The organism is Streptomyces sp. NPDC037271, from assembly GCF_055603605.1.
In genome coordinates this window covers 1-56473 of the sequence record NZ_JBVJVN010000009.1, presented here as the reverse complement: position 1 = coordinate 56473, position 56473 = coordinate 1, and the positions used below count along the sequence as shown (strand labels likewise).

The 56473-nt window shown below is 72.7% G+C and carries 51 protein-coding genes (1 of these 51 cut by a window edge); 25 read left to right on the top strand and 26 right to left on the bottom strand.

All coding sequences use genetic code 11. The features are described 5' to 3' along the window. The 10 genes from sirA to ACZ7G3_RS17640 all read left to right on the top strand — a co-directional run. Nucleotides 1-1568, top strand: partial view of a sulfite reductase SirA gene (gene sirA / locus ACZ7G3_RS17685; protein ID WP_470926532.1) — the 3' portion only. 130 nt of this gene lie to the left of the window's left edge; 1568 of the gene's 1698 nt are visible here — the last part of the coding sequence; its start codon lies beyond the left edge, outside the window; it ends in the stop codon at nucleotides 1566-1568. After that, nucleotides 1565-1744 carry a hypothetical protein gene (locus ACZ7G3_RS17680; protein WP_003972819.1) on the top strand — a complete coding sequence of 60 codons (180 nt, stop codon included), beginning with the start codon at nucleotides 1565-1567 and terminating at the stop codon, nucleotides 1742-1744. Before sirA ends, ACZ7G3_RS17680 begins: the two co-directional genes overlap by 4 nt. Next, the gene (locus ACZ7G3_RS17675; protein ID WP_470926531.1) at nucleotides 1741-2451 is read left to right on the top strand and encodes a phosphoadenylyl-sulfate reductase; all 711 of its coding nucleotides are present in this window, start codon (nucleotides 1741-1743) and stop codon (nucleotides 2449-2451) included. The genes ACZ7G3_RS17680 and ACZ7G3_RS17675 overlap by 4 nt, the downstream gene beginning before the upstream one ends. A gap of 1 nt (nucleotide 2452) precedes the next feature. Next, nucleotides 2453-3031 carry an adenylyl-sulfate kinase gene (gene cysC, locus ACZ7G3_RS17670; RefSeq protein ID WP_426599409.1) on the top strand — a complete coding sequence of 193 codons (579 nt, stop codon included), beginning with the start codon at nucleotides 2453-2455 and terminating at the stop codon, nucleotides 3029-3031. Further along, nucleotides 3028-3966, top strand: a complete 939-nt coding sequence (gene cysD, locus ACZ7G3_RS17665; RefSeq protein WP_426599410.1) for a sulfate adenylyltransferase subunit CysD — start codon at nucleotides 3028-3030, stop codon at nucleotides 3964-3966. The genes cysC and cysD overlap by 4 nt, the downstream gene beginning before the upstream one ends. Nucleotides 3967-3968: 2 nt before the next feature. Continuing rightward, nucleotides 3969-5324: a sulfate adenylyltransferase subunit 1 gene (locus ACZ7G3_RS17660; protein WP_470926528.1), complete on the top strand. Its 1356-nt coding sequence runs from the start codon at nucleotides 3969-3971 to the stop codon at nucleotides 5322-5324. Between the two features lie 266 nt (nucleotides 5325-5590). Then, on the top strand, nucleotides 5591-6694 hold the full coding sequence (locus ACZ7G3_RS17655; protein WP_470926526.1) for an aliphatic sulfonate ABC transporter substrate-binding protein: 1104 nt from the start codon (nucleotides 5591-5593) through the stop codon (nucleotides 6692-6694). Nucleotides 6695-6730: 36 nt separating this feature from the next. Next, on the top strand, nucleotides 6731-7525 hold the full coding sequence (locus ACZ7G3_RS17650; protein WP_470926525.1) for an ABC transporter ATP-binding protein: 795 nt from the start codon (nucleotides 6731-6733) through the stop codon (nucleotides 7523-7525). After that, nucleotides 7512-8408: an ABC transporter permease gene (locus ACZ7G3_RS17645; protein ID WP_426599414.1), complete on the top strand. Its 897-nt coding sequence runs from the start codon at nucleotides 7512-7514 to the stop codon at nucleotides 8406-8408. The genes ACZ7G3_RS17650 and ACZ7G3_RS17645 overlap by 14 nt, the downstream gene beginning before the upstream one ends. A gap of 8 nt (nucleotides 8409-8416) precedes the next feature. Further along, a complete protein-coding gene (locus tag ACZ7G3_RS17640) occupies nucleotides 8417-9190 on the top strand; it encodes a sirohydrochlorin chelatase (RefSeq protein ID WP_426599415.1) in 774 nt (257 codons plus the stop codon). 169 nt (nucleotides 9191-9359) lie between these two features. Here ACZ7G3_RS17640 and ACZ7G3_RS17635 read toward each other — a convergent pair whose 3' ends face one another. The 5 genes from ACZ7G3_RS17635 to ACZ7G3_RS17615 all read right to left on the bottom strand — a co-directional run bounded on the left by ACZ7G3_RS17635 (nucleotide 9360) and on the right by ACZ7G3_RS17615 (nucleotide 14600). After that, nucleotides 9360-9908, bottom strand: a complete 549-nt coding sequence (locus tag ACZ7G3_RS17635) for a DUF1697 domain-containing protein (protein WP_470926523.1) — start codon at nucleotides 9906-9908, stop codon at nucleotides 9360-9362. A 348-nt stretch (nucleotides 9909-10256) separates the two neighbouring features. Continuing rightward, nucleotides 10257-11459: a glycosyltransferase gene (locus ACZ7G3_RS17630; RefSeq protein ID WP_470926521.1), complete on the bottom strand. Its 1203-nt coding sequence runs from the start codon at nucleotides 11457-11459 to the stop codon at nucleotides 10257-10259. A gap of 83 nt (nucleotides 11460-11542) precedes the next feature. Then, nucleotides 11543-12823: an ABC transporter substrate-binding protein gene (locus ACZ7G3_RS17625; RefSeq protein WP_470926519.1), complete on the bottom strand. Its 1281-nt coding sequence runs from the start codon at nucleotides 12821-12823 to the stop codon at nucleotides 11543-11545. Beyond that, on the bottom strand, nucleotides 12823-13656 hold the full coding sequence (locus ACZ7G3_RS17620) for a carbohydrate ABC transporter permease (protein WP_426599419.1): 834 nt from the start codon (nucleotides 13654-13656) through the stop codon (nucleotides 12823-12825). The genes ACZ7G3_RS17625 and ACZ7G3_RS17620 overlap by 1 nt, the downstream gene beginning before the upstream one ends. Beyond that, on the bottom strand, nucleotides 13653-14600 hold the full coding sequence (locus tag ACZ7G3_RS17615) for a carbohydrate ABC transporter permease (protein ID WP_470926517.1): 948 nt from the start codon (nucleotides 14598-14600) through the stop codon (nucleotides 13653-13655). Before ACZ7G3_RS17615 ends, ACZ7G3_RS17620 begins: the two co-directional genes overlap by 4 nt. A gap of 197 nt (nucleotides 14601-14797) precedes the next feature. On the opposite strand from ACZ7G3_RS17615, the gene ACZ7G3_RS17610 reads away from it, so the two are divergent. Beyond that, the gene (locus ACZ7G3_RS17610) at nucleotides 14798-15661 is read left to right on the top strand and encodes a phosphotransferase enzyme family protein (RefSeq protein WP_470926515.1); all 864 of its coding nucleotides are present in this window, start codon (nucleotides 14798-14800) and stop codon (nucleotides 15659-15661) included. A 24-nt stretch (nucleotides 15662-15685) separates the two neighbouring features. On the opposite strand, the gene ACZ7G3_RS17605 is transcribed toward ACZ7G3_RS17610, so the two are convergent. Together ACZ7G3_RS17605 and ACZ7G3_RS17600 are read right to left on the bottom strand one after the other, a co-directional pair. Continuing rightward, entirely contained in the window at nucleotides 15686-16408 is a 723-nt protein-coding gene (locus ACZ7G3_RS17605) for a 3'-5' exonuclease (RefSeq protein WP_426599422.1), read from the bottom strand. Between the two features lie 125 nt (nucleotides 16409-16533). After that, nucleotides 16534-17781, bottom strand: coding sequence for an SAV2148 family HEPN domain-containing protein (locus ACZ7G3_RS17600; protein ID WP_470926513.1), 1248 nt, complete (start codon nucleotides 17779-17781; stop codon nucleotides 16534-16536). 366 nt (nucleotides 17782-18147) lie between these two features. On the opposite strand from ACZ7G3_RS17600, the gene glgX reads away from it, so the two are divergent. Together glgX and treY are read left to right on the top strand one after the other, a co-directional pair. Beyond that, nucleotides 18148-20277 (top strand): glycogen debranching protein GlgX, encoded by a 2130-nt coding sequence (gene glgX / locus ACZ7G3_RS17595; protein ID WP_470926511.1) that lies wholly within the window; start codon nucleotides 18148-18150, stop codon nucleotides 20275-20277. Nucleotides 20278-20370: 93 nt separating this feature from the next. Then, nucleotides 20371-22758, top strand: coding sequence for a malto-oligosyltrehalose synthase (gene treY / locus ACZ7G3_RS17590; RefSeq protein ID WP_470926509.1), 2388 nt, complete (start codon nucleotides 20371-20373; stop codon nucleotides 22756-22758). A 126-nt stretch (nucleotides 22759-22884) separates the two neighbouring features. Here the strand turns inward: treY and ACZ7G3_RS17585 are convergent, their stop codons facing one another. Beyond that, complete coding sequence (locus ACZ7G3_RS17585) at nucleotides 22885-24210, bottom strand: M14 family zinc carboxypeptidase (RefSeq protein ID WP_470926507.1); 1326 nt, start codon at nucleotides 24208-24210, stop codon at nucleotides 22885-22887. Nucleotides 24211-24446: 236 nt separating this feature from the next. Then, nucleotides 24447-24998, bottom strand: a complete 552-nt coding sequence (locus ACZ7G3_RS17580; protein ID WP_426599427.1) for an FHA domain-containing protein — start codon at nucleotides 24996-24998, stop codon at nucleotides 24447-24449. 195 nt (nucleotides 24999-25193) lie between these two features. On the opposite strand from ACZ7G3_RS17580, the gene treZ reads away from it, so the two are divergent. Further along, the gene (gene treZ, locus ACZ7G3_RS17575; protein WP_470926505.1) at nucleotides 25194-26939 is read left to right on the top strand and encodes a malto-oligosyltrehalose trehalohydrolase; all 1746 of its coding nucleotides are present in this window, start codon (nucleotides 25194-25196) and stop codon (nucleotides 26937-26939) included. Nucleotides 26940-27085: 146 nt separating this feature from the next. Here treZ and ACZ7G3_RS17570 read toward each other — a convergent pair whose 3' ends face one another. From ACZ7G3_RS17570 to ACZ7G3_RS17545, 6 genes are all read right to left on the bottom strand, one after another. Then, complete coding sequence (locus ACZ7G3_RS17570) at nucleotides 27086-28051, bottom strand: aminoglycoside phosphotransferase family protein (RefSeq protein ID WP_470926504.1); 966 nt, start codon at nucleotides 28049-28051, stop codon at nucleotides 27086-27088. Nucleotides 28052-28178: 127 nt separating this feature from the next. Further along, nucleotides 28179-29309, bottom strand: coding sequence for an aminopeptidase P family protein (locus ACZ7G3_RS17565; RefSeq protein ID WP_470926502.1), 1131 nt, complete (start codon nucleotides 29307-29309; stop codon nucleotides 28179-28181). Nucleotides 29310-29706: 397 nt separating this feature from the next. Beyond that, nucleotides 29707-30315, bottom strand: coding sequence for a PDZ domain-containing protein (locus ACZ7G3_RS17560; RefSeq protein WP_470926500.1), 609 nt, complete (start codon nucleotides 30313-30315; stop codon nucleotides 29707-29709). 75 nt (nucleotides 30316-30390) lie between these two features. Continuing rightward, the gene (cyc2, locus tag ACZ7G3_RS17555) at nucleotides 30391-32574 is read right to left on the bottom strand and encodes a germacradienol/geosmin synthase Cyc2 (RefSeq protein ID WP_470926498.1); all 2184 of its coding nucleotides are present in this window, start codon (nucleotides 32572-32574) and stop codon (nucleotides 30391-30393) included. Nucleotides 32575-32748: 174 nt separating this feature from the next. Further along, nucleotides 32749-34020, bottom strand: a complete 1272-nt coding sequence (locus ACZ7G3_RS17550) for a damage-control phosphatase ARMT1 family protein (RefSeq protein ID WP_470926496.1) — start codon at nucleotides 34018-34020, stop codon at nucleotides 32749-32751. A gap of 151 nt (nucleotides 34021-34171) precedes the next feature. Continuing rightward, entirely contained in the window at nucleotides 34172-34819 is a 648-nt protein-coding gene (locus ACZ7G3_RS17545) for a ScbR family autoregulator-binding transcription factor (protein WP_426523332.1), read from the bottom strand. Between the two features lie 564 nt (nucleotides 34820-35383). Here ACZ7G3_RS17545 and ACZ7G3_RS17540 point away from each other — a divergent pair. From ACZ7G3_RS17540 to ACZ7G3_RS17520, 5 genes are all read left to right on the top strand, one after another. Continuing rightward, nucleotides 35384-36397 carry a substrate-binding domain-containing protein gene (locus ACZ7G3_RS17540; RefSeq protein ID WP_470926494.1) on the top strand — a complete coding sequence of 338 codons (1014 nt, stop codon included), beginning with the start codon at nucleotides 35384-35386 and terminating at the stop codon, nucleotides 36395-36397. A 68-nt stretch (nucleotides 36398-36465) separates the two neighbouring features. Beyond that, the gene (locus ACZ7G3_RS17535) at nucleotides 36466-39051 is read left to right on the top strand and encodes a sensor histidine kinase (protein ID WP_470926492.1); all 2586 of its coding nucleotides are present in this window, start codon (nucleotides 36466-36468) and stop codon (nucleotides 39049-39051) included. Next, nucleotides 39048-39467: a roadblock/LC7 domain-containing protein gene (locus ACZ7G3_RS17530; RefSeq protein ID WP_426525081.1), complete on the top strand. Its 420-nt coding sequence runs from the start codon at nucleotides 39048-39050 to the stop codon at nucleotides 39465-39467. Before ACZ7G3_RS17535 ends, ACZ7G3_RS17530 begins: the two co-directional genes overlap by 4 nt. A gap of 1 nt (nucleotide 39468) precedes the next feature. Further along, nucleotides 39469-39828, top strand: a complete 360-nt coding sequence (locus tag ACZ7G3_RS17525; RefSeq protein WP_426599437.1) for a DUF742 domain-containing protein — start codon at nucleotides 39469-39471, stop codon at nucleotides 39826-39828. Further along, nucleotides 39815-40414 (top strand): GTP-binding protein, encoded by a 600-nt coding sequence (locus tag ACZ7G3_RS17520; RefSeq protein ID WP_426599438.1) that lies wholly within the window; start codon nucleotides 39815-39817, stop codon nucleotides 40412-40414. The genes ACZ7G3_RS17525 and ACZ7G3_RS17520 overlap by 14 nt, the downstream gene beginning before the upstream one ends. 16 nt (nucleotides 40415-40430) lie before the next feature. Here ACZ7G3_RS17520 and ACZ7G3_RS17515 read toward each other — a convergent pair whose 3' ends face one another. The 7 genes from ACZ7G3_RS17515 to ACZ7G3_RS17485 all read right to left on the bottom strand — a co-directional run bounded on the left by ACZ7G3_RS17515 (nucleotide 40431) and on the right by ACZ7G3_RS17485 (nucleotide 46623). Beyond that, nucleotides 40431-41390: an ABC transporter substrate-binding protein gene (locus ACZ7G3_RS17515; protein WP_470926489.1), complete on the bottom strand. Its 960-nt coding sequence runs from the start codon at nucleotides 41388-41390 to the stop codon at nucleotides 40431-40433. 77 nt (nucleotides 41391-41467) lie between these two features. Further along, nucleotides 41468-42133 (bottom strand): ABC transporter permease, encoded by a 666-nt coding sequence (locus tag ACZ7G3_RS17510; RefSeq protein WP_426599440.1) that lies wholly within the window; start codon nucleotides 42131-42133, stop codon nucleotides 41468-41470. Beyond that, a complete protein-coding gene (locus ACZ7G3_RS17505) occupies nucleotides 42130-42834 on the bottom strand; it encodes an ABC transporter permease (protein ID WP_470926487.1) in 705 nt (234 codons plus the stop codon). Before ACZ7G3_RS17505 ends, ACZ7G3_RS17510 begins: the two co-directional genes overlap by 4 nt. Next, on the bottom strand, nucleotides 42831-43982 hold the full coding sequence (locus ACZ7G3_RS17500) for an ABC transporter ATP-binding protein (RefSeq protein ID WP_470926485.1): 1152 nt from the start codon (nucleotides 43980-43982) through the stop codon (nucleotides 42831-42833). The genes ACZ7G3_RS17505 and ACZ7G3_RS17500 overlap by 4 nt, the downstream gene beginning before the upstream one ends. Before the next feature lie 68 nt (nucleotides 43983-44050). Continuing rightward, entirely contained in the window at nucleotides 44051-44812 is a 762-nt protein-coding gene (locus ACZ7G3_RS17495) for an FAD:protein FMN transferase (protein WP_470926483.1), read from the bottom strand. A gap of 1 nt (nucleotide 44813) precedes the next feature. Continuing rightward, nucleotides 44814-45215 carry an FMN-binding protein gene (locus tag ACZ7G3_RS17490; RefSeq protein WP_470926482.1) on the bottom strand — a complete coding sequence of 134 codons (402 nt, stop codon included), beginning with the start codon at nucleotides 45213-45215 and terminating at the stop codon, nucleotides 44814-44816. Between the two features lie 58 nt (nucleotides 45216-45273). Then, nucleotides 45274-46623, bottom strand: a complete 1350-nt coding sequence (locus ACZ7G3_RS17485) for a ferredoxin reductase family protein (RefSeq protein WP_470926480.1) — start codon at nucleotides 46621-46623, stop codon at nucleotides 45274-45276. A gap of 88 nt (nucleotides 46624-46711) precedes the next feature. Here ACZ7G3_RS17485 and ACZ7G3_RS17480 point away from each other — a divergent pair, with 88 nt between their 5' ends. After that, complete coding sequence (locus ACZ7G3_RS17480) at nucleotides 46712-47446, top strand: response regulator transcription factor (protein WP_426599446.1); 735 nt, start codon at nucleotides 46712-46714, stop codon at nucleotides 47444-47446. Further along, the gene (locus ACZ7G3_RS17475; RefSeq protein WP_470926478.1) at nucleotides 47443-48876 is read left to right on the top strand and encodes a sensor histidine kinase; all 1434 of its coding nucleotides are present in this window, start codon (nucleotides 47443-47445) and stop codon (nucleotides 48874-48876) included. Before ACZ7G3_RS17480 ends, ACZ7G3_RS17475 begins: the two co-directional genes overlap by 4 nt. A 1-nt stretch (nucleotide 48877) precedes the next feature. Here the strand turns inward: ACZ7G3_RS17475 and msrB are convergent, their stop codons facing one another. From msrB to ACZ7G3_RS17455, 4 genes are all read right to left on the bottom strand, one after another. Then, a complete protein-coding gene (msrB, locus tag ACZ7G3_RS17470) occupies nucleotides 48878-49285 on the bottom strand; it encodes a peptide-methionine (R)-S-oxide reductase MsrB (RefSeq protein ID WP_426525105.1) in 408 nt (135 codons plus the stop codon). Between the two features lie 14 nt (nucleotides 49286-49299). Continuing rightward, complete coding sequence (gene murC, locus ACZ7G3_RS17465) at nucleotides 49300-50697, bottom strand: UDP-N-acetylmuramate--L-alanine ligase (protein ID WP_470926476.1); 1398 nt, start codon at nucleotides 50695-50697, stop codon at nucleotides 49300-49302. A gap of 85 nt (nucleotides 50698-50782) precedes the next feature. Beyond that, entirely contained in the window at nucleotides 50783-51256 is a 474-nt protein-coding gene (locus tag ACZ7G3_RS17460) for an indole-3-glycerol phosphate synthase (RefSeq protein WP_426525109.1), read from the bottom strand. Nucleotides 51257-51476: 220 nt separating this feature from the next. Then, entirely contained in the window at nucleotides 51477-52271 is a 795-nt protein-coding gene (locus ACZ7G3_RS17455) for a pyrimidine reductase family protein (protein WP_470926474.1), read from the bottom strand. A gap of 264 nt (nucleotides 52272-52535) precedes the next feature. Here ACZ7G3_RS17455 and zapE point away from each other — a divergent pair, with 264 nt between their 5' ends. The 4 genes from zapE to ACZ7G3_RS17435 all read left to right on the top strand — a co-directional run bounded on the left by zapE (nucleotide 52536) and on the right by ACZ7G3_RS17435 (nucleotide 56388). Beyond that, nucleotides 52536-53639, top strand: a complete 1104-nt coding sequence (gene zapE, locus ACZ7G3_RS17450) for a cell division protein ZapE (protein WP_470926472.1) — start codon at nucleotides 52536-52538, stop codon at nucleotides 53637-53639. A 185-nt stretch (nucleotides 53640-53824) separates the two neighbouring features. Continuing rightward, nucleotides 53825-54226: a hypothetical protein gene (locus ACZ7G3_RS17445; protein ID WP_426599451.1), complete on the top strand. Its 402-nt coding sequence runs from the start codon at nucleotides 53825-53827 to the stop codon at nucleotides 54224-54226. Between the two features lie 78 nt (nucleotides 54227-54304). Then, nucleotides 54305-54886 (top strand): carbonic anhydrase, encoded by a 582-nt coding sequence (locus tag ACZ7G3_RS17440; RefSeq protein ID WP_426525117.1) that lies wholly within the window; start codon nucleotides 54305-54307, stop codon nucleotides 54884-54886. An 8-nt stretch (nucleotides 54887-54894) separates the two neighbouring features. Continuing rightward, nucleotides 54895-56388, top strand: a complete 1494-nt coding sequence (locus ACZ7G3_RS17435) for a SulP family inorganic anion transporter (protein ID WP_426599452.1) — start codon at nucleotides 54895-54897, stop codon at nucleotides 56386-56388. Nucleotides 56389-56473 lie beyond the last annotated feature (85 nt).

Here is a 56473-nt window from a genome sequence, read left to right as displayed (position 1 = left end):
ACGACGGTCTCAACGTACGGACACGTATTGAGACGATCTACTCCAAGCGGGGTTTCGACTCGATCGACCCGAGCGACCTGCGCGGACGGATGCGCTGGTGGGGGTTGTACACCCAGCGCAAGCAGGGCATCGACGGCGGAAAGACGGCCGTCCTGGAGCCGGAGGAGCTCGACGACAGCTACTTCATGCTGCGCGTCCGCGTCGACGGCGGTGCGCTGACCACCGCGCAGCTGCGGGTGATCGGCGAGATCTCGCAGGAGTTCGCGCGCGGCACGGCCGACATCACCGACCGGCAGAACGTCCAGTACCACTGGATCCGGATCGAGGACGTGCCCGAGATCTGGAACCGCCTGGAGGCCGTCGGCCTGTCCACGGTCACCGCCTGCGGCGACACGCCCCGCGTCATGATCGGCTCCCCGGTGGCGGGCATCGCCGAGGACGAGATCATCGACGGCACGCCGGCCCTGGAGGAGATGAAACGCCGGGTCCTGAACAACCCCGCGTACTCGAACCTGCCGCGGAAGTTCAAGACCGCGATCTCCGGGTCGCCGGTGCTGGACGTGGTGCACGAGATCAACGACGTCGCCTTCGTCGGCGTCGAGCACCCCGAGCACGGGCCGGGCTTCGACCTGTGGGTCGGCGGCGGCCTGTCCACCAACCCCAAGCTGGGCGTCCGCCTCGGCGCCTGGGTGCCGATCGAGGACGTCCCGGACGTCTACGAGGGCGTCATCTCCATCTTCCGCGACTACGGCTACCGGCGGCTGCGCAACCGCGCCCGCCTGAAGTTCCTCGTCGCCGACTGGGGCCCGGAGAAGTTCCGCCAGGTACTGGAGGACGAGTACCTGCAGCGGAAGCTGACCGACGGCCCGGCGCCCGCGGACCCGACCAGCCGCTGGCGCGACCACATCGGCGTGCACCGGCAGAAGGACGGCCGCTACTACGTCGGCTTCGCCCCGCGCGTCGGCCGCGTCGACGGCACCACCCTGACGAAGGTCGCCGACCTGGCGGAGGCGCACGGCTCGGGCCGCGTGCGCACCACGGTCGAGCAGAAGATGATCATCCTCGACGTCGAGCAGGGGCAGGTCGACTCCCTGGTCGAGTCCCTGGAGGCGCTGGACCTCACCGCCCGGCCCTCCACCTTCCGGCGCGGCACCATGGCCTGCACCGGCATCGAGTTCTGCAAGCTCGCGATCGTCGAGACGAAGGCGCGCGGCGCCTCGCTGATCGACGAGCTGGAGCGCCGGCTCCCCGAGTTCGACGAGCCCCTCACCATCAACCTCAACGGCTGCCCGAACGCCTGCGCCCGCATCCAGACCGCGGACATCGGTCTCAAGGGCCAGCTGGTCCTCGACGACCGGGGCGAGCAGGTCGAGGGCTACCAGGTGCACCTGGGCGGCGCGCTCGGCCTGGAGCCCGGCTTCGGCCGCAAGGTGCGCGGCCTGAAGGTGACGGCGGAGGAGCTGCCGGACTACGTGGAGCGCGTACTCAAGCGCTATCAGGCCGAGCGCGAGGACGGCGAGCGGTTCGCCACCTGGGCGGCCCGCGCCTCCGAGGAGGCCCTGTCGTGAGCGAGCGCGCCGCGCCCTTCTACTGCCCCTACTGCGGCGACGAGGACCTGCGTCCCGGCGAGCAGGGACACGGGGCCTGGGAATGCGGGGCGTGCAACCGCGCATTCCAGTTGAAGTTCCTCGGGCTGCTCGCCCGGGGTCTTCAGCCCAACTCCACGGGAGGGGAACCGATATGACGGCGGTTCAGGAAGAGCGTACGACCGAGGAACTCAAGGCACTCGCCGAGCGTGCGGGCCGCGACCTGGAGGACGCGTCCGCGCTGGAGATCCTCCAGTGGGCCGCCGACACCTTCGGCAGCCGCTTCTGCGTGACCTCCTCCATGGAGGACGCGGTCGTCGCCCACCTCGCCTCCCGCGCCCTGCCCGGCGTGGACGTGGTGTTCCTCGACACCGGCTACCACTTCCCGGAGACCATCGGCACCCGGGACGCGGTGGAGGCCGTGATGGACGTGAACGTCATCACGCTCACCCCGCGGCAGTCCGTCGCCGAGCAGGACGCCGAGTACGGCCCGAAGCTGCACGACCGCGACCCCGACCTGTGCTGCGCGCTGCGCAAGGTGCGACCGCTGGAGGAGGGCCTGAAGGGCTACCAGGCCTGGGCGACCGGCCTGCGCCGCGACGAGTCCGAGACCCGGGCGAACACGCCGGTCGTCGGCTGGGACGAGAAGCGGGGCAAGGTGAAGGTCTCGCCCATCGCGACATGGTCACAGGAAGATGTGCAAACGTACGTCGCCGAGCACGGTGTCCTCACCAACCCGCTGCTGATGGACGGCTATGCCTCCGTGGGCTGCGCGCCCTGCACCCGCCGTGTGCTGGAGGGCGAGGACGCCCGCGCCGGCCGCTGGGCGGGCCGCTCCAAGACCGAGTGCGGACTGCACGGCTGACATGACGACGATCACCGGACCATCGAGAAACAGGGAGAACCACGTGACGACCGGAGCCACCGTCTGGCTCACGGGTCTGCCCAGTGCCGGCAAGACCACCATCGCCCACGAACTGGCCGGCCGGCTCCGCGAGGAGGGCAACCGCGTCGAGGTCCTGGACGGCGACGAGATCCGCGAGTTCCTCTCGGCGGGCCTCGGTTTCAGCCGCGCGGACCGGCACACCAACGTGCAGCGCATCGGCTTCGTCGCCGAACTGCTCGCCCGCAACGGCGTCACGGCGCTGGTCCCGGTGATCGCCCCGTACGCGGACAGCCGGGACGCGGTCCGGGAACGCCACGAGGCGAACGGCACGGCGTACGTGGAGGTGCACGTGGCCACCCCGGTCGAGGTGTGCTCGGTGCGCGACGTGAAGGGCCTGTACGCCAAGCAGGCCGCGGGTGAGCTGACGGGGCTCACCGGGGTCGACGACCCGTACGAGGAGCCCGTCAAGCCCGACCTGCGCATCGAGTCGCAGGACCAGACCGTCCAGGAGTCCGCCGCGGCGGTCCACGCCCTGCTCACCGAAAGGGGACTGGCATGACGACGTCCGTGGCCACAGTGGAGGAGGGTACGGCCGGTCCGTACGCCCTCTCCCACCTCGACGCCCTCGAGTCCGAGGCGGTGCACATCTTCCGCGAGGTGGCGGGCGAGTTCGAGCGGCCGGTGATCCTCTTCTCCGGTGGCAAGGACTCCATCCTCATGCTGCACCTGGCGCTGAAGGCGTTCGCCCCCGCGGCGGTGCCGTTCTCCCTGCTGCACGTCGACACCGGGCACAACTTCCCCGAGGTCCTCGACTACCGCGACCGCACGGTCGAGAAGCACGGGCTGCGCCTGCACGTGGCCTCCGTGCAGGACTACATCGACCGGGGAGTGCTCAAGGAGCGCCCGGACGGCACCCGCAACCCGCTGCAGACGCTGCCGCTGACCGAGAAGATCCAGGCGGAGAAGTTCGACGCCGTCTTCGGCGGCGGGCGCCGCGACGAGGAGAAGGCCCGCGCCAAGGAGCGGGTGTTCTCGCTGCGCGACGAGTTCTCCCAGTGGGACCCGCGCCGCCAGCGCCCCGAGCTGTGGAACCTGTACAACGGCCGGCACGCCCCCGGCGAGCACGTCCGGGTCTTCCCGCTCTCCAACTGGACCGAGCTGGACGTGTGGCAGTACATCGCGCGTGAGGGCATCGAACTGCCGGCGATCTACTACGCCCACGAGCGCGAGGTCTTCGGACGCAGCGGCATGTGGCTGACCGCCGGCGAGTGGGGCGGCCCGAAGGACGGCGAGACGGTGGTCAAGCGGCGGGTCCGCTACCGCACCGTCGGCGACATGTCCTGCACCGGCGCCGTCGACTCCGACGCCGACAGCATCGAGAAGGTGATCGCCGAGATCGCCGTCTCCCGGCTCACCGAGCGCGGTGCGACCCGCGCCGACGACAAGATGTCCGAGGCCGCGATGGAAGACCGCAAGCGCGAGGGGTACTTCTAGCCATGACCAGCACCACCGAACCCACCGAGCCGCCGGCGGCCTGGCAGCTGTCGGAGACCACCCTGCTGCGGTTCGCCACCGCCGGGTCCGTCGACGACGGCAAGTCCACCCTGGTCGGCCGTCTGCTGCACGACTCCAAGTCGGTCCTCGTCGACCAGTTGGAGGCCGTGGAGCGCGCCTCCGCGAGCCGCGGCCAGGAGGCCCCGGACCTCGCGCTGCTCACCGACGGCCTGCGGGCCGAGCGCGAGCAGGGCATCACCATCGACGTGGCCTACCGCTACTTCGCCACCCCGCGCCGCCGGTTCATCCTGGCCGACACCCCCGGGCACGTGCAGTACACCCGGAACATGGTCACCGGCGCCTCCACGGCCGAGCTGACGGTGATCCTGGTCGACGCCCGCAACGGCGTCGTCGAGCAGACCCGCCGGCACGCCGCGATCGCCGCCCTGCTGCGGGTCCCGCACGTCGTCCTCGCCGTCAACAAGATGGACCTGGTCGACTACGCGGAGCCCGTGTTCGCCGCCATCGCCGAGGAGTTCACGGCGTACGCCACCGAGCTGGGCGTCCCGGAGGTCACCGCGATCCCGATCTCGGCGCTCGCCGGTGACAACGTGGTGGAGCCGTCCGCGGTCATGGACTGGTACGGCGGCCCCACCGTGCTGGAGCACCTGGAGACCGTCCCGGTCAGCCACGACCTGGCGCACTGCCACGCCCGGCTGCCCGTGCAGTACGTGATCCGCCCGCAGTCCGCCGAGCACCCCGACTACCGCGGCTACGCGGGCCAGATCGCCGCCGGCACCTTCCGGGTCGGAGACGAGGTGAAGGTCCTGCCGTCCGGTCGCACGTCGCGGGTGGCCGGCATCGACCTGCTGGGCGAGCCGGTCGACGTCGCCTGGACGCCGCAGTCGGTGACGCTGCTGCTGGACGACGACATCGACGTCTCGCGCGGCGACCTGATCGTGCCCGCCAAGGACGCGCCGGCCACCACCCAGGACGTGGAGGCCACGGTCTGCCACGTCGCGGACGCCCCGCTCACCGTCGGCCACCGGGTCCTGCTCAAGCACGGCACCCGCACGGTCAAGGCGGTCGTCAAGGACATCCCGGCCCGGCTCACCCTGGACGACCTGTCCCTGCACCCGCACCCCGGGCAGCTCGTCGCCAACGACATCGGCCGGGTGAAGATCCGTACGGCGGAGCCGCTGCCCGCCGACTCCTACGCCGACTCGCGCCGCACCGGTTCGTTCATCCTGATCGACCCGAACGACGGCACCACGCTCACCGCGGGCATGGCCGGCGAGTCCTTCGCCACGCCCGAGCCGGTCAAGGACGAGGCGGACGACGACGGGTGGGACTTCTGAGCATGGGCTCCCCCGACTTCTACTCCACGTTCGCGAAGGAGGGCGGCCGCGTCGGCAGCGGCGCCCTCGGCTGGGGGTGCCCCCGAACGGAGTTTGGGGGAGGGCAGGGCGGAGTGGCGCGATGTGGGCGGTGACCTACGCGCACCGCTCGCGCGCCCACACCCCCCACCCGCACAGCCGAAGACCTGCCGACCCCCCGGCCACGACCTGACGCATCGGACGAACCGACAGGCGTGCGAGCCGGACCAACGAGAGGAACACCTCCCGTGCCTGCCACCACCGCCCTGCGCCGCACCCTCGCGGCCCTCGCCGCCCTCCCGCTGCTGGCCCTCGCCGGCTGCGGGTACGGCTCGCAGGCCAAGGACGACGACACCGCGAAGGTCGCGGCGGGCGCCGAGAAGATCGACGGTCTCGACTCCGTCCGGATCGGCTACTTCGGCAACGTCACCCACGCCACTCCCCTGGTCGGCAACCAGAAGGGCTTCTTCCAGAAGGAGCTGGGCGCCACCGAGGCGAAGTACGCGGTCTTCAACGCGGGCCCGTCCGAGATCGAGGCGCTGAACTCCGGCTCCATCGACATCGGCTGGATCGGCCCGTCGCCGGCGATCAACGGCTACGCCAAGTCGGACGGCAAGAACCTGCGGATCATCGGCGGTTCGGCCTCCGGCGGGGTGAGGCTGGTGGTGAACCCGGACAAGATCAAGTCGCTGAAGGACGTCAAGGGCAAGCGCATCGCCACCCCGCAGCTGGGCAACACGCAGGACGTGGCGTTCCTCAACTGGATCGCCGAGCAGGGCTGGAAAGTCGACGCGCAGAGCGGAAAGGGCGACGTGACGGTCGTCCGCAGCGACAACAAGGTGACGCCGAACGCCTTCGCGTCCGGGTCCGTCGACGGCGCCTGGGTGCCGGAGCCCACCGCGTCCCGGCTGGTCGCCCAGGGCGGCAAGGTACTGCTGGACGAGTCGACGCTGTGGCCGGACGAGGAGTTCGTGATCACGAACATCATCGTGCGCCAGGAGTTCCTCGAGGAGCACCCCGACGTCGTCGAGGCGGTGCTGAAGGCCTCGGTCGACACCAACGAGTGGATCGGGGCCCACCCCGACGAGGCCAAGGCCGCGGCGAACAAGCAGCTGGAGAAGGACACCGGCAAGGCACTGCCGGCCGACGTCCTGGACCCGGCGTGGAAGTCGATCCGGCTCACCGACGACCCGCTGGCCGCCACCCTCGACGCCCAGGCGGACCACGCCGTCCAGGCGGGCCTGCTGCAGCAGGCCGACCTCGAGGGCATCTACGACCTCACGCTGCTCAACAAGGTCCTCAAGGCCAAGGGTGAACCCGCGGTCGACGACGCCGGTCTCGGCGTCCAGTAGGCGCGGACCCCGACCATTCCTCAGGAGGTGACGACCATGGCCACGACCACGACCCTCGCCAAGGCCGACGAGGGCACCGAGGCGGCCACGCACGCCGCCCGGATCGAGCACGTCTCGAAGTCGTTCACAGGCCCCGCCGGGCGGCAACTCGTACTGGACGACATCACCCTAGATGTGGCGCCCGGCGAGTTCGTCACCCTCCTGGGGGCTTCCGGCTGCGGCAAGTCCACGCTGCTGAACCTGGTGGCGGGCCTGGACAAGCCGAGCGCCGGCGCGATCACCACGGACGGGCGGCCGGCCCTGATGTTCCAGGAGCACGCCCTGTTCCCGTGGCTGACCGCGGGCAAGAACATCGAACTCGCCCTGAAACTCCGCGGCGTGCCCAAGTCCGAGCGTCGCGACAAGGCGGAGGAACTGCTCGAGCTCGTCCGGCTGAAGGGCGCGTACGGCAAGCGGGTGCACGAGCTGTCCGGCGGTATGCGCCAGCGGGTCGCGATGGCCCGGGCGCTCGCCCAGGAGAGCAAGCTGCTGCTGATGGACGAGCCGTTCGCGGCGCTGGACGCCATCACGCGGGACGTGCTGCACGACGAGCTGACACGGATCTGGCGCGAGACGAACCTGTCCGTCCTGTTCGTCACGCACAACGTGCGCGAGGCCGTCCGGCTCGCCGAGCGCGTGGTGCTGCTGTCCTCCCGTCCGGGGCGCGTGGCGCGGGAGTGGACGGTCGGCATCCCGCAGCCACGCCGCATCGAGGACACCGCCGTGGCGGAGCTGTCCGTCGAGATCACCGAAGAACTGCGTGGGGAGATCCGCCGCCATGGCCAGCACTGACACGACGCGCCCCGCGAAGGACGGCGGCGATCTCGCCGGTCTGGAGGCGGGCCTGGACGCACTGGAGACGGTGCAGCAGGGCCGCAAGCCCTTCCGGCAGACCTTCGTGGAGAAGATCCTGCCGCCCACCGTCGCCGTCCTCCTGGTGCTCGCGGTGTGGCAGGGACTCGTCTCCTTCCGGATAGTCGACGACCCGACCAAGCTGCCCGCCCCGTCCGACGTGTGGGACGTGGTCCGCCAGGCCTGGCTCCAGGGCGAGCTGCTCGGCTACATCTGGACCAGCGTCTCGCGCGGCCTGCTCGGCTTCTGCCTCGCCCTGCTGATCGGCACCCCGCTGGGGCTGCTGGTGGCGCGGGTGAAGTTCGTGCGCGCGGCGATCGGCCCGATCCTGTCCGGCCTCCAGTCGCTGCCGTCGGTGGCCTGGGTGCCGCCGGCCGTGATCTGGCTCGGCCTGAACAACTCGATGATGTACGCCGTCATCCTGCTCGGCGCGGTGCCGTCCATCGCCAACGGCCTGGTGTCGGGCGTCGACCAGGTGTCCCCGATCTTCCTGCGCGCCGGCCGCACCCTGGGCGCGACAGGGCTGAAGGGCACCTGGCACATCGTGCTGCCGGCCGCGCTGCCCGGCTATGTGGCGGGTCTGAAGCAGGGCTGGGCGTTCTCCTGGCGGTCGCTGATGGCCGCCGAGATCATCGCCTCCTTCCCCGACCTCGGGGTGGGCCTCGGCCAGCTGCTGGAGAACGGCCGCAACGCCAGCGACATGGCCATGGTGTTCGAGGCGATCCTGCTGATCCTGTTCGTCGGCATCGCCATCGACCTGCTGATCTTCAGCCCGCTGGAGCGGTGGGTGCTGCGCAGCCGCGGCCTGCTGGTGAGGAGCTGAGGCACACCATGCACCGACCGGCCCGCTCCTCCCGTCCCGTCCGTTCCGCCCGCCCCGTCCTGCTGGTCATCGCCCACGGCAGCCGCGACCCGCGGCACGCCGCCACCGTGCACGCCCTGGTGCGCCGGGTCAGGTCGCTGCGCCCTGACGTACGGGTGGAGACCGGCTTCCTGGACTTCAACGTCCCCTCCGTGCAGGGGGTACTGGAATCCCTGGAGACGGAGGGGGTGCGGGACGTCGTGGCGCTGCCGCTGCTGCTGACCCGCGCCTTCCACGCCAAGGCGGACATCCCGGCGGTCCTCGCGGACGCGCCCCCGCGGCTGCGGATCCGGCAGGCGGAGGTGCTCGGCCCCTCCCCGCTGCTGCTGTCGGCGCTGGAGCGGCGCCTGTACGAGGCGGGTCTGACGCCCGCCGACAAGTCCTCGACCGGGGTCGTGCTGGCCTCGGCGGGGTCCACCGACCCGGAGGCGATCGCGGTGATCGCAGAAATCGCGCGGGAGTGGCGGCACACCGGTTGGTGCGCCGTGCGGCCCGCGTTCGCCTCCGCATCCCTTCCGCGCACCGAGGACGCGGTGCGCGAGCTGCGGGAGCTGGGCTGCGCCCGCGTCGCCGTGGCGCCGTACGTCCTGGCCCCGGGCTTCCTGCCGGACCGTATCGCGCGGGGCGCGGCCGAGGCGGACGTACTGGCGGACGTCCTCGGTCCCTCGCCGGAGGTGGCGCGGGTGCTGCTGGAGCGGTACGACGGGGCGCGGCTGCCGGTGCTGGCGGCGGTCGGGGCCTGACCGCGGCATCGTCCTCGGTCGAAGGACAGCCCGCCGGTGCGGGTGTGATTGAGGTCGCAGACGTCGGGATCGGTGGCCAGGACGCGGAAGCTGTCGAAGAGCCCGGCCGCCCGGGCGCCGCGCGGGACGGCCCGCGCTCTGTCGCTGCTCCAATCCTTGGCGTGCGCGGTCAGGGGGCGGTCAGTTCCACGAGCTTGGTGACGGTGTTCCAGTTGCGGCTGGTGGCGATCAGGCCCTTGTTCACACGGGGTCTGGCGAGGGCCTCGGCGAGCTTGGAGCGGCCCAGACCGTCCGGCGCGTACAGGTAGAGGGCACGGTCGCCGAGGCGGAACTCCTCCGGGAGGAAGGCCGGCTGGTCGATCGCCGCGAAGCGCTCCGCGTCGACCGGCGCGGAGAAGTAGGTGACGTGCAACTGCTTGGCCTCCAGGTCGGCGGCCGGGAACGGGCACGCCTCGGCGACCGCCCGCAGATAAGCGTGGTCGCGCACGATCACGTCCACCGCGAAGCCGAAGCGTTTCTCGACCGCCCGCGTCAACTCGGCCGCGAGGGCCTCCTCGTCCCCGTGGCCCGACGCGAACACGGCCTGCCCGCTCTGCAGATGGGTGCGTACGGCGTCGTGGCCGAGGCCCTCCAGGAGTGACCGCAGTTCGGCCATCGGGACCTTCTTCGCGCCGCCCACGTTGATCCCGCGCAGCAGCGCCGCGTACATCGTCGTCATGCCCACACCATAGGACGGCCGTCGTGCCCCGTGGGGGTGGGCACGACGGCCGCGTCCGCGCACCGGGCGGACGTGCGCGCCACTCTCGCCGATGCGGTGCGCGCGGTTCAACCACTACGCACTCCTGTGACTTATTCAACAACTCTGTGGAAGGGCACCGTACGGCTTCGCCCCCTGACCAAGACCCGCGAGTAGCAACAGCAGAGCTCTCGGCGGAGGCGGACACCGCGGGCGACGGGTCGGGGTGTGAGCGGGAGCCTGCACGGGTGAGAGCCGAAAGGACCCGTCGGTCTCCGGGAAGCCCTCCGGAAACCGACGGGCCTCTCGGCCTCTTCCGCGGCGGCGCGGTCAGGCCCTCGCCGCCCGCAGCTCCGCCTCGATCAGGTCGGCGGCCCGCGGAGTGCCGCCCTCCTCGGCCATCTGGGCCTGGAGCTCCTTCAGGCGCCCTGCCACCTCCGGGTCGTCGACCAGGGCCAGGGCGGCGGTGCGCAGCGCCTCGGCGGTGGCCTCCTCGGTGGGGAGGTGGCGTGCGACGCCGAGCCCCTGGAGCATGTCCGCGTTGCCGAACTGGTCCACGGCCTGCGGCACGGCGATCATCGGCGTGGCGGTCGCCAGGCCCTCCTGACTGCCGCCCGCGCCCGCGTGGGTGACGAACAGGTCGGCCTGCTTGAGGATCGCCAGCTGCGGCACCCACGAGCGCACTTCCACGTTGTCCGGCACGTCACCCAGCTCGGCGGCGTCGACGTGCTTGCCGACCTGCAGCACCACGTGCCAGCCGGGCAGCTCGCCGAAGGCCTTGACGCACTCCCGGTAGAAGGCCGGCTGCTTGGTGAAGGACGAGCCGAGGGAGACGAGGACGACCTTGTCGGCGCCGTCGGGCCGCTGCCACTCCCCCTCGGCGGAGCGGTCGCCCTGGCAGGCGCCGACGAAGGTGTACGTCTTCTCGTCGACCCGGTCGGCGCCTGGCTGGAGCGCCTTGGGGATCAGCACCAGGGAGCGGTCGGGGCGGCCGGCGAACGGGTCGGGGTGCTGGGTGATCCCGTTCTCCTCGAGCCAGGCGTGGAAACGGGCGTAGTACGCCTGGCCGCGCTCGGTCTTCAGCGGCTCCTCCCACATCGGCTCGCCGACCTCCTGCTCGTACCCCTCCCAGGCGACCATGCACGGCGACAGGGAGATCACGGGCACGTTCCAGCGGTGACCGAGCACCCGGGCCGGGTAGGCGGCGATGTCGTGCAGGACCAGGTCCGGCTCGTCCCCCTCGTACGCCTCGGCGAGCTGCGGGAGCGCCTGGATCGCGTCGTTCAGGAAAGGCTCCACGTTGTCCAGCAGCGTGGTCCCCCAGGCCTCCGGGTCGGCGTCGGGGCCGGGCAGCGTGCTGTTCCACAGCTTGGGCTCGGCCCCCACCTCGGCGACCTTCTCCGCGAAGAGCGGCGGGATCGCGTACGTCACCCGGTGCCCCCGCGCTACGAGCTCGCGGATCACCTCCAGGCTGGGGTTCACGTGGCCGTGCGCGGCGATGGAGAACATGGCGATGTGAGCGGGACTGGTCATGCGAACAATGTATGCGAGACGAGACGTCTCGTGCAACCATTTTCCCGCAGGTTCCTCCGCGTGCGACGGGCCGCCGGCCGCCGTCAGCGCTGGTAGCGGGCGAGGACGAGGTTTCCGTCCTTCTCCAGGCGGCTGCGGAGCTCCTCCGTGTCGATCGCCCCGCTGTAGTACTCCTGGAGTGCGGGGGTGGCCACCTTGTCCTTCCACTCGGGGTAGCCCCGCACGGACTGCGCGGGCGCCGAGCGCAGATGGCCGGCGAGGGCGGTGCCCGTGGCCCAGCCGTGCTCGGCCGTGCGCAGGGCCGGGTCCTTCAGCGCCTCGCTGCCGGTCGGCAGCATCCAGTCGCCGAGGGCGAGGCGCACCATGTTGTCCGGCTGGAGGAGGAAGTCGACGAACGCGGCGGCCTCCTTCTTGTGCGGGCTGTCCTCGGCGATCGACAGCGTCTGGGGGCTGACGCCCTGGGTGAGCCCCTCGGCACCGGCCGGGGCGGGCAGCACCTGCCAGTCGAAGCCGTCGGGTGCCTGCTGTTCGATCTGCTGGCGGTAGGAGAAGCCGAGGGGCACCATCGCGTACGTGCCCGCGAAGAAGCCGGGCAGGGTGTCGGAGCCGCCGCTGCCAAGCGTGGTGGGCGAGGCGCTGTGGTCCGTGTTGACCTGGTCGTGGAGGGTGCGGGGCACCACCTCGTCGCCCTCCTCGAACCGGACGGTGACCTTCCCGTCCGCGCCGCGGTGGAACAGCTGTCCGCCGGTGGACAGGGACAGGTTGAGCGTGGCGGACACGGGCTCCTTCAGCGGCCAGGCCACGCCGTACCTCCCGTCGCCGCTCAGCTCCTTCGTCACCTGCCGGAACTCCGCCCAGGTCCAGGGGTCTTCGGGCGTCGGGATCCGGACGCCCGACGTCTCCAGCAGGTCGGCGTTGGCGATCAGAACACGCGGTTCCTGGAGGAACGGCACCCCGTAGACGCCGTCGCCGAAGGTGACCGTCTCCCAGCTGCGCTGCGGGATGTCCGACTTCAGCCGCTCGGGCAGCAGGTCGGTCAGGTCGGCGAGGTAGCCGCCGTAGGCGAAGTCCGCGAGGTCGTCGGAGGCGTCGTGGATGATGTCGGGTGCCTCACCGCCCTCGAAGGAGGTGAGGAGCTGGTCGTGGACGCTGTCCCAGCTGCCCTGGACGTACTCGACGCGCACGTCCGGGTGGGTCGCGTTCCACTCCCGGACCAGTTCCTTGTTGGCCGTCACGGACTCCTCCTGCCAGGCCAGGGACTGGAAGCGCAGGGTGATCCGGCCGTCCTCGTCGTCGCCCCCGCCCGAGCAGCCGGCGAGCAGGAGGGTGAGGGAGAGGAGCAGGGTCGTGATTCTCGTGCGCATCAGCTCTTCACCGCCCCGGCGAGCATGCCGCCCGTGATCCGCCGCTGGATGAGTGCGAAGACGACCAGTGAGGGCAGCGTCGCGAGGAAGGCGGCCGCCGCGAGCGGGCCGAGGTCCGCGACGCCCTCGGCGCCGATGAAGTGGGTGAGGATCACCGGCAGGGTCTGTTTCTCCGGTGTCTTCAGCAGCACGAGCGCGAAGAAGAACTCGTTCCACGCGGTGATGAACGCGAACAGTGCCGTCGCCACGATCCCCGGCGCGAGCAGCGGCGCGGTCACCGACACCAGTGTCCGCAGCCGCCCGGCGCCGTCGACCGCCGCCGCCTCCTCCAGCTCGGCCGGCACGGCCCGGACGTACCCGGCGAGCATCCACAGGGCGAACGGCAGCGACCACACGACGTAGACCATCACCAGGCCCGGCACGGAGTTGATCATCCGGAGGTTCTTCAGGACCAGGAAGAGCGGGATGATCAGCAGCACGAAGGGGAAGGCCTGGCTGACCACGACCCACCCGGTGGCCGCCCTGCCGAGCCGGCCGCGGTGCCGGGCCATGACGTACGCCATCGGCGTCGCGATCACCACGGCGATCAGCGCGGCGCCGAGCGCGGCGAGGAGGGAGTTCAGGGCCGCCCGCAGCAGCGGCTGTTCGTCGAAGGCCTGCCGGAAGTTGTCGAGGGTGGGGTTCTCCGGGATCCAGGTGGGGTGGAGACTGGCCAGCTCCTGCGGCGGCTTGAACGCGGTGGAGATCAGCCAGAGGAACGGGAAGGCCAGGAAGACGAGATACGCGAGCAACGCGGCGTACTGGCCCACGCGGGCCCCTCTCGAGGTCCTCACGCCTCGCCACCTCCCTTGAGTCCGCCCCTGAGCCGGCCGGCGAGGAAGACGGCCAGCAGGATCGAGATGACGGCGACCATGACGCAGCCCATCGCGGCCGCGTAGCCGAACTGCCCGTACCGGAAGGCCTCTTCGTAGGCGAAGAGCATGGGCAGCCGGGTCCGGCCGCCGGGGCCTCCGTTGGTCAGCACGTAGACCAGGGCGAAGGAGTTGAAGTTCCAGATGAGATTGAGTGCGGTGATGGCGAGTGCGACCGGTCTGAGGGCGGGCCAGGTGACCGTGCGGAAGCGGCGCCAGGCTCCCGCGCCGTCGACCGCGGCGGCCTCGTGCAGCTCGCGCGGGGTGTTCTGGAGCCCGGCGAGCAGGGCGACCGTCGTCTGGGGCATGCCGGCCCAGACGCCGACGACGATGACGGCGGGCAGCGCGGTGGCGAGGCCGCTGAGCCAGTCACGGCCGTCACCGAGGCCGAAGTCGCGCAGGGTCTCGTTGAGGATGCCGGCGTCCGGGTTGTAGACCAGCCGCCACATGATGCCGACGACGACCTCGGGCATCGCCCAGGGGATGATCGCCAGCGCGCGGGCCATCCAGCGCATCCGCAGGTTCTGGTTGAGCAGCAGGGCGAGGCCGAGCGCGAGCAGGAACTGCGGCACCGTCACCCCGACGGCCCACACCAGCCCGATGCGGAACGAGTCCCAGAACAGGGTGTCGTGCAGCAGGTCCTGGAAGTTCAGGGTGCCGATCCACCGGGTGGGCTCCGTCCGGCCGGACTGGGCGTCGGTGAAGGCCAGCAGGATGCCGTAGAGCAGCGGCCCGACGCTGAGCACCAGGATGGGGATCAGAGCGGGCAGCACCAGGAACCAGGCGCCGTGGTCGGGGCCGTGCCGCGGCCGGTCCGTGCCGGGCGCGCGGCGCGCCGGTTTTCTCGGCTCGGTCACCGATGTCACGTAATCAGCCCCTTTGCGCGGATCGAACCGGCCTGGTCATGGTCGTGAAGGCGCCGTGCCCCGTCAAGAGCCCGCGCACACGCTCCCACCTGTGCGAATGCGACACTGGCCGACGGATGACGGGAACGCGACGGACATGACGGACACGACCGGCGCGACCGGCACCACGGGCACCACGGACACGGAGGCGGACAACGATGGACGAGGCACGGGCGCGGGAGGTGCTGGCCGCGGCGGGGGTGCTGCCCGGCCCGGCGCGGGAGGCGCGGCTGCTCGCCCTCGGCGAGAACGCGGTGTTCGCCGCCGGTGACCTGGCGGTCAAGGTCGGCCGGGACGCGGAACTCCTCGGCCGGGCGCGCAGGGAACTGGCCGTCGCGGTGTGGCTGGAGGAGGCCGGGGTGCCGGCGGTGCGGGCGGCCGATCCGACGGCGCGGTTCGTCGACGGGCACCCGGTGACGGTGTGGCGGCGGCTGCCCGACCCGGTACGGCCCGCCGAGCCCCGGGACGTGGCCGCGCTGCTCCGGCTGGTCCACGCGCTGCCCTCCCCCTCCTTCGGGCTGCCGCCCCGCGAGCTGCTGGGCGGGGTGGAACGCTGGCTGCGGCTCGCGGGTGACGTGATCGACCCCGCGGACGCCGCGTATCTGCGTGAGCGGCGGGACGGCTTCGCGGCGGCCGCCGCCGCGCTCGTCCCCCATCTGCCGCCGGGCCCGATCCACGGCGACGCGCTGCCCCGCAACGTGCACGTCGGACCCGGCGGGCCGGTCCTGGTCGACCTGGAGACCTTCTCCGCGGACCTGCGCGAGCACGACCTGGTGGTGATGGCGCTCAGCCGGGACCGCTACGGACTGCCCGCCGAGGCGCACGACGCCTTCACCGCGACCTACGGCTGGGACGTGCGCGAGTGGGACGGCTGCGCGGTGCTGCGCGGCGCCCGGGAGACGGCCAGCTGCGCATGGGTGGCCCAGCACGCGCCGAGCAACCCGAGGGCGCTGGCCGAGTTCGAACGCCGGGTGGCGTCGCTGCGGGACGGGGATCCGACGGTGCGGTGGTATCCGTTCTGACCGCGGGTCGTCCTCCGGTACCGGTCAGACCCGCTCGTCGGCCGGCTCCCGCACCGGCCATCTTCCGTCGATGACCGCCGCGGCGTCGCCCTTGCGGCGCAGGAAGCTCTGGAAGTCCGCCGCCCACTCGGCGTACCACTCGATCTGGCGGTGGTGCAGCTCCGCCGGGCCGAGGGCCGCGACCTTGGGGTGGCGGCCGGCTATCGCGCAGGCCAGCCGGGCCGCGGCGAGGGCGTCGGCCGTGGCGTCGTGGGCGGCGTCGAGCGGGACGCCGTACTCCCGGCAGACGGCTTCGAGGTTGCGCTTGCCGCGGCGGTAGCGGTCGACGGAACGGTCGATGGTGTACGGGTCGATGACCGGGGCGGGGTCCAGGCCGCCCAGGCGGTCGCGCAGGGACGGCAGTCCGTGGCGCCGCAGTTCGGCGGAGAGGAGGGTGAGGTCGAAGGCCGCGTTGTAGGCGACGACCGGGACGCCCGTCTTCCAGTAGGCCGCGAGCACACCGGCGATGGCGTCGGCGACCTGGTCGGCGGGGCGGCCCTCGGCGGCCGCTCGTTCGCCGGTGATGCCGTGCACCGCCACCGCGTCCGCCGGGATCTCCACGCCGGGGTCGGCCAGCCACTCCCGGCGTCCTCGCGGATCCCCGCCCACGACCTCGATCACGGCCCCCGTGACGATGCGTGCCTCGCGCGGATCGGTGCCCGTCGTCTCCAGGTCGAAGCCGACCAGCAGCTCCCGGTGCCAGCCCATGGGCGGTCCCCCTTCTCAGTGGTGCGTTCCCCCAGTGGTCTCCACCCTCCCATGGGCCACTGACAATCAGAGGATCGCGTTCCGCTTACGCCCGGTCAGGGGGCAGGCCCTCCCGTCGGCCGCACTCACGACACCGGCCGCGAATCCGCCCACATCAGCTCGAACTCCTCGCGGTAGGTGGGGAAGAGTCCGCTTTCGTCCACCTGGTCCGACTTCACCACCTTGCCGCCGTTCCGTCCGTTGCGCAGGACGAGTACCGGCGCCTCCATCCCCCGCGTCCGGCGCAGGTAGGACTGCACGACCGCGATGCCGTCGGCGCCGTCCCCGTCGACGAGGTAGGCCGTGAAGCGGGGGGTCTCGTCGAAGACCTGGATCTCGAACGCGCCCGGGTCCCGCAGCCGGGAACGCACCCGGCGCATGTGCAGGATGTTCATCTCCACGGCGCGGCTCAGCTCGCCCCGCTTGATGCCGAGTTCGCGCTCGCGGCGTTTGATCGCGCTGGAGGCCGGGTTCAGGAAGAGCAGCCGCACCCGGCCGCCGGACTCGGCCAGCCGGAGCAGGCGGCGGCCGGAGAAGTTCTGCACGAGCAGGTTGAGGCCGATACCGAGGGCGTCCACGCGCCGCGCGCCGCCGAAGAGGTCCTCGGCCGGGAACTGGCGCAGCAGCCGCACCCGGTCCGAGTGCACGGCGACCACGTCGGCGTAGCGGTCGCCGACCAGGTCCTCCACCGCGTCGACCGGCAGCCGCCGCGTGGACGGCACGTCGCCGCCCGCGCCGAGGACCTCCAGCAGCCGCGCCGAGGCCCGCTCGGCCTGGCTGAGCACCGCCTCGGACAGCGCCCGGTTGCGGGAGACGACGTTGCGGGTGACCTCCAGCTCGTCCAGGGCGAGTTCCACGTCGCGGCGCTCGTCCACGTAGGGCTCGAAGCAGGGCCAGTGCTGGATCATCAGCTCGCGCAGCTGCGGCAGCGTGAGGAAGCTGAGGACGTTGTCGTCGGCCGGGTCGAGCAGGTACCCCTTGCGGCGGCTGACCTCGCGGACGGCGACGGCCCGCTGCACCCACTCCTGGCCGGCGGGCCCGGCGGCGGCGACCACCCACTCGTCGCCGTGGACGGGCTCGTAGACCGGCCTGAGGACGGCGGCCACGACCGCGCGCAGCCGCTGTTCGACGAGGTTCAGCCAGATGTAGGCCCGGCCGGCCCGCTGCGCACGGGTGCGCACCTCGTGCCAGGCGTCGGTGTCCCAGTCCAGCTCCGGACCGATCGCGCCCGCGCTCATCGGCCGCGCCAGGGACACCGCACCGGGCGGGACGTCCGTGGAGTCCCCCTGGTGACCGTCGTCACCAGGAGGCAGCTCCAGCCCTCCCGAGCCCACCCGCGCACCGCCTTCCGCTCCCCCGGAGCACTACCGGGGAGACCCCGTCCCAACGATCAAGGAAGGGTACTCCGCGAGCGGTCCGCGGTGCAGCCCGATGGCCGGGCCGGTTTTCCCAACGGACCTGATCCACAAGCGCGTTCCGGCCCGCGTTACACCGGGGAGTGAGCGGATTCATAGCGGTGACGCCGCCCGGTACGGGGAAGGATCCCTCGCGCCCTCCCCCGGGCGCCGGTCGTGCAAAAGGCCGACGGGTGGGCAGGAGGACGTACGTGCCAGGCGGTCGCCTCACTTTCGGGGAGACTTCCGGGAGACTCGGAGCCAAGGCGTCCGCACCGGCGCCCCACACCTGAAAGAGTCGTGTTCATGCAGGTCTGGCCTGGAGAGGCGTATCCACTCGGTGCCACGTACGACGGCGCCGGCACCAACTTCGCGGTCTTCACGGAGGCCGCCGACCGAGTAGAGCTGTGTCTGCTGCACGACGACGGTTCGGAGACCGCGATCGAGCTGCGGGAGAGCGACGCGTTCGTCCGGCACGCGTACGTGCCGGGCGTGATGCCGGGGCAGCGGTACGGGTACCGCGTGCACGGCCCGTACGCCCCGGAGCGCGGGCTGCTCTGCAACAGCGCCAAGCTGCTCCTCGACCCGTACGCGCGTGCGATCAGCGGCTCGGTCCAGTGGGGCGAGGAGGTGTACGGCTACCACTTCGACGCCCCCGACCGGCGCAACGACCTGGACTCGGCGCCGCACTCGATGACGTCGGTCGTGGTCAACCCGTACTTCGACTGGGGCGACGACCGGCGACCCCGGACGGAGTACCACCACACGGTGATCTACGAGGCCCACGTGAAGGGCCTGAGCATGCGGCACCCCGGACTCCCCGAGGAGCTGCGCGGCACCTACGCGGCCCTCGCGCACCCGGCGCTCATCGAGCACCTGACCGAACTGGGGGTCACCGCGCTGGAGCTGATGCCCGTACACCAGTTCGTCAACGACCACCGCCTGGTGGACATGGGCCTGAACAACTACTGGGGCTACAACACGATCGGCTTCTTCGCCCCGCACAACGCGTACGCCTCCTGGGGCGACCGCGGCCAGCAGGTCCTGGAGTTCAAGTCGGCGGTGAAGGCGCTGCACGAGGCCGGGATCGAGGTGATCCTCGACGTGGTCTACAACCACACCGCCGAGGGCAACCACCTGGGCCCCACACTGTCCTTCAAGGGCCTCGACAACCCGTCCTACTACCGGCTGACCGACGACCCCCGTTACTACATGGACACCACGGGGACCGGGAACTCACTCCTCATGCGGTCCCCGCACGTGCTCCAGATGATCATGGACTCGCTGCGGTACTGGGTCACCGAGATGCACGTCGACGGGTTCCGCTTCGACCTCGCCGCCACCCTGGCCCGGCAGTTCCACGAGGTGGACCGGCTGTCGTCCTTCTTCGACCTGGTGCAGCAGGACCCCGTGGTCTCGCAGGTGAAGCTGATCGCCGAGCCGTGGGACGTGGGCGAGGGCGGCTACCAGGTGGGCAACTTCCCGCCGCTGTGGACCGAGTGGAACGGCAAGTACCGGGACACGGTGCGGGACCTGTGGCGCGGCGAGCCGCGCACGCTGGCGGAGTTCGCGTCCCGGCTGACCGGTTCCTCCGACCTCTACCAGGACGACGGCCGCCGCCCGCTGGCCTCGATCAACTTCGTCACCTGCCACGACGGCTTCACCCTGCACGACCTGGTGGCGTACAACGACAAGCACAACCACGCCAACGGCGAGGACAACCGGGACGGCGAGAGCCACAACCGGTCCTGGAACTGCGGCGCCGAGGGCGACACCGACGACCCGGCGGTGCTGGAGCTGCGGGCGCGGCAGATGCGGAACTTCATCGCCACCCTGCTGCTCTCCCAGGGCGTGCCGATGATCAGCCACGGCGACGAGTTCGCCCGCACCCAGCGGGGCAACAACAACGCCTACTGCCAGGACAACGAGCTGGCGTGGGTGGCGTGGCCCGACGGCGACGGTGCCGGTGCCGGTGCCGGTACGGGGCTGCTGGAGTTCACCCGCGCGATGGTCTGGCTGCGCAAGGACCACCCGGTCTTCCGCAGGCGGCGCTTCTTCCACGGCCGTCCCGTGGAGGGCACCCACGACGAGCTGTCGGACATCGCCTGGTTCACCCCCGAGGGTGCGGAGATGACCCAGCGGGACTGGCACTCGGCGCGGGCGTCGGCGCTCACGGTGTTCCTGAACGGCAACGCGATCTCCGAACCCGGCGCGCGTGGGGAACGCATCGCCGACGACTCGTTCCTGCTGATGTTCAACGCCTCGCCGAAGCCGCTGGACTTCGTGGTTCCGGTCGACCACGGCCGGCAGTGGGAGGTGATCGTCGACACCGCCCTGACGGAGGGGGTGCCCGCGGAACCGGCCGCGAAGGTGCAGGCCGGGGACCGGCTGACCCTGGTGGACCGAAGCCTGGCGGTGTTGCGGCGGCCCGTCTGACGGGCGTACGGACGCCACCGGGGCGGGCCCGTCCGTACGTCCGTGCAGGGGGCCGATGACACGAACGGCGGCGGGGCGGGTACGTAGTTCTGCATGACACCTGAGCGACCCGACCCGGCGCTGTCCCCGGCCCCTGCGGCCCCCTCGGCCACCTACCGGCTGCAGCTGCAGCCGGCGTTCCCCTTCGGGGCCGCCTCGGCGGCCGTGCCGTACCTCGCCTCGCTCGGTGTGTCGCACCTGCACCTGTCCCCCGTCCTGGAGGCGGTCCCGGGCTCGCCGCACGGCTACGACGTCGTGGACCACGCGCGCGTGCGCGAGGAGCTGGGCGGCGAGGAGGGCCTGCGGGCACTGGCGCGCACCGCGCGGGAGCACGGTCTCGGCCTGGTGGTGGACATCGTGCCGAACCACATGGCGATGTCCCCGCGCCACAACCGCGCCCTGTGGGAGGTGCTGCGCCGGGGCCCGGAGTCCCCGTACGCGCGGTGGTTCGACATCGACTGGGAGGCACAGGGCGGCCAGGTGCTGCTGCCGGTGCTGGGCGCCCCGGTGGGCGAGGTACTGGACGACCTCCGGGTCGACGGCGGCGTACTGCGCTACCACGACCACGCCTTCCCCCTGCGGGACGGCACCGCCGGCCTGCCGTTGCCGCAGCTCCTGGACGCGCAGTGGTACCGCCCGGTGTGGTGGCGGCTCGCCCGGACCGAGCTGAACTACCGGCGTTTCTTCAGCATCTCCGAGCTGATCGGCGTACGCGTGGAGGACCCGGAGGTGTTCGAGGCCACGCACGCCACGGTGCTGCGGCTGCTGCACGAGGGGGTGGTCGACGGGCTGCGCGTCGACCACCCCGACGGCCTCGCCGACCCCGACACCTACCTGCGGCGGCTGCACGAGGCGAGCGGCGGCCGGTGGACGGTGGTCGAGAAGATCCTGGCGGACGGTGAACGGCTGCCGGCCGCGTGGCCCGTCGCGGGCACGACCGGCTACGACGCCCTGCGGCACGTCGACGGGCTCTTCACGGACCCGGCCGGGTACGGGGAACTGCTCGGTCAGTACCGTAGGTTCGCCGCTCCGCAGACCGACCGGGGCGGGGACTGGGCGGCGACGGTGCGGCGGGCGGCGTACAAGGTGGTCACGCACGAGCTGGCCACCGAGGTGGACCGGCTGACCCGGGTGGCGCACCGCCTGTGCGTCGCCTCGCCGGACCCCGGGCTGCGCGACCGGGCCCCGTGGGCGCTGCGCGCGGCGCTGCGGGAGCTGCTGGTCCGGCTGGAGGTGTACCGGCCGTACGCGTCGGTGGACGCGGCGTCGGTCGTCACCGAGGAGGCGGCGGCCGAGGCGCGGCACGCGTTCTCGGTGCCCGAGGAGGCCGGCGCGGTGGACGTCGTACGGGGCCTGGCGCTGGGGCGGTACGGGGACGGGCCGGACCACGTGGAGTTCCGGACGCGGTTCGCGCAGACGGCGTCGGCGCTGCGCGCGAAGTCGGTGGAGGACACGGCGTTCTACCGCTACGTTCCGCTGCTGTCGGCGACCGAGGTGGGCGGGGACCCGGGGAGTCCGGCGGTGACACCGGAGGAGTTCCACGGGTACTGCGCGCGCGTGCAGCGCGACTGGCCCACGACCGGCACGGTCGTCTCGACCCACGACACCAAGCGCAGCGCCGACGTGCGGGCCGCGCTGGCGGTGCTCACGGAATGCCCCGAGCGCTGGGCGGACGTCCTGGCGGAGGTGACCCGCACGGGTGAGGGCGTGCCGGACGCCCAGGTGGCGTGGGCGGCCTGGCAGACGGTGTTCGGGCTGGGGCCGGCGGACGGTGAGCGCGTGCGGGAGGCGCTGCTGAAGCACGTGCGCGAGGCGGGGATGTTCACCAGCTGGACGGAGCAGGAGCCGCCCTACGAGGAGGCGGTGGCCCGGTTCGTGGCGGCGGGACCGTGCGGCGCGCCGGGCGAGCGGGTGGCGGCGTTCCGCGACGCCCTGGAGCCGCACATCCGGGCCAACGTCCTCGGCACCGCCCTGGCGCACCTGACGATGCCGGGGGTGCCGGACCTCTACCAGGGCACGGAGGACGAGTACCTGGCCCTGGTGGACCCGGACAACCGCCGGCCCGTGCGCTTGGGGGAGGGCGGCGGGGGCGGTGAGAAGGGCGCGGTGACCCGGGCGGCCCTGGCGCTGCGCGCGCGGCGGCCCGACGCCTTCGGTGAGGCGGCGACGTACCAGCCGCTGCCCGCCGAGGGCCCCGCGGCGGCGCACTGCGTGGCGTTCGTGCGCTCCGGGGAGGTCCTGACGGCCGTGACCCGGCTGTCGCTGCGGCTGGCCGGGGCGGGCGGCTGGCACGGGACGGCGCTGCCGCTGCCGCCGGGCCGGTGGGCCGACGCGTTGTCGCCCGGACGGGAGTTCACGGGGCACACGCGCGTGGCGGAGCTGTTCGCCCGGTCGCCGGTGGCACTGCTCGAGCGGGTGGCGGCGGACGGAGACGGGGGCTGATCGCGGGCGCCCGCACACGCCCGCGCCCGTGCCCGTGCGACCGTGCGTCCGTGCGTCCGTGTGTCCGTGTGTCTTCCGGCCGGCCGCGCGGAGGGGGCGTCGGCGCGGCGCCGCCGGACGACGCGGTCATTCGCGGCGCATCGGCACGGCGGCCTCGGAGCCCCAGCCCGGCTCACCCGAGCGGGAGCCCGCGGTGGGGTGCCGCCCGGCCAGTTCGAACGCGGCGAGGACGACCCGGGTCTGGTACTCCACCTGGCGCGCGACCGGTATCCAGCGGGCCGCGCAGCCGTCCCGGTAGTCGGCGCAGCCCTCGTCGACGAGCCGGTCCAGCTCGGGCAGTACGCCCGCCGGATCGCCTCCGGTACGGGTCACCAACTGGTGCAGCAGCCCCGCGGTCCGCAGGGACAGGCGCCGTCCGGCGAGCCGCAGGGCGACCAGGTGGGCGGTGTTCATCAGCGGGAGGGAGCGGCCCGATCCGTCGTCGGTGTCGGGGTCCCACGCGTCGGCGAGCCTGGGGCAGACCAGCAGGTAGTCGTCGACGGGTGCGAGGAGACGGCCCGCCTCGGGGACGGTGGCGAGGTGGGGCCGGAGCCGGGCGAGGACGCGGTGCAGACGCCGGGTGTCGTCCCGCAGGGTGCGGCTCACCGAGCGCAGCAGGCCGTCCCGGTCCGCTGGGGACGAGCCGTCCGCCACGGCGGCCACGCCCCACATGGGCGCCTCGACGACCGCGGTGACGGTGCCGTACCGCTGCGGGTGGCACCACGTCGAGTCGACGGCGGCCTCGGTGATGGCCGCGGTGAGGTCGCCCCGGCGGGGCGGCGGGATGCGGTAGACGGCGGGGCCGAGGTCGGGCCAGTACAGGGTGTCGTAGGCACCGAGTTCGCGGGGGACGCCGAGCCGGGCCGCGGTCTGGGCGATGCGCTGGGCGAGGCCCGGCAGCTCGTGGGTCAGCTCGACGAAGCCGCCGCCGACGTCGACGCCGTGCAGGGAGCACTGCAGGAAGGGCCGCAGTTCGTCCTGGAGTGCGAGCAGGGCGCGGGTCTCCGGCAGGACGGCCCGGTCCGGGCCGTCGGGCAGCCATTCGGGCTGTTCCAGGAAGCCTGGCCGGAAGAAGTTCCGGGCGTAGCGGCCGAGGGTGTACGGGCCGGACAGCCAGCCCTCGTTGCGGCGCAGCCCGTCGGGGTCGACGCAGAGCAGCAGGTTCCACGTGGCGTCGGCGCCCTCGGTGAGCCGGGGGTCGGCGAGGGCGCGCTCGGCCAGCCGCAGGACGGTGGCACCGCCCACGGGCTCGTTGGCGTGCGGGCCGGCGACGACGAGGGCCTGGCGGCTGCCGTGACCGACGGAGAGCAGCAGCAGCGGGGTGCCCGCGCGGGACGTGCCGACGCGGCGCAGCCGGGCCTGCCGGGGGTGGCGGGCGACGAGTGCGGCGGCCCGGACGCCCAGCTCGTCCACGGTCGGGTAGCACAGGAGGGGCGTCAGGGCACACCTCCACGATGCGGGCCGTCGGTTCACCTGGCGTGCGCGGTGTACGCACAGTCAGTCACGACTTGGGGGGTACGTCAACACCATGAAAAGCAAAGGGGGCTCGCCGCGAGGATCACCCCATCGACCACCCCGACCGGTACCCCACCGGGACACTCGACAACGAGTGAAGCCCAGGCCAGAGCTGTGCTGCGCCGGACGCCGGCTCAGTTCACCGCGAGGCGGAAGGCCATCTGTCCGAAGCCGATCTGGTCACCCTCGCGAACGACGGCCGCGCCGATGACCCGCCGCCCGTTGACCGTGGTGCCGTTGGTGGAGCCGAGGTCCCGCAGCACCCACATGCCGCCCTGACGGCTGAGTTCGGCGTGCACCCGGGAGACCGACTCGTGGCTCAGCCGCAGCCCGCTCGCCGGGTCGCGTCCTATGCGCAGCGGATGACCGGCGCCGGGGTGGGGCAGCAGCAGCTTGGGCAGCCGCTCGGCCTGCCAGGCCCGGCGCAGCCGCACGCCGAACCCGGACACCGCCTCGACGGTGCCGAACACCAGCCGCGACACCCTGCTCTCGGTGGGCAGGTCGGAGGTGAGCGCGGCGAGTTCCTCCAGGCGGCGGGCGGCGAGCGCCAGTTCCATCCTGCGGATGAACGTGTCGTGCGACAGACGCCCCATGGCGACGCCGTCCCGGAGCGCCTTCAGCGCCTTGTCGCGCTCCGCGTCGGACAACCGCGCGGGGTATGTGTTGAACTCGAAGGACGACGTCACGCAGGTGATTGTCGGTCAGCCGGGCCGGAGTGTCCAGAAAACGGGAGAACGGCCGCCGCGGGCCCGCGCACGGCCGCCGTTCGCGGAGCACGGCACGACACCCGCCGCAAACGGGGACTTTCAGCAGCGGAGAGATCACTTTTGCAGGACCATGGACGGGCTACATCACGGTGAGCAGACGAAGGGGAACCGTCCGTGCAGTTCGAGGTGTGGGCACCGCAGGCCGGCCGCGTGACATTGCAGTGCGACGGCGACACGCGCGCGTTGGAGCGCGATCCCGAGCGGCCGGGGTGGTGGTGCGGTCGGGCGGAGGCGCGCGACGGCTCGCGGTACGGCTTCGCGGTGGACGACGGGCCGGTGCGGCCGGACCCGCGCTCGCGCCGGCAGCCGGACGGGCCGGACGGGCTCAGCGCGGTCGTCGACCACGGACGGTACGCCTGGCGTGCCGAGTGGGGCGGGCGCCCGCTGCCCGGCGGCGTCCTGTACGAGCTGCACGTGGGCACGTACACGCGCGTGGGCACGCTCGACGCCGCCGCCGAGCGGCTCGGCCATCTGGCCCGACTGGGCGTGACCCACGTCCAGTTGATGCCCCTGTGCCCCTTCCCGGGCCGGCACGGCTGGGGGTACGAGGGGGTCTCGCTGTGGGCGGTGCACGAGCCGTACGGCGGGCCCGAGGCGCTGAAACGGTTCGTCGACCGGGCCCACCAACTGGGCCTGGGCGTGGTCCTGGACGTGGTCCACAACCACCTGGGCCCCTCCGGCAACCACCTGCCCGCCTTCGGGCCGTACTTCACCGACACCCACCACACGCCCTGGGGCGTCGCCGTCAACCTGGACGCGCCCGGCTCGGACGAGGTGCGGGCCTATCTGGTGGACAGCGCGCTGGCGTGGCTGCGGGACTACCGGATCGACGGGCTGCGCCTGGACGCGGTGCACGCCCTGGTCGACACGCGCGCGTGCCACTTCCTGGAGGAACTGTCGACGGCCGTGGACGGCCTCGCCGCCGACCTGGGGCGACCGCTGTTCCTGATCGCCGAGTCGGACCTCAACGACCCGCGGATCATCACCCCGCGCGCGGAGGGCGGCCTGGGCGTGCACGCGCAGTGGAACGACGACTTCCACCACGCCCTGCACGCCGCGCTGACCGGGGAGTCGCAGGGCTACTACGCCGACTTCGCGCGGGCTCCACTGGCGGCGCTCGCCAAGACCCTGACGCGGGGATACTTCCACGACGGCACCTACTCCAGCTTCCGGGGCCGCGGTCACGGCCGGCCGCTGGACCGCGGCCGCGTCGCCGCGCACCGGCTGACCGGCTACAGCCAGACCCACGACCAGGTCGGCAACCGCGCCCAGGGCGACCGCCTGGCCGCCCTGGTCTCCCCCGGTCTCGCGGCCTGCGCGGCCACGCTGACGCTGACCGCGCCGTTCACCCCGATGCTCTTCATGGGCGAGGAGTGGGCCGCGGGCACACCGTGGCAGTTCTTCACCGACCACACCGACCCGGAACTCGCTCAGGCGGTACGGAGCGGCAGGCGGCGCGAGTTCGCCGCGCACGGCTGGAAGGAGGAGGACGTCCCCGACCCGCAGGACCCGGCGACGCGCGAGCGGTCCTGCCTCGACTGGTCCGAGCCGGAAAGCGAGCCGCACGCCCGCGTGCTGGCCTGGTACCGCCGGCTGATCGCCCTGCGCGGCCAGCAGCCGGACCTGACCGCCCCCGACCTCGCCGACACCAAGGTGGCGTACGACGCCGAGGCCCGGTGGCTGGCCTTCCGGCGCGGCGACATCCGGGTGGCCGTCAACCTGGGCACCGAACCGGCGGCGATCCCGCTGGGCACCCGCCCCGCGCGCGTGCTCGCGGCGTGGGAGCCCGTGCGGGCGCCGGGCGCGGACGGGGTGCTGCGCGTGCCGGGCGAGTCGAGCGTGATCCTCGTACAGGAATGACAGCGGCGCAGGAGGTGGCGAGGGGACGGGAGGCAGCGGGGGGACGGGAGGCAGCGGGGAACAGGGGGCAGCGGGGAACAGGGGGCAGCGGGGAACAGGGGGCAGCGGGGGAACGGGAGGCAGCGGGGGAACGGGTAGGGATGTGCTCAGCCGGGGTCCTCGGCCGTGCCGTCCCCGCGCAGTTCCGTCACCCGTTCCAGCAGGATCGGCTCCCAGGCACGCCGCAGCCGCGTCCTGAGCAGCGGCAGGGGCAGCGGCAGGGGCACGGACCCTGCCGCCGGCGCGGACGACCGGCCGGAGAGGGCCTCGGCGAGGTGGACGACGGCGTCGCAGCGGGCCAGCCACAGACCGCGCAGACACGGGCGGGCGCCGTAACCGGCGAGCGTGGCGGCACGGACGGCGGCGGGCGAGCCCACGGAGAGCGCGAGCGCGGCGATGTCCTCGGCCGGGTCGCCGAGCACCGCGTCGGTCCAGCCGAGGACGCCGCGCACCCGGCCGTCGGCGCCGACCACGAGGTGTTCGCCGGTCAGCCCGTGGTGGACGAGGACCGCCGCGCCGGGCTGGACGCCGAGCTGGGCCGCCGCCGCCCCGGTGAGCCGCTCCGGCCGCGCCGCCTCGAACTCGTCGGCCTCGGCAAGGCACAGGGCGGCCGGCTCGGCGGCCTGCCGCAGCGTCTCCAGGGAGCGTGGGGCGGCCCGGGGCACGCCCAGGGTCTCGGCCTGGCGGACCGGCACCTCGCGCAGCCCGGTGAGCAGCGCCGCGAGGTCCGCCTCGCCGAGGGCCGACACGTCGTGGTCCTCGCCCGACCCGCCGGGCACCTTGACGTCCAGCGTGCAGGTCAGACCCGGCGCCCACTCGCCGTGCGCCACACTCGCCGGCACCGCGACGGAGACGTACGGGCGGACCAGCTCGCGCAGGCGCAGTTCGCGTCGCTGCCGTACCGCGGCCTCGCGGTCGGGGGCCAGGCGCAGCACGTGCCGGGTGCCGACCCACCAGGTGACGGGCCCGGTGCCCTCCGCGACGGGCCGGACGTCGGGTTCCGCGCTCTCGCCCAGCAGGGAACGGACCAGTCGGCGGACGGTGTCCGCGGTGGGTGTCGGTGGCTGGGTCATGGTCGCGCCGTCGTCTTCCGGGTCTGCCGGGGTGTTCGGGTCTGCCGGGGTGTTCGGGTCCGCCGGGGTGTTCGGGTCCGCCGGGGCGTTCGGGTCCGCCGGGGCGTTCGGGTCGGTCTGTGGCCGGTCACTCCACTATGACCATCTCCCGGGTGGTGTCGTTGAGACGCCGGCCGCCGTCCTCGGTGACCGTGACGATGTCCTCGATGCGTACCCCGAACCGGCCGGGCAGATAGACGCCGGGCTCGACGGAGAAGCACATGCCGGGCTGGAGGGGCTGCTCCTCGCCCTCGATCATGTACGGCGGCTCGTGCGTGGTCACGCCGATGCCGTGCCCCGTGCGGTGGATGAAGTACTCGCCGTACCCCGCGTCGGTGATGACCGCGCGGGCGGCCCGGTCGACCTCCTGGCAGGCGACGCCGGGCCGGACCGCCCGGAAGCCGGCCTCCTGCGCCTCGCGGACCAGGTCGTGGACCCGGCGCTCCTCGTCGGTGGGTTCGCCCACGTGGACGGTGCGGGAGGTGTCGGAGCCGTAGCCGTCCTTCAGGCCGCCGAAGTCGAGGACGATCATGTCGCCGTCCTCGATGACCCGGTCGCCGACCTCGTGGTGCGGGTTGGCGCCGTTCGGGCCGGAGGCGACGATGGTGAAGTCGACCTGGGAGTGCCCGAACCGCCGCAGCAGTCCGGCGAGATCGGCGGCGACGTCGGACTCCCGGCGTCCCCCGAAGGTGACCTTCCGGATCTCCTCGAAGGCGGCGTCGGCGGCCGCGCCCGCCGCCGTCAGCAGCTCCAGTTCCGCCGCGTCCTTGACGGCGCGCAGCATGGGCAGCGCATCCGTGAGGGAGGCGTACGAGGTGCCGGGCAGCGTACGTTGCAGGGCCAGCAGGTGCATCGCCCAGGCGTTGTCGCTGACGCCGAACCGCCCGGAGCCGTCGAGGAGGGCGGCGGTGGCGGCGTAGGGGTCCTTGCCGTCGGTCCAGTCGCGCAGGGTCAGGGCGGGCGCACCGGCGGCCTTCTGGGCGTCGGGGGCCTCCAGCGTCGGGACGACGAGGACGGGGTCACGGCCGGGAACGAGGACGAGCAGGGTGAGCCGTTCGGTGGCCGCGGTGGGCGCGTAACCGGTGAGCCAGACGAGATCGGGGCCCGGCGCCACCAGCAGCCCGGCCAGCCCGGCGTCGGCGGCCGCCCGCGCGGCGCGCTCCATGCGGGCCCGGTAGTCGTCGGCGGTGAAGGAAGCAGCGTGCGGGCTGCCGGTCATCCGGGCCTCCCTGAGCAGCGGACGTGAAGGGACTACGGGCAGCATCCTGCCCGGAGCGAGGGGGCGGCGCGAGCCGATCGGCACAGGTCGGCCACCACCCATTCAAATATGTACGCACCACCGGCACCGGTTGGCGGGCGTGCCCTTCAGGCGTTCGAAGGAGGCCGGCGCCGTGCTCGTACCGGCGCGCATCGGTGATGCGCGTCCCGGCGGGTGCGCGGGCGGCCGGCCGCGCCGAGCGGGTGCGCGACCGGCCGGGGGAACGCCGGGGCGGTGGGACGCCCCGGCCGGCGGCCGGGCCCATCGCGCGCCACGGCACGGGGACGGGGTACGAGGAAGCCGCCCGCGACTCCGTGTCCGCCGGGCGGCCCCTGGTGGTGGCCGGGCGCGACGCGGGTCAGGTGACCACGCCCGGTACGGCCGTCAGCTGTTGGTAGCCGCCGCTCGCGCGGCGCACGGTGACCTTGACCTCCTTGCCCGGCCGGGCGCGGGACACGGCGCGGGCGAGATCGGCGGCCGAGTCGACCCGGGTCGTGCCGAACGTCAGGAGCACGTCGCCCCGGACCAGGCCCGCCGCGTACCCCGGGCCGGGCACGTGGACGCCCACGACCAGAGCCCCCGGCTTCTGGTCGTCCACGGCCTCCACGCCGAGGGTCGCGGCGGCCGGCGCGCGGGAAGGTGACGAGGACGGGCCGGCCGACGCATGTGCGGGGGCGGCCCGGCCGCCCGTCGACGCCCCCGGTTCCGCACCCGGCCCCGCCCCCGGCACCCCCGCCCACCGTTGCAGCTCGGCGAGTCGGCTCGTGCCGATCACCGTGGCGCCCATCGTGCCGAGTCCCGCGCCCGCCAGGACCAGAACCGTCGCGGTGAACACGCCCAGCAGCAGGGTGGTCAGCCGCCGGCGGCGCGGGCGCCCCGTACACGGATGCCGGGCGGTGTCGGGCGCGGTGCCGCCCCCCGGTTCCCGGCCGGGCATCGGCTTGGGTCGCAACGCTGTCTGTTCCATGGTTCGCCTCCGGCAAGTGCTCTACCCGGCGCACCGGCGCGTGACGAGCCACGAAAGAGTGAGACTGACCGACGGTCAGCCGAGCGCGGGCAGAGCGGTGCGCCTCGGGACGGGCACGGCCGGGGCCCGGTCCGGGAGGAAACCGTGGGTGCGCCCGGCCAGGTACTCGGCCTTGTACCGCGGGACGTTCCGGTGCCAGTTGAGGATGCCGGCCATCCAGTTCTGCAGGTCGGTCACATAGCCCCGCATGATGGCTCGCGCTTCGTCCGACAGCTGGAAGTCGTCGTAGACGATGGGCAGTTCGTGCGCGACGACGTGCTCAAACTGACGCATGCGCTGGTTCATCAGGTCCTGGACGACGGGGAGCGCGGTCGGGTAGTCGACGCCGAAGAAGTTCTGCACGACGAGGACGGCGTTGTGGATCTCCCCTTCGTACTCGATCTCCTTCTGGTAGGAGAAGACGTCGTTGAGGAGGCACGCGTAGTCGATCGCCGCGTTCTCCAGAGACCGGACGGGACCGCTGCGGTAGACCTCGGGCGGCACGGCGGGGCCGTGGCCGGCGCGGCACAGGCCCAGGGTGAGGTCGGAGCCGAAGGTGGCGCGCCGCATCTCCAGGTAGTCCACCGGGTCGGGGACTCGGTTCTGGATCTGGTTGGCGAGCTCCCACACCCAGGCTTCGGTCATCTTGTCGACCGCCGACTTCAGGGGACGCCGCTCGTCCGGCGTCATGCCGGCCGTGGTGCGTGCCCACAGATCGATCAGGGAGCGTTCCATGGCGTTGGCCGGCGGCGGGACCGGTTCGCCGTCGAGCGGCATGCAGGCCGACAGCCGGGCCGTCGTCAGCCGGGCGGCGGCCAGGTCGCGCCGGTGGCCGTAGACGAGCGGGTAGTAGTCGTCGCCGTAGGTGCCGAAGGCCAGCCAGCCGGAGGCGAGGTTCAGCTGTTCCTGGGTGGCGTCCGGGTCGAGGCCCGCGGCGCACAGGGGGAGGTCGCAGCTCGCCAGCTTGTCCTCGTCCCACACCCCTTCGCTGAGGAAGCCGATCCGGTGCGACCACTCGAACAGGTGGCGCCGGGCGCCGTCCAGGGCGGGGCTCAGCTCCAGCGGGAACGGCATGCGGATGTCGGGGATGACCGAGGGGCCGACCTTCTGGAAGGGCGTGTACGTGTAGGGTCGCGCCCGCTCGGCGGCGGCCGAGGCGAGCAGCGCGCCGACGTCCGCGGCGGAGGTGCCGGGTCCGGTCAGCGCCTGCCAGGGGGCCGTGGGCCGGGCGCCCTTGTTCATGTAGCGGCTGGAACGCATGTGCCACTCGTGGCCGCCGGACTGCCAGTCCTGCAGGCCCTTCGCGTACGCTCCGACGGCGGCGACCTCGGCCGGTGTCAGACCGTTCTCCAGGGCCACGGCGGGCACCTCGGTGAACGCGGTGTGCTCGAACTGGTGCAGCCGGGAGGTGAGCACGTCGTTGACCAGCTCGGCGGCCTCCTGGGTGGTGCAGTCGAAGAAGGTCTCCAGGACCAGCACGCCGTTGCTCAGCTCTCCCTCGTCCTCGACCTCCCGCTGGTAGGAGAACAGATCGTTACGCAGGTGCACGGCGTCGGAGAACGTCTCCATCAGCACCCTCAGCGGCCTGGACCCGGCGACGGCGGCGGGCACCTCGGCGGTCGCGTACTCCACGAGCCCGGCCGACCAGGGGGCGCCGCCGACCTTGCGGCGCATCTCGATGTACTCGACCGGGTTGGCGATCCGGCCCTCGTTGATGTTGGACAGCTCCCAGAGGGATTCGTTGAGCAGGTGCTCGGTGGCGACGGCGAAGCGGCGGCGCCAGTCGGCCGACATCGCCGGCACCGTGCGCGTCCAGAGGTCGGCGAGGCCCGCCTCGACCGGGTTCTCCGGTTCGGGCATCCCGGTGCCGAGGTCGAGCGGCATGAACAGGGGGAGCCGGTCGAGGTGGGCCTTGCCTCCGGTGCGGTCCTGGGTGCGTTTGAACTTCTCCAGGAAGTGGTCGTCGAAGAAGAAGACCCACACGTACCAGTCGGTGACGAGGGAGAGCGCCGGCCCGTCGCAGTCGGGGTGGGTGTAGGCGCAGAGCAGGCCGTAGTCGTGCGCGTCGAGGTCGGACCGCTCCCAGACCCCGGAGCCCTCCAGCATGCCCATCTCGCGCGCCCACGTCGTCGAGTGGGCACGGGCCTCGTCGAGGTGCGGGTTCAGGCGCGCGGGATGCGGCAGGTAGAAGTGTGGGAGTTCGAACGGCTGTTGCGTCATGGCCGGGCACTACCCATGGCCCTCCGGGCACATCCACGGGCCGGGACATGATCACACCATCGCGTGAATCGGGACGGAACCCGGAACTCTCGCCGGTCCCGTCCCCGCCGCGCGCCCGACCCCCAGCGCCCGACCCCAGTGCTCGGTCCCATCGCTTGTCCCCCGCGCCCGACCTCAGCGCCTGACCTGGATCAGCGCGTGCGTCCCGCTCGTCCGCCAGCGTTGTTCCCCGCTCGCCACCAGCGCGGCCTCCGTGTCCGCGGTCAGGCCGGTGATCACGTCGGACTTCAGGGTGCGCAGTGCGGCGACGGGGCCGGGGAAGTAGGCGGTGACGTCCGTGAAGGACGTGGTCGGGGGCCACCGGCGGTCGCCCACCAGGCGACGGTAGTTCAGGTCGCCCTTGAGGACGGTGACCGTGGCCGCGGCGAACTCCGCGCGCAGGTCGTCGGGCATCTCCGCGTACGGCAGCGGAGCGCAGGAGAAGGGGTGGGCGCGGACGGCGACGCGGCCGTCGGTCAGCGCGGTCCACAGCCGGTCGCCGTACCCGGCGGCCGCACCGCCCGCCGCGACGAGCCGCCGCAGGGCGTCGAGCACGTCGGCGGGCGTGGCGTCGGAGACGTAGTACGGGTACGGCTTGACGTGCAGGACCGCGCGGTCGATGCGGCCCCGGTCGAGGAGGTCGGAGACGAGGAGCAGGTCGGGGACGAGTTCGCGGCCGGCGTTGTCGGCGACGAGGCACAAGGTCCTCGGGCCGGAGCTGTCTGCTCGGGTGGTGCTCGGCCGGGAGGTGCCCGACCGGGAGGTGCCCGTTCCGGAGGGCGGGAGCAGCGACCAGAGTGCGTCGCTGTCGTCGGCGACCAGGGCCTGGACCTTGTCCTTGGTGCCGGTACCGGTGCCGGCAGCGCTGTCGGAGAGGCGGAAGCCGAGGTCGGCGCGGTTGCCCCAGAGCGAGCCGTGCAGCAGGGCCCGGGTCCGCTCGCCTGCGGGCAGGTCGGCGAGGCCGTCGAGCGCGGCGAGTTCCTCGTCCGTCTCCCGCGCGTCGAGTTCGGCGAGCTTGGCGGGGCGGAAGGGATCGACGCCCTGCCAGGTGCCGGGGCCGAAGTAGCCGACGGTGTCGAGGAGCCGGCGGTAGAAGTAGCTCTCGGCCCACAGCCAGGGCACGTCGAACCAGGACCGGCCCGCGTACGTGTCCATCCCCCAGTCCGCCCAGCGGGCCCGGTCGCGGGCGTCGGCGTCGTCGGGCAGCGGCTCGATCACGCCGTCGGCACAGTCGGCGAGCAGCGTGTCGAGGGCGCGTCGCCGCTCGGGGCCGTAGGGGAACGCCTCACGCACCTGCCGGACGATGGCGGGGTGCCGCTCGGCCAGCACGCCGTGGGGGAAGGATCCGGGCTCGTCGCCGAGGATGACGGGGGCGACGGGGGCGGGCTCGGACGGGGTGACGGGCATACGCCTCACCGTATCGCGGGGCCCGGGGCGGAAGACGGAGCCGCCGCGCCCCGGCAGGAGCCCCCGCACCGCGTCGCGCCGCCCGCGTCGCTGCGAGAGACCATCGCACCCGGCGAGGGACCACCGCACTTCGAGCGGGCCCCCACGGGACTCAGACCCGGCCCGTCTCCCGCTCCAGGCGGGCGGCGAGGGTGAGGTAGCGGGCGCGTCGCGTCACCGGCACCATGCCCCGGATCAGGAGGTACCACATGCCGGCCAGGCGGCGTGGCTGCCGTGCGGCCGGTTCGAGGGTGCCGCCCACGACGCGGGTGCCGACGATGGAGCAGACGAGCGTGTGGGCGACGGAGTCGATGTCGATGTCCGGGTGCACGTCGGACTGCCTGACGGCGTCCAGGAGGCGGGAGGAGGCGATCTCCCGCCACTCGGTGAAGGGGTGCGGCAGCGGTGGCCGTACCGCCACTCCGCCGGTGGCGAGCCGCAGCCCGGCCCGCAGGACCGGCCCCTCCTCGCAGAGCCGGGCCATGCCGAACGTCAGGCGCATCAGCGCCTCCAGGGAGGTGTAGCCCCGGCCGTCCAGCTCCGTCGCCAGCCGGCGCGAGGTTCTGGACTGGATCTCCATGATGGCGTGGGCGAGGTCCTCCTTCGCCGCGAAGTGGAAGTACAGGGCGCCCTTGGTGACTCCGGCGTGGGCCACGATCTCGCTCAGGCTGGTCGACTCGTATCCGTGACGGTCGAACAGGTCGGCGGCGGCACCGAGGATCGTCGCGCGGGTCTGCTCGGCGCGTATCTGCCTCGCCATCGGTTGAACTCTCCTGGGCTGGAACGCAACAGGCCGTGGCGCCTGCCTTAACCCCTTGTACACGATAACTCACCGTCAGATCAGCGTTCTTACGACCTCGCGAACCGCGATCCGGACCGCCCGTCGAAGGCGCGGTCCGGGTCCGGTCGTTCGACCTCGTTCGACCTCGTTCGACCTCGGTCAGCCCCGGTCAGACCCGGTCAGTTGGAGCCCGAGGTCTTGGTGAGGTGCTGTTCGGCGAAGCGATCGAGCTGCTGTCGTTGGTTGCTGCCGCTGCTTGCTGCCGCTGCTTGCTGCTTGCTGCTGCCCGCTCTGCCGGACAGGGCGGGGCCTCGGTAGTCGCGGTCGATGCACCCACGACTTCACCCACTGCATCGCCGGCCTCGTTCATCACGATGCGGCACCGACAACTCACACCTGGTCGCTGGTCACTTGACTACCGGACGTCACACACGGTTTGCTCCGGCCAGGCGAGGTTCACCCGGTTGGCGCACCGACCACGTGCTCCGGTCCACCTCGCCCCGTTCCTCCTGCTCGGCCGCACAGCGAGGTGCCCCAACCCCCATGAGTACATCTCCCCCGCCCACCCACACCTCCGCACGTCTGCGCGCCGCGGCCCTCGCCGCGGCCGTCTGTCTGCTGGCGGCCGGCTGCTCCGCCCTCGGCGGGGACGAGGACGACTCGGCCGCGGACGACGCGGGCAGGTCCGGCGCCGACCGGATGAAGATCGTCATGGTGACCCACGGCGGTGAGGGCGACGCCTTCTGGGACCGGGTACGCAGGGGCGCGGAGGCGGCGGCCGCCAAGGACGGCATCGACCTGACGTACGCCGGTGACGCCGACACCGCCGACCAGGCCGGCCTGGTACGGGACGCGATCCGCGACAAGGCCGACGGCATCGCCGTGACCCTGGCCAAACCGCAGGCGATGAAGGGACCGATCGCCGAGGCCAGGGCGGCCGGCATCCCCGTGGTCGGCCTCAACTCGGGCATCGACGCCTGGCGGTCCACCGGGCTCCTGGGGTACTTCGGGCAGGACGAGAGCGTCGCGGGCCGGGCCGTGGGCGACAAGCTGAACTCCCTCAAGGCCCGGCACGCCCTGTGCGTCATCCACGAGCGGGGCAACGTCGCCCTGGAGGCCCGCTGCGCCGGCGTCAAGAAGACCTTCGGGGGCGAGACCGAGATGCTCTACGTCGAGGGCACCGACATGAAGGCGGTCGGCGCGGCCGTCACCGCGCGGCTGCGGCAGAACGCCGACATCGACGAGGTCGTCATGAACGGCGCGGCGTTCGCCCTCACCGCGGTCGAGTCGGTCGAGGAGGCGGGCAGCAGCGCCCACGTCGCCACCTTCGACCTCGACGAGGACCTCGTCGCCGCGGTCGAGCGCGGGGACGTGCAGTTCGCGGTGGACCAGCAGCCGTACCTGCAGGGCTACCTCGCGGTGGACGCGCTCTGGCTGTACCGCACCAACGGCAATGTCAGCGGTGGCGGAGTGGCGCCCGTACTGACCGGCCCCGCGTTCGTGACCCGGACGAACGCCGACGCGGTCGCCGGGTTCGCCGCGGACGGCACCCGTTGACGGGGCACCGCGACCGCGGGTGCCCGCGCACCACCGCCCCCCTCCCCCACTGATCGCCTAGGACGACGATGTCTGCACGGACAGGTGCCCGGCGCCGCCTCGGCTCCATACGTCTCTCCCTGATCCTCCTGGCCCTGGTTCCCTGCGTCACCCTCGCCGCCGTGTGGGGAGTGACGACGATCCAGATGTTCTCGGAGGGCCTGCGGCTGCGTTCCCAGACGGAGCTGAGCCGCGACACCGGGGCCATGGGCACCGAGGCGGCGCTCGCGCTGCAGAAGGAGCGCAGCCTGTCGGCCGCCTGGCTGGCCGGGCCCGGCGGCGACCGGACGGAACTGGACGCCCAGCGCGAGAGGACCGACGCGGCGGTCGCCCAGCTGGTCGGCCGGTCCGACGCGATCGAGCGCGCGCCCGCCCGGGTCTCGGACCGGCTGTACTCGGTGCTCGGCTCGGTGGGCAGCCTGGAGTACTACCGCGACCAGGTGGACGACCCCAGCGACATCACTCCCGAGCAGGCGCTCGACCAGTACACGTCGATCATCGACGAGCAGATCCACGCCTTCCAGGAGCTCTCCCAGGTCGACGACGGCGACCTCACCTCGCAGGCCGGGCCGCTGGTCGCCCTGGAGCACGCGGCGGAGCTGATCTCCCAGGAGAACGCCCGGCTCACCCTGGCCTGGCCGTCCGGCCGGATGAACGAGGAGCAGTGGGCGCAGTTCGCCCAGCTGGCGCACACCCGGCGCTGGCTCGTCCGGGACCAGATCGTCCCCTCCCTGCACGGCAGCGCGAAGGCGCAGACGGAGCGGGTCCTGGCCAGCCCCGAGTGGCAGACCTTGGAGACCGTCGAGGACCAGGTGCTCGCGGCCCGTGCGGCGGACGGGGACGGCTGGACCGGCCTGCCGGACGCGCGGCAGCGCTGGACCACCGCGCTGGACAAGGTCTCCAGCGAGTACGAGGCACTGATCCGGCAGCAGACCGACGGACTGCTCGACCGCAGCGCCGACGAGGCGCGCGGGCTGCTGATCACGGCCGCATCCCTCAGCGCGGGCGGCCTGCTCGCCCTGCTGCTCTGCGTCGTCATGTCCTGGCGCATCACCCGCTCGCTGTCCCGGCGGCTGCGCGGACTGCGGCTCGCCACCCTGAGCCTGGCCGAGGAACGGCTGCCCGACGTGGTGGCCCGGCTGGAGCGGGGCGAGAAGGTCGACGTGGAGTCGGCGACCCCGCCCCTGGACTACGGGCGGGACGAACTCGGCCAGGTCGCCCAGGCGTTCAACACCGCGCAGCGCACCGCCGTGCACACCGCCGTCGAACTCGCCGACACCCGGCGCGGTTTCCAGAAGGTGATCCTCGGCATCGCCCGGCAGAGCCAGAACCTCGTCAACATGCAGCTCGGCAAGCTGGACTCCCTGGAACGCGAACACACCGACCCCGAGATCCTCAAGGGCCTGTACGAACTGGACTCCACGGCCAGTCAGCTGCGCCGGTACGAGGAGAACCTCGTCATCATCAGCGGCGAGCAGCCCCGGCGCACCTGGCGGGAGCCCGTCGCGCTGGTCGACATCCTGCGCAGCGCGGTCGGTGAGGTCGCCGAGTACCAGCGGGTGGAGCTGCACACCGACGAGGAGGTGGCGCTCGCGCCGCCCGCGGTGGCCGACGTGATCCACCTGCTCGCCGAGCTCATCGACAACGCGACCGCCTACTCCCCCGCGCCCCATCCGGTCGGTGTGCGGGCGGCGATGGTGGCCAAGGGCCTGGCCGTCGAGATCGAGGACCGCGGGCTCGGGCTGTCGGAGGAGGACTACGCCTCGTTCAACGCCCAGCTGGCGGTGGAGCCGCAGTTCGACGTGGTGGCGCTCGCCGACGACCTGCGGCTCGGCATGTTCGTCGTCGCCCGGCTGGCGCACCGGCACGGCATCACCGTCACGCTGCGCGCCTCCCCGTACGGCGGGACCACCGCGATCGTGCTGATCCCGCACGACATCGTGGTGCACGAGCCGGTCGACGGAGCCCACGGCACCGGCGGTACTGCGGCCGCCGAGACGCCCGGGACGCCCCCTGCGCCCGCGGTGCCCACGCGCTCCGAGGCGTCCCCCGGCTCCCCGGCAACCGCCGCGTCCTCCCGGTCCGGAGCACCCCCCGGCTCCCCGGCAACCGCCGCGCCTTCCCGTTCCGATGCGTCCCCCGGCTCCCGGGCATCCGCCGCGTCCCCCGGCTCCCGGGCATCCGCCGCGTCCTCCGGCCCCGCCGCGGATCCCGCTCCCGCGAAGCGGCCCGTCCGGCGGGTGCGGCCCGTACCCGCGCCCCGGCCCGGGGCTCCCGCCCCCGCCGGGTCCGCCACCGAGCGGAACGGCCTCGCCCCGCTGCCCCGCCGGGTGCCGCAGACCAGCCTGGCCGCCGAGCTGCGCGACGAGGACGCCGTCACCGGTGCGGACGGTCCGGACGCCCGGGCCGACGCCTACGCCGACTTCACCGCCGAGCGTGCCGCCTCGTCCCTCGCCGGTTTCCAGCGCGGCACACTGCGGGCCCAGGCCGCCGACGCAGACGACGCAGACGACGCAGACAGCACGGACACGGGTTCCGCCGAGCGGGTTCCCTCCTCCGCCGCCCTCTCGACCCCGACCGCCGATCGCCGACCGCCGACGAAGGACACGCAATGACCCGACCCTCCCCCGCCACGCACACCGAGCTGGACCAGCTGCTCACCGGACTCGTGGAGCGGGTCGCCGACGTGAACCACGCCGTGGTGCTCTCCGAGGACGGACTGGTCGTCAGCAAGTCCACGGGCTTCCTGCGCGACGACGCCGAGCGGCTGGCGGCGACCGCGTCGGGCCTGATGAGCCTCAGCAAGGGCGTCAGCATGGACTTCCGCGGCGGCCCGGTGCGCCAGGCGCTCATCGAGATGGCCAACAGCTACCTGATACTCAGCTCCGCGGGCCCCGGCGCCCACCTCGTCGTGCTCACCGGCCCGAACGCCGACGTCGGTGTGGTGGCGTACCAGATGAACATGCTGGTGAAGAAGATCGGCGAGCACCTCAGCGCGGCACCGCGGGCCACCGCCGGCCCCGGCGAGTGACGTGACCGGAGGCGACGCGGAGGGCCGGCTCGTGCGGCCGTTCACCCTGACCGGCGGCCGGACCCGGCCCAGCCGCGCCGACTTCACCCTGATCACCACGGTGGCCGCGGTCGACCCGCAGCCCGCCCGGGCCCCGCGGCCGCAGCCGGAGCACCTGCGGATCCTGCGGCTGTGCGCCGAGCCCCTCGCCGTGGCGGAGGTCGCGGCCCGCCTCGACCTGCCGGTGAGCGTGGCCGTCATCCTGCTCTCGGACCTGCTGGAGGCCGGCCGGATCACCGCCCGGCCGCCGCACCCCGTCTCCCGCGCCACCCCGGATCTGGACCTGCTGCAGAAAGTGAGGGACGGCCTTGGCCGGCTCTGACCGCGCCTCCGAGGCGCCCACGGCATCCGCCCCCGAGGCCGTGAAGATACTGATCGCCGGTGGCTTCGGCGTCGGCAAGACCACCATGGTCGGGGCGGTCAGCGAGATCGCCCCGCTGCGCACCGAGGAGCCGCTGACCGCCGCGGGACTGGACGTCGACGACCTCGCCGGCATCGAGGAGAAGCGGGCCACGACCGTGGCCCTGGACTTCGGGCGGATCACCATCGGCCGGGAACTGGTGCTGTACCTCTTCGGCACGCCCGGTCAGCAGCGGTTCTGGTTCATGTGGAACGACCTGGCGATCGGGGCCCTCGGGGCCGTGGTGCTGGTCGACGTCCGCAGGCCCGAGTCGAGCTTCGCCGCCATCGACTTCTTCGAGCGGCGGGGCATCCCGTTCGTCGTCGGCGTCAACGGCTTCCACGGGCGGCATCCGTATCCGGCCGAGGAGATCCGGGAGGCCCTGGCGCTTCCGGAGCACGTCAAGGTGCTGCTGTGCGACGCGCGGGAGCGGGGCTCCGCCCGGGACGTCCTCATCGCCCTGATCGACCAGTTGATCGACGCCGCGGCCGAGGCCGCGGCGTCGTGAGGGAGCGTACGGCGGGTCAGCTCAGACCGGCCGATTCCAGCCACTCCTTGGCCACGTCCAGCGGGTCCTTCTTGTCCAGCTGGACCTGGGCGTCCAGGTCGAGGAGGGTCTTGGTGTCCAGCTTCGCGGAGACCGCGTTCAGCGCGTCGACGCCCTCCTGGGGCAGTCCCTCCTTGTGGACCAGCGGTGTCACGTTCGCGTAGCCGAAGAGGTTCTCCGGGTCCTTCAGGACGACGAACTTCTCCTTGATGATCGTCGGGTCGGTGGTGAAGATGTCCGCCGCCTGCACGGTGTTCTTGGTCAGCGCCGACTGGGTCAGCGGGCCGCCCGCGTCGAGCGCCTTGAACGACTCGAACTTCAGGCCGTACACGGACTCCAGGCCCTTCAGCCCCTGCTGCCGGGTCTGGAACTCGGGCGAACCGCCGATCACCAGGTCCGGCGCGATGTCCTTGAGGTCGGCGAGGGTGGACTCGGCGGTGAGGCCGTACTTCTTCGCGGTCTCGGCGTTGACGCTGACCGAGTCCTTGTTCTCGGCCGGCGACGGGTTCAGCAGCGTCAGTTTCTCGTCGAGCTCGGCCTTGGCCGCGGTGTTGACCGCCTCGGTGGACTTCTGCTCGGCATCGGGGTCGAGGTAGGCCAGCAGCGAGCCGTTGTACTCCGGCAGCACCGTGACCGATCCGTTCTTCATCAGGCCGTAGGTCGTCTCACGGCTGCCGATGTTGTGCTTGTAGGTGACCTTGAGGCCCTTCGCCTTGAGCGCCTCGCCGTAGATGTCGGCGAGCAGGGTGCTCTCGGCGAAGTTGTTCGAGCCGACGACGACGGTGCCGGCCTCCGCCTTCTCCCCGGCGAGGGGGTTGTCGGAGGTGTCGTCGGCGGAGGAACAGCCCGCGAGCAGCGCCGCAGCGGCGGTGAGCGCGACGGCCGCCGCGCCGGTGTGCCTCGTCCTGGACCAGCTGCTCTTCGCGGTAGAAGTCATCCACCGATCCAAACGAGCCGCTCGTCGGTCAGTCAAGAACGACCTGGTTACGGTTTTCATATACGTGTTCGAGTACGTCAGCGTCTGCGCACCCCCGGCGACACCGCCAGCCGCCCCGCCGCCCAGAACACCGCGAGCGTGACCAGTGCCAGCAGGGCCACCAGCGTGGCTCCGCCGACCACCTTCTCGTAGTCGCGCTGGTAGAGCCCGTCGATGATGTAGCGGCCGATCCCGCCGAGGCTGACGTACGCGGCGATGGTGGCCGTCGACACGACCTGGACGGCGGCCGAGCGCAGTCCGCTGAGCACCAGCGGGAGGGCGACGGGGAGTTCGACCCGGAAGAGGATGCCCGACTCGTGCATGCCCATGCCCCGCGCCGCGTCCACCGGGGCCGGGTCGACGGAGCGGACCGCCTCGTAGGTGGTCACCAGGATCGGCGGGATCGCCAGCACGACCAGCGGGATCATCACGGGCAGCAGGCCGATGCCGACGACGACGGCGATGAGTACGAGAAGTCCGAAGCTGGGCAGGGCGCGGGCGGCGGTGGCGACGAAGGCGACGGCGTTGCCGCCGCGGCCGGTGTGCCCGGTCAGCAGGCCGACGGGCAGTCCGATCGCGGCGGCGATGCCGAGCGCCATCAGCGTGTACTGGACGTGCTCCAGCAGGCGTTGCGGGATGCCGTCGTAGCCGTGCCAGTGGGCGCTGTCGCTGAAGAAGGCGTTGACGAAGTGGAGCACGTTCACCGGGCGGCCGCCTCCTCGGGCTCGGGCCGCACGGCGGCCTGCTTCGGGCGGCGGCCGCCCTTGCCGCGCGGCATCCACGGCGTCAGCAGGTTGCGCACCAGGACGAGTGCCGCGTCGCAGAGGATCGCCAGTACGGCGGTGGTGAGGACGGAATTGACGGCCAGCTCGGGCCGGCCGTACTTCTGGGCGTCCGCGAGCAGGTTGCCGAGCGCGCCCTGGTTGCCGATGAGGGCGCCGACGCTGACCAGGGAGATGCTGGCCGAGACGGCCACCCGGAGGCCGGCCAGGATGGCGGGCACGGCGATCGGCAACTGCACCTGCAGATAACGCCGTACGGGTCCGAAGCCCATGGCCGTGGAGGCGGCCAGGGTCTCCTCGGGCACCGACCGCACGCCGTCGACGATGGCCGGGACGAGCACCACCAGACTGTAGACGGCCAGCGGGATCATCACCGTGAGCTCGGTCTGGCCGGTGTAGTCGATGAGGACGACGAAGACCGCGAGCGACGGGATGGCGTAGAACACGGTGGTCACGCCGAGCACGGGCGGGTACAGCCAGCGGAACCGCACGCAGAGCTGGGCGACGGGCAGCGCCGCCAGCAGCCCGGCGAGGACGGGCAGCAGCGCCTCGCGCAGGTGCAGTCCGATCAGGCCGAAGTAGGTGTTGCCGAGGTCGCTCGGGATGTCGAAGAAGCCGTTCACGGGGCGACCTTGGCGACGTCGGCGGTTCCCGTCGTCCGGGCGTCGCCGGCCCGGTCCGCGCCGTGGGCGGTGCGGATCGCCTCGCCGATGCTCTGCTGGGAGACCACGCCCGTCACCCGCCCGTCGGCGTCCACCGCGACGGCCCAGCCGGTGGGCGAGAGGACGGCGCAGTCGAGGGCGGCCCGCAGGGAGTCGGCGCCGGGCACGAAGGGCCGCCCGTACGGCAGCAGCCGCTCGGCCGTGATGTCGCCGGCGGTCAGCTCCCGCGGCTCGGCCCAGCCCAGCGGGCGGCCCTCCGTGTCGGTCACCAGCAGGTAGGGGGCGTCGGGCGCGGCGAGCTGTTCGGCCGTGGCGTCCACGCGGACGACCGGGTCCGTCGTCGGTTCCAGGCCCGTGGAGGCGAAGAAGGACAGCCGCCGGATGCCTCGGTCGGCGCCGAGGAAGTCCTCGACGAAGTCGTCCGCCGGGTTCGACAGCAGCTCGGCGGGCGGCGCGAACTGGGCGAGCCGGCCGCCGGTGCGCATCACCGCGACCGTGCTGCCCAGTTTGACGGCCTCGTCGATGTCGTGGGTGACGAAGACGATGGTCTTGCCCAGCTCCTCCTGGATGCGCAGGAGTTCGTCCTGCAGTCCCTTGCGGACCACGGGGTCCACGGCGGAGAAGGGCTCGTCCATGAGGAGCACCGGCGGGTCGGCGGCGAGCGCCCGGGCCACCCCGACGCGCTGCTGCTGGCCGCCGGAGAGCTGGTACGGGTACCGCTTGGCGAGGGAGGCGTCGAGACCCACGCGTTCCATCAGTTCGGCCGCCCGCTCGCGGGACCTGCGCCTGCCCCACCCGATCATGCGGGGCACGGTGGCGATGTTGTCGAGGATCGTCCGGTGCTGGAAGAGACCGGCGTTCTGGATGACGTACCCCATCGACCGGCGCAGTGTGGTGACCGGCTGCCGCTGGAGGTCCGTGCCGTCCAGGGTGATGGTGCCCTCGGTGGGCTCGACCATCCTGTTGATCATCCGCAGGGTCGTCGTCTTGCCGCAGCCCGACGGTCCGACGAGGACCGTGATCGAGCGGTCGGGGATCTCCAACGACAGCCGGTCGACCGCCACGGTGCCGTCCGGGTACCGCTTGGTGACTGAGTCCATCCGTATCAAAACGCCGAATACCCTTCGGGTGGGCGGGAAGTTCTGGCCAGGTCGCTACGGTTCGTTGCCGGGAGAGTCTAGACGTCCGGTGTCACGGAACCGTGGTGACCGTGCGGGCCCTTCCCGGGGGCGGCGGGCAGTCCCGCCGTGCGCAGCACCCGGCGCTCCGCGTCCACGGCGAACACCTCGCAGCCCTCGCGCGCCGCGGCCCAGGCGACGCCCTCGGCGCCCATCGCGAACGCCGCCGTGGCGGCCGTGTCCGCCTCGGTGAGGGTCGGCGCCACGACGGTGACGCTGAGCAGGCCGGTCGCCGGACGCCCGGTGCGCCCGTCGACGATGTGGTCGCCGCGTTCGTAGCGCGCGGAGGTCGCGACCGCCCCGTCGGTGACCTCCAGGACGGTGCACAGCCGGCCGGCGTCCTCGGGGTGCCGTACGCCCACCCGCCAGGGCCCGCCCGCCGCGACCACGTCGCCCCCGGCGTTGAGGCAGAAGCGACGCGCGCCGGACGCGCGCAGCAGCCCGGCCGCCCGCTGCACCGACCAGCCCTTCACCACCGCGCAGGGGTCGAGGCCCCGCCCCGGCAGCCGGACGTCGAAGGCACCGCCGGTCGCGACCCGGTACTCCTCGCACAGGTCGAGCACCTCCCCCAACTCGGCGCTGACCCGCGCCACTTCACCCCGGTCCAGCCGGGACACCTCGCTGTCGGGCCGGAACGGGCTGAAGCGCGCGTCGGCTTCGCGCAGCCACGCGAAGACGGCGTCCGCGGCCTCCGCGGGCACGTCCGGGTCGTCGACCCGCAGCGAGACCGGGAAGCCCATGACGTGTTCGACGCGCCGCACGTCAGGCGCCGTGGGCGTCGATGGCGGCCTGGAGGGACTCCCGGTAGCCGTCACTGGTGACCGTGGCGCCGGAGACGGTGTCGACGTCGGCGCTCTGCCTTTCGAGCGTCTCCTCGATCAGCCGGGGGACGGCGGCCGTGGTCTGCGGGTGGTCGGGCTGCTGGAGCAGGCGTACGGCGGTGATCCTCCGGTCCCGGAAGGTCACCTCGACCTGCACGGGGCCCTTGTCGGTGTCGACGGTCGTGCCGGCGACGACGGTGGAACCGGCGGCCGGCGCGGACGGCGCCACCGACGGGACGGAGGGGGCGGGTGCGGAGGCCGCCGTCCCGTGGGACGGGGCGTAGCGCCAGACCGGGATCAGGCCGGCGATGCTCAGGACCAGGACGGGCAGTGCGCGCTTCACGGTGCGGGGGTTCCTCTCGTACGACCGGTCTTGTCGGGCCGGGCTTGTCGCGCTGGGCTCATCCGGCCAGGCTGAAGCGTTCGGCGTGTATCTGCGGTCCGGGTACGCCCAGTTCGCGCAGGGTGCGGAGCACCGCCGTGGTCATGCCGGGCGGCCCGCAGACGTAGACGTCCCGTTCGGTGACGTCGGGGACGAGCGCGGCGAGATCGCGCGGGCCCAGTCGGTCGGGGGCGGCCGGTCCGGTGACCAGGTGGAGTTCGGCGCCCTTGGCGTGGGCGAGGTCGCGCAGCTCGTCGTAGAGGACGGCGTCGCGGTCGGTGGCGACGCGGTAGACGAGCACCGCGTGTCCGTGCAGCTCCTCCAGCAGGGCCCGGATCGGGGTGACGCCGACGCCGCCGGCGATCAGCAGGGTGTCCGGGCGGGTGCGGTGCAGGGCGGTGAAGGCACCGTAGGGGCCCTCGGCGAAGACGCGGGTGCCGGGCTCGAGGTGGCGCAGGGCGGCGGTGCCGTCGCCCGCGGTCTTGACGGTGAGGCGGAGCTGCCTGCCGTCGGGCGCCATGGACAGCGAGAAGGGATTGGCCTGCCACCAGCGGTCGCGGGTCAGGAACCGCCACAGGAAGAACTGGCCGGCCCGCGCGGGCAGCCGGTCGAGGTCGCGGCCGCTCAGGTACACGGAGACGACGTGGTCGTTCTCCGGGACGACGGCGGTGACGCGCAGCCGGTGCCGCAGGTTGCGCCGCAGCGGCAGCACGACGCGGCCCAGCAGGACCGCGCCGAGGGCCGCGCCCCACATCCCGTACCAGTACGTCTTCGCGGCGGGCGAGGAGGTGAAGGACGTACCGACGGCGACCTGGTGGGTGAAGGCCAGCACCACCGCGACATACGTGTACAGGTGGACGAAGTGCCAGGTCTCGTACGCCATCCTGCGCCGGGCGGCGCGCGCCGAGACGGCGCCCACGGCGACGAGGACCGCCAGGGCGACGAGCGCGCGCAGCACGCCCTCGACGGTCTCGGCGAGGTCGACGAGCTGGTTCAGCGGGTCCGTGCCGGACGGCTGGGCGTACCCGAAGGTGATGAAGGTGACGTGGGCGAGGAGCGTCCACAGGACGGCGAACCCGGTCCAGCGGTGCCAGGAGGTCAGCCGGTCCATGCCGATGCGCCGGTCGAACCAGGGCAGCCGGGCCACCAGGACCAGTTGGAAGGCCATGAGCAGGGCGCCGTAGAGGCCGGTGAGGCGGCCGAGGACGACGAGGGTGTTGGAGGCGAAGCCCGCCTGGGCGAACAGGACGGCCACGACGGCCGCGTTGGCGGCCAGGATCGCGTACAGACCGGTACGGGCCACCGCCTTGGGGCGGAGGGCCGGTGCGGAGGGCGGCTGACGGTGGGGGGCGCTCGGGACTGTGGTCACGGCACCGAGCTTCACCCGTCCGACCTGTCGTTTCCCTGTCGGTCGTCTTTCAGGTGCTTATCGATCTCGGTACGGCGGTCACCGCGGTATGGGGTGCGGGCGGCCGGTGGCGCAGTATGAGCGGGTGGAAAAAGTACGACTCCTCGTGGTGGACGACGATCCGCCCATCGCCGATCTCGTGGCCACGGTCGCCCGCTACGAGGGCTGGGAGGCGGTCACCGCCAACTCCGGCGAGCAGGCGCTGCGGCTGGCCGCCGGGTTCCGGCCGGACATCGTGGTGCTCGACCTGATGCTGCCGGACGTCGACGGCTTCGGCGTCCTGGACCGGCTGCGCCGCTCGGGGACGATGGTGCCGGTGGTGTTCCTCACCGCGCGCGACGGGGTGGCCGACCGGGTGGCGGGGCTGACCCGGGGCGGTGACGACTACCTGGTCAAGCCGTTCGCGGTGGAGGAGCTGATGGCGCGGCTGCGGACCGTGCTGCGGCGCAGCGCCGGGCCCGGCTTCCAGCGGTCGGTGCTGCGGGTGGCGGACCTGACGATGGACGAGGACACCCGCGAGGTGCGCCGGGGCGAGCGGCGGGTGTCGCTGACGCCGACCGAGTACGAGGTGCTGCGCTACCTGATGCGCAAGTCGCCGACCGTGCTGACCAAGGCGCAGATCCTCGACCACGTGTGGGAGTACGGCTTCGGCGGCCGGTCCAACGTCGTGGAGCTGGTGGTCAGCCGGCTGCGCCGCAAGCTGGACGACGCGGACGACGCCGCCGAGCCGCTGATCCGGACGGTGCGGGGCTTCGGGTACGCGATCCGGCAGGCGGCGCGGTGATACGGCGGTGGTGGCGCGCCTACCGCGGGCTGCGGCTCGGGACCCGGCTGGCGCTGGGCCTGGGAGTGCTGTCGCTGGCGGTGTTCGCCGTGGTCGGGACCGTGCTGACCGCGTACATGCGGGACTACCTGGAGCGGCAGCTCGCCGACCAGATGAAGCTGGTGCAGGTCGTGCAGTCCAAGGACGCGGCGGCGCACGGCACGGTCCGGCGCAAGCCGTACTACGGCTGGTACACCGCCGTGTACGACGTCTCCGACGGCTCGGCGGACCTGCGCACGCCCGCCGAGGTGCCGGCGGACAGCCGCGCGTTCACCGCCCTCGCGCGGACGATGGCCCGCTCGGGCGAGGACCTCACCCGCACCGTGCGGATCGGCGGGCACGGCCCCTATCTGCTGCGGGCCTGCGAGGTCGAGCCCGGGGTGGTCCTGGTCAGTGCCGCGCCCATGGGGGACGTCGAGGACACCGTGGAGCAGCTGATCACGGTGCAGGTCGTCGCCTTCGGTCTCGCGCTGCTGACGCTGGTCGTGTTCGGGCGGCGGATGCTGCGGCGCGGGCTGAAGCCGCTGAGCGACATGGCGAGCACCGCGCACGGCATCGCCTCGCACGACCTGACCGAGTCGGCCGCCCGGCTGCCGCTGCGCGTGGACGGACGGGACGGCGGCCAGGAGGTGGCGGAGCTGCGGACCGCGTTCAACACCATGCTGGAGCACATCGACGACTCGCTGGCGGTGCGCGCCGAGGCCGAGCAGCGGCTGCGCCGGTTCGTCGCCGACGCCTCGCACGAACTGCGCACCCCGCTGATGTCGGTGCGGGGCTACGCCGACCTTTTCCAGTACGCGGCGGCCAACGCGCCCGGGGAACGGGAGCGGCACCTGGCCCGGCTGCGCGCCGAGGCGGCCCGGATGGGTGTTCTCCTGGACGACCTGCTGCTGCTCGCCCGGCTCGACGCGGCGGAGGTGGAGGCGCCGCTGCGGTGGGAGGACGCGGATCTGACGGAGCTGGTACGGCAGGCGGGCGACGCCTTCCGCGCCGGTCACCCGGAGCACCCGCTGACGGTGACGCCCGGGCCGGCGGCGGTGAGGCTGCGCCTGGACCCGCAGCGGATCCGGCAGGTGCTCGACAACCTGCTCACCAACGCCGCCGTGCACACCCCGCCGGGCACGAACGTCGCGGTGGCCGTGTCCGTGACGGCCGACGCGGCCCGGGTGACGGTCGCCGACACCGGGCCGGGCATCCCGGCCGCCGACCGGGAGCGGATCTTCGACCGTTTCTACCGCGTCGACAGGGCCCGCAGCCGCGACCGCGGCGGCAGCGGGCTGGGCCTCGCCGTCGCCGGCTCGCTGGTGCGGGCGCACGGCGGCACCATCGACCTGGGCGACGAACCGGGCACGACGGTCTTCACCGTGACGCTCCCGGCCGCCGCCCGCTGACTCAGCTCTCCGCGGGCGCGAGCCGCAGCGCGATGCTGTTGATGCAGTACCGCTGGTCGGTCGGGGTCGGATACCCCTCACCCTCGAACACGTGCCCGAGATGGGACCCGCACCGCGCGCACCGCACCTCGGTGCGCACCATTCCGTGGGACCGGTCCTCGATCAGCTCGACCGCGTCGGTGTCCTTGGGGTCGAAGAAGGACGGCCAGCCGCAGTGGGAGGCGAACTTCGTCTCCGAGGTGAACAGGTCGGCACCGCAGGCGCGGCAGGAGTAGACGCCCTCGGTCTTGGTGTCGGTGTACTCACCCGTGAAGGCGGGCTCCGTCGCGGCCTGGCGCAGGACCGCGTACTCGGCCGGTGCCAGCTCCGCGCGCCACTGCTCGTCCGGCTTCTCGACGTCGTACGACATGAGTCCTCAGCCCCTTACTTCGCCTTGCTCGACAGCTCGTCCAGGATGCGCGGTCCGAGGTCGGTGACGTCGCCCGCGCCCATGGTGAGAACGAGATCACCGGCCTTCGCCATTCCCGCGACCACCGCGGGCGCCGCGTCCTTGTCGTGGACCGGCGTGACGTCCGCGCCCGCGGCCCGGGCCGCCTCGATGATCAGGTCGCTGGTGATGCCGGGGATCGGGTCCTCGCGGGCCGGGTAGATGTCGAGGACGACCGACGCGTCCGCCAGGGACAGGGCCTGGCCCATCTCCTTGCCCAGCTCCTGGGTGCGCGAGAAGAGGTGCGGCTGGAAGAGGACGAGGATGCGGGCGTCGCCGACCGCGGCGCGCATGGCCTCCAGGTCCGCCGTCATCTCGGTGGGGTGGTGCGCGTAGGAGTCGACGACCTGGACACCGGCCGCCTCGCCCTTGAGCTGGAGGCGCCGCTTGACGCCGGTGTAGGCGGCCAGGGCGGGGGCCAGCTCGGCGGCGGGGATGCCGAGTGCCGCGCCCGCGGCGAGGGCGGCGACCGCGTTGTGGGCGTAGTGGCGGCCGGGGACGGAGACGGCGAAGGTCAGCTCGGTGCCGTCCATGACGACGGTGACCTCGCTCTTCAGGCCCTGCGGGACGACCGACAGGATCCGTACGTCGGCGTCCTCGGACTCCCCGTACGTCACCGTCCGCACCGACCCGGCCAGCCGCCGCGTCAGCTCCCGGGAGCCGTCCTGGTCGGCGGCGATCACCAGGGTGCCGCCGGGGACGATCTTCCCGGCGAAGGTCTCGAACGACTCGTAGATCTCGTCCATCGACGCGTAGTTGGCGTGGTGGTCGAGCTCGACGTTGAGGACGATGGCGACCTCGGGCGCGTACTTGTGGAAGCTGCGGTCGCTCTCGTCCGCCTCGGCGACGAAGATCTCGCCGTCGCCGTGCAGGGCGTTGGAGCCGGGCGCGTCCAGGTCGCCGCCGATCGCGTACGACGGGTTCAGGCCCAGCTCGGACAGGGAGACCGCCAGCATGGAGGTGGTGGTGGTCTTGCCGTGCGTGCCGGCGACCGCGATCGGGCGCAGGCCGTTCATCAGGGCGGCGAGGGCGTCGGAACGGTGCACGACCGGGATGCCGCGTTCGGCCGCGCGGGCCAGCTCCGGGTTGTCCGCGCGGATCGCCGAGGACACGACCACGCAGCTCGCGTCGTCGGCGAGGTGCTCCGCCGCGTGCCCGATGTGCACGGTGGCGCCGAGTGCGCGCAGGGCGTCGGCGGTCGCGGACTCCTTGGCGTCGCTGCCCGCCACCGCGGCACCGCGCTGGGCGAGGATCTTGGCGATGCCCGACATTCCGGCGCCGCCGATGCCGATGAAGTGCGGTCGGTCCATGGCGGTAGGAAGGCCGGGTGCCATGCGCTGTTCTCCCCAGAGGTGCGACGGGTGTACGAGAGGTGATGTGCCGGTGGGCGCGCCCCCGGCGCGGGAGCGCGGCCCCAGCCTATGCCTTGCTGTGGGAGAAGAGTTTCAGGACCGGTACGCCGACCTTGTGCCGGGCCCGCGAGGCCCAGTCCCGGTGGAAGAACTCCTCCACGTAGTGCGGATCGGTCAGTACGATCACCTCGTCGGCGCCGGCCTCCAGGACCAGGGACTTGAGCTCGTCCAGCGGGTGGTCCTCGATCAGGCGGCCCTCGGCCTCGGCACCGGACGCGCGCAGGGCGGTGAGGGACACCTCCAGTGCCCGCTGCCCGACGCTCAGCGCCTCCTCACCCTCCGGTGTCTCGCCCTCCCGCACGGCGTCGTCGAGCTCGCCGAGCGCGACGTCGTCGATGGCCCGCAGCAGCCGGTCCGCCTGATCGCCGCGCGGCTGGAGCAGCACGTGGAAGGCGACCGGCTCCTCCCCGTGCAAAGTGGTGACGAACTCCACGTCGGCGGACGTCAGGGCCTTCTCGATCATCAAAACGCTTGTGAACACCAGGCGCCCCTTCTCCTTGGCGGGCCCGTGGGCCCACCCTCCGTAGGCCGTACCGGACCCCGCGGAAACCATCCTGCCCCGTGATCGCACGGGTACTGCCGGTTTTCAGTGTGCCCGGAACAGACCAATCGGAACGGTAGATTCCGCCTATTCCCCCGGTCACGCCGCTCCCTCGGTCACGCCGGTACCGGCTGCATCAGTCGCGCAGGTACCGGCTGCGTCAGTCGCGCAGGTACCGGCTGAAGAGGAAACCCTCCTCCTCCAGCAGGGACGCCAGGGCGAACCGCCGCGGAACCTCGACCGAGGGCCCGCCCGCGATCCGCTGCGCGTCACCCGCGGTGAGCATCGGCGAGACGGTCAGGCACAGCTCGTCGAGCACGCCGGCCGTGACGAACTGGCCCAGCAGCCGCGGACCGCCCTCGGTCAGCAGCCGGGTGTGGCCGAGCCCGACGAGCGCGTCGACGGCACGCGCGGGGTCCACGCCGACGCCGTCACCGGCGATCACCACCCGGGCGCCGGCCCGCTCGGCGGCCGCGATCCGGTCCGGGGCCGCGGCCGCGCCGGTCAGGACCAGGGTGGGCACCGTGGGCGAGGTGAACAGCGGCAGGGAGAAGTCCAGGTCCAGACTCGCGCTGACCACCGCGATCGCCGGCGCGGGGCTCTGCCCGGCCGCCCGCCGCAGCTCGGCGAACTCCGCGCGCGAGCGCGCCGGGCGGTACCCCTCCTGGCGTACGGTCTCGGCGCCGGCGACCACCACGTCCGCCAGGGCGCGCAGGGTGCCGAAGACGCGCATGTCGGCCGCGCTGGAGATGGGCTGGGACCGGCCGTCGTGCTGGGCGGCCCCGTCGAGGGTGGAGACCATGTTCGCCCGCAGCCACGCCCCCGGCCGCCCGTCCGGCTCGGGGTAGGCGTAGGCGGCGGCCAGCTCGGCGAGGCTCCACTCCCGGTCGGCCCCGTCGGCGCCCGGGCCGGCTGTCTGATCGGTCACAGGGGTCACAGGGAACAGGCGTCGCATGCGGTGCAGTGTTCCACGTGTCCGAGACCCCAACCGCGCGGCCGGTCGCCCGCTCGCGTGACCGCGGGCGACCGCGGGCGACCGCGCCCGTGCCGTGCCCGGACAGCCGGGGACGTACCCCCGGGGGCGTCACGGGCGGGCGCGGCGGCCGCCCGGGACGCCGGGGCGCGCACCCCACCCCGCCCCGCAACCGGGACCGCGCCGGTCCCGTACACGCCCGTACACCGACGGGCCCTCCCCGAACAGCCTCTACCATGGACCACCGTGTCGCCCTCCTCCCCTGCCTCCGGCCCCACCCCGATAGCCGGGACGGCCCCGCTGTCCCTGTGCGCCCGTGAGCCGCGCGTCCCCGCGGACCGCCTGGTCGCCGAGATGGTGCCCCCGCCCCGCTTCGACTCGGTCCGCTTCAGCACGTACATCCCGGACCCGAACCAGCCCAGCCAGAGCGAGGCCGTACGGGTCCTGGAGGACTTCGCGACCGGGCTGGACGGGGCCCCCGCCGCCACCGGCAGACGCGGCTTCCTCGGTCTCGGCCGGAGCAGGACCCCGAAGCCCCCCGCCGGCCCCCGCGGCGTCTACCTCGACGGCGGCTACGGCGTCGGCAAGACCCACCTGCTGGCCTCCCTGTGGCACGCCACCCCCGCCGAGCCCTCCCGCAAGGCGTTCGGCACCTTCGTGGAGCTGACCAACCTCGTCGGCGCCCTCGGCTTCCAGCAGACCGTGCAGACCCTCTCCGGACACCGTCTCCTGTGCATCGACGAGTTCGAGCTCGACGACCCCGGTGACACCGTCCTCGTCTCCAGCCTGCTCGCCCGGCTCGTCGAGGCGGGCGTGGCACTCGCCGCCACCTCGAACACGCTGCCGGGCAAGCTCGGCGAGGGACGCTTCGCGGCGGCCGACTTCCTGCGCGAGATCCAGGGCCTGTCCGCCCACTTCCGCGCCCTGCGCATCGACGGCGAGGACTACCGCCACCGCGGCCTGCCCGAAGCACCGGCGCCGTACTCCGACGAACAGGTGACCCGCGCGGCGCAGGCCACCGAGGGCGCCTCCCTGGACGGCTTCCCCGCGCTCCTCGAGCACCTCGCCCGCGTCCACCCCAGCCGCTACGGCGCCCTGACCGACGGTGTCGCGGCCGTGTGCCTCACCGGGGTGCGCCCGGTGCCGGACCAGTCGACGGCGCTGCGCCTCGTGGTGCTCGCGGACCGGCTCTACGACCGTGAGGTGCCCGTCCTGGCCTCCGGGCTCCCGTTCGACCGGCTCTTCAGCGAGGAGATGCTGAAGGGCGGGTACCGCAAGAAGTACTTCCGGGCGATCTCCCGGCTCACCGCGCTGGCCCGGGACGCGGCACGGCTCGTCGACACGCCCTGAGAAGGGCCTGTTCCCGCCAACCCAGCACGATTTTCAGGCTCTCTTCAGCTCGTAACGCTACGTTAACCCTGCAAAGCTCTTCGCAGGGTTAACGTGTTTCTTGACCGCGCATTGACCTTGCGTTGACCTTTCGTTGACCACGTGTCGGCGCACGCGCACGGCGTGAACTGCCTGGAGGGGGGCACATGTTACGAGGCACGACGGCCCGGACCATGGTTCCGCTCCTCGCCGCCGTCCTGATCGCCCTGATGGTCTTCGCACCCAGCACACCCTTCACAGCCGCGCACACAAGCCGTGAGGCCGTGGCCAACGCCGATCCCGGAACCATCCTCTCCGGCACGGCGCCGCACGACGAGACCGTCACCTGCCACGAGGCCGGCCGGTCCGGGGAACCGACCAGTTCCCCCCGCGTCCGCGACCGGCACCGCACCCCCACCTCGCCCCAGCCCGACGCTCCCGAGCGCCCGTACCTGCGCCAGCGCGGTACGGCGGCACCCGAACCCGCCACACCCGGCCGGGCGACCGGGCACAGGGCGAGATCCGCGCCGGACCACTCCCCGGCGGCACTCCAGGTCTTCCGCTGCTGAGGGCCGGCAGTACATCCCCCACCTCTGTCCTGCCCATCCGACGCGCCCCCACTGCGCGCCAGGAGGAATCACCCCATCATGCAGCCCCTCATCGACAACGCCCGCACGTTCGGACAGCGCCCTGAGGAGTTCGCCGGGCTCGCCGAAGGCCAGTCGCCCGAAGTCCTGTTCATCACCTGCTCCGACTCCCGGGTCGTACCGGCCCTGATCACCGGCGCCCGGCCCGGCCAGCTCTTCGAGCTGCGCACCGCGGGCAACATCGTCCCGCCCCACGGCTCCGAGCGCCCCTCCGGCGAGGCCGCCACCATCGAGTACGCGGTGGAAGTACTCGGCGTCACCGACATCGTGGTCTGCGGCCACTCGCACTGCGGCGCCGTCGGCGCGCTGGTGCGCGGCGACGACCTGACCGCCGTACCCGCCGTGCGCGACTGGCTGGCGCATGCCGCGGACGAACCGAAACCGTGCGACCCCGCCGATCCGACGGTCGCCGAGGCCGTGCAGCACCACGTCCTGGCCCAGTTGCTGCGGCTGCGCTCCTACCCGTGTGTCGAGCGTCGGCTGACGGACGGCCGGCTGCGGATGCACGGCTGGTACTACGAGGTCCACACCGGGGTCGTACGCGAACACCACGCGGACACCGACACGTTCGAGACCCTGTGAGCGCCGGCATGAACGCCATATCCGAGAAGACCCGGAAGTTCCCCCATCTGCGGCAGGACTTCACCGCCTCGCTCGTCGTGTTCCTGGTCGCCCTCCCGCTGTGCGTGGGCGTCGCCGTCGCCTCCGGTGTACCGGCCGAACTGGGCCTCGTCACCGGCATCGTGGGCGGCCTCGTCACCGGACTCCTCCCGGGCAGCAGCCTGCAGGTGTCCGGCCCGGCCGCCGGCCTGACCGTGCTGGTCTTCGGCGCCGTCGACGAGTACGGGCTGCCCGCGCTCGGCGTGATCGTGCTGGCCGCCGGTCTGATCCAGCTCGCGATGGGCGCCCTGAAGCTGGGGCGCTGGTTCCGGGCGATCTCCCTGTCGGTCGTCGAGGGCATGCTCGCCGGTATCGGCCTCGTGCTCATCGCCGGCCAGCTGTACTCGGCGGCCGGGCTGGAGGCGCCCGCCTCCGGCCTCGACAAACTCACCGGACTGCCCGGGGCCGCCGCCGACGCGCTGGGCAGCACCGAGGCCCTCACCTCGCTCGCCCTCGGCGCCGGCACCATCGCGGTGATGGTGCTCTGGAAGCGGCTGCCGGAGCGGGTGCGGACCGTGCCGGGCGCGCTGGCCGCGGTCGGACTGGCCACGGCGGTCACCGCGGCGTTCGGCCTGTCGGTCGCGACGGTCGAGGTGAACGGTCTGCTGGACTCGATCCAGCCGCCCGGCGCCGACGCCTTCGGCGAGCTGGCGAGCGTGGGCCTCCTCGGCACGATCGTCGCCTTCACCCTGATCGCCTCTGCGGAGAGCCTGTTCAGCGCCGCCGCGGTGGACCGGCTGCACGACGGCCCGCGCACCGAGTACAACAAGGAGCTGATGGCGCAGGGCGCGGGCAACACCGTGTGCGGCATGCTCGGCGCGCTGCCGATGACCGCGGTCATCGTGCGCAGTTCCGCCAACGTCGGCGCCGGCGCGCGGACCAAGGCGAGCCGGGTGCTGCACGGTGTGTGGCTGCTGCTGTTCGCCGCGCTGCTGCCGTCCACGCTGTCGCTGATCCCGCTGCCCGCGCTGGCCGGCATCCTGGTCCACGCGGGCTGGAAGCTGATCCCGTTCCGCGGCATCGTGTCGCTGTGGCGCGGGCACCGGGGCGAGGCGCTGATCCTGGTGGTGACGGCCGTGTCGATCGTCGCGGTGAACATGTTCGAGGGCGTGCTGATCGGTCTGGCCCTGTCCGTGGTCAAGACCGCCTGGGAGGCCTCCCACCTCAGGACGGAGGTCGTCGACAAGGGCGCCGGCCCCATCCAGGTGCACCTCACGGGCAACGCGACCTTCCTGCGACTGCCGAAGCTGCTGGAGAGCCTGGAGGCGCTGCCGCAGGACCGCCCCGTCGAGCTGGACCTGTCCGGGCTGCACCACCTGGACCACGCCTGCCGCACCGCGCTGGAGAACTGGGCCGAGCGGCACAGCGCCACCGGCACGGACCCGGTGAAGGTCACCGAACCGGCGACGGCGGCCGCCGTGTAGTCCCACCGGGGGGGGGGGGGGGGGGGGGGGGGGGGGGGGGGGCGCCCACGCGGGTGGTGGCGGGGCTGCTTGCTCGAGCTCGCGT

What these genes read in the sequence shown, in the direction of transcription:
- ACZ7G3_RS17605 (WP_426599422.1), bottom strand. Translation starts at nt 16,408, where the DNA reads ATGGGCTGGCACCGGGAGCTGCTGGTCGGCTTCGACCTGGAGACGACG.
- ACZ7G3_RS17645 (WP_426599414.1), top strand. Translation starts at nt 7,512, where the DNA reads ATGGCCAGCACTGACACGACGCGCCCCGCGAAGGACGGCGGCGATCTC.
- ACZ7G3_RS17635 (WP_470926523.1), bottom strand. Translation starts at nt 9,908, where the DNA reads ATGACGACGATGTACGCGGCGCTGCTGCGCGGGATCAACGTGGGCGGC.
- ACZ7G3_RS17610 (WP_470926515.1), top strand. Translation starts at nt 14,798, where the DNA reads ATGGACGAGGCACGGGCGCGGGAGGTGCTGGCCGCGGCGGGGGTGCTG.
- ACZ7G3_RS17560 (WP_470926500.1), bottom strand. Translation starts at nt 30,315, where the DNA reads ATGGAACAGACAGCGTTGCGACCCAAGCCGATGCCCGGCCGGGAACCG.
- ACZ7G3_RS17640 (WP_426599415.1), top strand. Translation starts at nt 8,417, where the DNA reads ATGCACCGACCGGCCCGCTCCTCCCGTCCCGTCCGTTCCGCCCGCCCC.
- ACZ7G3_RS17540 (WP_470926494.1), top strand. Translation starts at nt 35,384, where the DNA reads ATGAGTACATCTCCCCCGCCCACCCACACCTCCGCACGTCTGCGCGCC.
- ACZ7G3_RS17625 (WP_470926519.1), bottom strand. Translation starts at nt 12,823, where the DNA reads ATGCGCACGAGAATCACGACCCTGCTCCTCTCCCTCACCCTCCTGCTC.
- treY (WP_470926509.1), top strand. Translation starts at nt 20,371, where the DNA reads ATGACACCTGAGCGACCCGACCCGGCGCTGTCCCCGGCCCCTGCGGCC.
- ACZ7G3_RS17675 (WP_470926531.1), top strand. Translation starts at nt 1,741, where the DNA reads ATGACGGCGGTTCAGGAAGAGCGTACGACCGAGGAACTCAAGGCACTC.
- ACZ7G3_RS17445 (WP_426599451.1), top strand. Translation starts at nt 53,825, where the DNA reads ATGTTACGAGGCACGACGGCCCGGACCATGGTTCCGCTCCTCGCCGCC.
- murC (WP_470926476.1), bottom strand. Translation starts at nt 50,697, where the DNA reads ATGGCACCCGGCCTTCCTACCGCCATGGACCGACCGCACTTCATCGGC.
- msrB (WP_426525105.1), bottom strand. Translation starts at nt 49,285, where the DNA reads ATGTCGTACGACGTCGAGAAGCCGGACGAGCAGTGGCGCGCGGAGCTG.
- ACZ7G3_RS17630 (WP_470926521.1), bottom strand. Translation starts at nt 11,459, where the DNA reads ATGACCAGTCCCGCTCACATCGCCATGTTCTCCATCGCCGCGCACGGC.
- ACZ7G3_RS17535 (WP_470926492.1), top strand. Translation starts at nt 36,466, where the DNA reads ATGTCTGCACGGACAGGTGCCCGGCGCCGCCTCGGCTCCATACGTCTC.
- ACZ7G3_RS17545 (WP_426523332.1), bottom strand. Translation starts at nt 34,819, where the DNA reads ATGGCGAGGCAGATACGCGCCGAGCAGACCCGCGCGACGATCCTCGGT.
- ACZ7G3_RS17550 (WP_470926496.1), bottom strand. Translation starts at nt 34,020, where the DNA reads ATGCCCGTCACCCCGTCCGAGCCCGCCCCCGTCGCCCCCGTCATCCTC.
- ACZ7G3_RS17565 (WP_470926502.1), bottom strand. Translation starts at nt 29,309, where the DNA reads ATGACCGGCAGCCCGCACGCTGCTTCCTTCACCGCCGACGACTACCGG.
- cyc2 (WP_470926498.1), bottom strand. Translation starts at nt 32,574, where the DNA reads ATGACGCAACAGCCGTTCGAACTCCCACACTTCTACCTGCCGCATCCC.
- ACZ7G3_RS17515 (WP_470926489.1), bottom strand. Translation starts at nt 41,390, where the DNA reads ATGACTTCTACCGCGAAGAGCAGCTGGTCCAGGACGAGGCACACCGGC.
- glgX (WP_470926511.1), top strand. Translation starts at nt 18,148, where the DNA reads ATGCAGGTCTGGCCTGGAGAGGCGTATCCACTCGGTGCCACGTACGAC.
- ACZ7G3_RS17650 (WP_470926525.1), top strand. Translation starts at nt 6,731, where the DNA reads ATGGCCACGACCACGACCCTCGCCAAGGCCGACGAGGGCACCGAGGCG.
- ACZ7G3_RS17530 (WP_426525081.1), top strand. Translation starts at nt 39,048, where the DNA reads ATGACCCGACCCTCCCCCGCCACGCACACCGAGCTGGACCAGCTGCTC.
- cysC (WP_426599409.1), top strand. Translation starts at nt 2,453, where the DNA reads ATGACGACGATCACCGGACCATCGAGAAACAGGGAGAACCACGTGACG.
- ACZ7G3_RS17435 (WP_426599452.1), top strand. Translation starts at nt 54,895, where the DNA reads ATGAACGCCATATCCGAGAAGACCCGGAAGTTCCCCCATCTGCGGCAG.
- ACZ7G3_RS17480 (WP_426599446.1), top strand. Translation starts at nt 46,712, where the DNA reads ATGGGGTGCGGGCGGCCGGTGGCGCAGTATGAGCGGGTGGAAAAAGTA.
- ACZ7G3_RS17440 (WP_426525117.1), top strand. Translation starts at nt 54,305, where the DNA reads ATGCAGCCCCTCATCGACAACGCCCGCACGTTCGGACAGCGCCCTGAG.
- ACZ7G3_RS17660 (WP_470926528.1), top strand. Translation starts at nt 3,969, where the DNA reads ATGACCAGCACCACCGAACCCACCGAGCCGCCGGCGGCCTGGCAGCTG.
- ACZ7G3_RS17570 (WP_470926504.1), bottom strand. Translation starts at nt 28,051, where the DNA reads ATGACCCAGCCACCGACACCCACCGCGGACACCGTCCGCCGACTGGTC.
- cysD (WP_426599410.1), top strand. Translation starts at nt 3,028, where the DNA reads ATGACGACGTCCGTGGCCACAGTGGAGGAGGGTACGGCCGGTCCGTAC.
- ACZ7G3_RS17455 (WP_470926474.1), bottom strand. Translation starts at nt 52,271, where the DNA reads ATGCGACGCCTGTTCCCTGTGACCCCTGTGACCGATCAGACAGCCGGC.